The organism is Acidobacteriota bacterium (assembly GCA_039030395.1).
Classification (GTDB): domain Bacteria; phylum Acidobacteriota; class Thermoanaerobaculia; order Multivoradales; family JBCCEF01; genus JBCCEF01.
The window spans coordinates 115,343-173,013 of sequence record JBCCEF010000009.1 but is presented as its reverse complement, the minus strand read 5'-3'; the positions used below and the strand labels follow the sequence as shown (position 1 = coordinate 173,013).

General features: G+C 66.0%; 40 protein-coding genes (1 of these 40 cut by a window edge). 21 read left to right on the top strand and 19 right to left on the bottom strand.

Annotated features, from left to right (window positions below; genetic code table 11):
• Positions 1-21 precede the first annotated feature (21 nt).
• Complete coding sequence (locus AAF481_11220) at positions 22-264, bottom strand: hypothetical protein (protein MEM7481735.1); 243 nt, start codon at positions 262-264, stop codon at positions 22-24.
• 105 nt (positions 265-369) lie between these two features.
• Between AAF481_11220 and AAF481_11215 the strand changes: the two genes are divergently transcribed.
• From AAF481_11215 to AAF481_11180, 8 genes are all read left to right on the top strand, one after another.
• Positions 370-951 carry a hypothetical protein gene (locus tag AAF481_11215; protein ID MEM7481734.1) on the top strand — a complete coding sequence of 194 codons (582 nt, stop codon included), beginning with the start codon at positions 370-372 and terminating at the stop codon, positions 949-951.
• 451 nt (positions 952-1,402) lie between these two features.
• Positions 1,403-1,969: a hypothetical protein gene (locus AAF481_11210; protein MEM7481733.1), complete on the top strand. Its 567-nt coding sequence runs from the start codon at positions 1,403-1,405 to the stop codon at positions 1,967-1,969.
• Positions 1,970-2,439: 470 nt separating this feature from the next.
• Positions 2,440-4,506 (top strand): carboxypeptidase-like regulatory domain-containing protein, encoded by a 2,067-nt coding sequence (locus AAF481_11205; protein ID MEM7481732.1) that lies wholly within the window; start codon positions 2,440-2,442, stop codon positions 4,504-4,506.
• A 35-nt stretch (positions 4,507-4,541) separates the two neighbouring features.
• Entirely contained in the window at positions 4,542-6,803 is a 2,262-nt protein-coding gene (locus AAF481_11200; GenBank protein ID MEM7481731.1) for a carboxypeptidase-like regulatory domain-containing protein, read from the top strand.
• 193 nt (positions 6,804-6,996) lie between these two features.
• Complete coding sequence (locus tag AAF481_11195; GenBank protein ID MEM7481730.1) at positions 6,997-7,830, top strand: hypothetical protein; 834 nt, start codon at positions 6,997-6,999, stop codon at positions 7,828-7,830.
• Between the two features lie 116 nt (positions 7,831-7,946).
• The gene (locus AAF481_11190; GenBank protein MEM7481729.1) at positions 7,947-8,279 is read left to right on the top strand and encodes a hypothetical protein; all 333 of its coding nucleotides are present in this window, start codon (positions 7,947-7,949) and stop codon (positions 8,277-8,279) included.
• Positions 8,276-9,109, top strand: a complete 834-nt coding sequence (locus AAF481_11185) for a hypothetical protein (protein MEM7481728.1) — start codon at positions 8,276-8,278, stop codon at positions 9,107-9,109. Before AAF481_11190 ends, AAF481_11185 begins: the two co-directional genes overlap by 4 nt.
• Positions 9,106-12,171, top strand: a complete 3,066-nt coding sequence (locus AAF481_11180) for an Ig-like domain-containing protein (protein MEM7481727.1) — start codon at positions 9,106-9,108, stop codon at positions 12,169-12,171. The genes AAF481_11185 and AAF481_11180 overlap by 4 nt, the downstream gene beginning before the upstream one ends.
• 114 nt (positions 12,172-12,285) lie before the next feature.
• Here the strand turns inward: AAF481_11180 and AAF481_11175 are convergent, their stop codons facing one another.
• Together AAF481_11175 and AAF481_11170 are read right to left on the bottom strand one after the other, a co-directional pair.
• A complete protein-coding gene (locus AAF481_11175) occupies positions 12,286-13,137 on the bottom strand; it encodes a hypothetical protein (GenBank protein ID MEM7481726.1) in 852 nt (283 codons plus the stop codon).
• Between the two features lie 65 nt (positions 13,138-13,202).
• Positions 13,203-16,304 carry a tetratricopeptide repeat protein gene (locus tag AAF481_11170; protein MEM7481725.1) on the bottom strand — a complete coding sequence of 1,034 codons (3,102 nt, stop codon included), beginning with the start codon at positions 16,302-16,304 and terminating at the stop codon, positions 13,203-13,205.
• Positions 16,305-16,520: 216 nt separating this feature from the next.
• Here AAF481_11170 and AAF481_11165 point away from each other — a divergent pair, with 216 nt between their 5' ends.
• The 3 genes from AAF481_11165 to xseB all read left to right on the top strand — a co-directional run bounded on the left by AAF481_11165 (position 16,521) and on the right by xseB (position 18,944).
• A complete protein-coding gene (locus AAF481_11165) occupies positions 16,521-17,051 on the top strand; it encodes a hypothetical protein (protein MEM7481724.1) in 531 nt (176 codons plus the stop codon).
• A gap of 114 nt (positions 17,052-17,165) precedes the next feature.
• Positions 17,166-18,575, top strand: a complete 1,410-nt coding sequence (gene xseA, locus AAF481_11160; protein ID MEM7481723.1) for an exodeoxyribonuclease VII large subunit — start codon at positions 17,166-17,168, stop codon at positions 18,573-18,575.
• A gap of 138 nt (positions 18,576-18,713) precedes the next feature.
• Complete coding sequence (gene xseB, locus AAF481_11155; GenBank protein ID MEM7481722.1) at positions 18,714-18,944, top strand: exodeoxyribonuclease VII small subunit; 231 nt, start codon at positions 18,714-18,716, stop codon at positions 18,942-18,944.
• 186 nt (positions 18,945-19,130) lie between these two features.
• On the opposite strand, the gene AAF481_11150 is transcribed toward xseB, so the two are convergent.
• From AAF481_11150 to AAF481_11140, 3 genes are all read right to left on the bottom strand, one after another.
• Positions 19,131-20,045, bottom strand: a complete 915-nt coding sequence (locus tag AAF481_11150; GenBank protein ID MEM7481721.1) for a hypothetical protein — start codon at positions 20,043-20,045, stop codon at positions 19,131-19,133.
• Positions 20,046-20,049: 4 nt separating this feature from the next.
• On the bottom strand, positions 20,050-20,664 hold the full coding sequence (locus AAF481_11145; GenBank protein ID MEM7481720.1) for a sigma-70 family RNA polymerase sigma factor: 615 nt from the start codon (positions 20,662-20,664) through the stop codon (positions 20,050-20,052).
• Between the two features lie 139 nt (positions 20,665-20,803).
• On the bottom strand, positions 20,804-22,735 hold the full coding sequence (locus tag AAF481_11140; protein ID MEM7481719.1) for an ABC-F family ATP-binding cassette domain-containing protein: 1,932 nt from the start codon (positions 22,733-22,735) through the stop codon (positions 20,804-20,806).
• Between the two features lie 105 nt (positions 22,736-22,840).
• Here AAF481_11140 and AAF481_11135 point away from each other — a divergent pair, with 105 nt between their 5' ends.
• The 5 genes from AAF481_11135 to ppc all read left to right on the top strand — a co-directional run bounded on the left by AAF481_11135 (position 22,841) and on the right by ppc (position 32,977).
• Positions 22,841-25,198, top strand: coding sequence for a PBP1A family penicillin-binding protein (locus tag AAF481_11135; protein ID MEM7481718.1), 2,358 nt, complete (start codon positions 22,841-22,843; stop codon positions 25,196-25,198).
• Positions 25,199-25,466: 268 nt separating this feature from the next.
• Positions 25,467-27,032, top strand: a complete 1,566-nt coding sequence (locus tag AAF481_11130) for a mechanosensitive ion channel (GenBank protein MEM7481717.1) — start codon at positions 25,467-25,469, stop codon at positions 27,030-27,032.
• A gap of 492 nt (positions 27,033-27,524) precedes the next feature.
• Positions 27,525-29,291: a tail fiber domain-containing protein gene (locus tag AAF481_11125; GenBank protein MEM7481716.1), complete on the top strand. Its 1,767-nt coding sequence runs from the start codon at positions 27,525-27,527 to the stop codon at positions 29,289-29,291.
• Between the two features lie 84 nt (positions 29,292-29,375).
• Positions 29,376-30,251: a nucleoside hydrolase gene (locus AAF481_11120; GenBank protein ID MEM7481715.1), complete on the top strand. Its 876-nt coding sequence runs from the start codon at positions 29,376-29,378 to the stop codon at positions 30,249-30,251.
• Positions 30,251-32,977, top strand: a complete 2,727-nt coding sequence (ppc, locus tag AAF481_11115; protein MEM7481714.1) for a phosphoenolpyruvate carboxylase — start codon at positions 30,251-30,253, stop codon at positions 32,975-32,977. The genes AAF481_11120 and ppc overlap by 1 nt, the downstream gene beginning before the upstream one ends.
• A gap of 24 nt (positions 32,978-33,001) precedes the next feature.
• Here the strand turns inward: ppc and AAF481_11110 are convergent, their stop codons facing one another.
• The 6 genes from AAF481_11110 to AAF481_11085 form a co-directional block, all read right to left on the bottom strand.
• Complete coding sequence (locus AAF481_11110; protein ID MEM7481713.1) at positions 33,002-34,051, bottom strand: hypothetical protein; 1,050 nt, start codon at positions 34,049-34,051, stop codon at positions 33,002-33,004.
• Between the two features lie 21 nt (positions 34,052-34,072).
• Positions 34,073-37,405 (bottom strand): glycosyl hydrolase, encoded by a 3,333-nt coding sequence (locus AAF481_11105; GenBank protein MEM7481712.1) that lies wholly within the window; start codon positions 37,403-37,405, stop codon positions 34,073-34,075.
• 339 nt (positions 37,406-37,744) lie between these two features.
• Positions 37,745-37,951 carry a cold-shock protein gene (locus AAF481_11100; GenBank protein MEM7481711.1) on the bottom strand — a complete coding sequence of 69 codons (207 nt, stop codon included), beginning with the start codon at positions 37,949-37,951 and terminating at the stop codon, positions 37,745-37,747.
• A 192-nt stretch (positions 37,952-38,143) separates the two neighbouring features.
• Complete coding sequence (locus AAF481_11095) at positions 38,144-39,655, bottom strand: sialidase family protein (GenBank protein MEM7481710.1); 1,512 nt, start codon at positions 39,653-39,655, stop codon at positions 38,144-38,146.
• 27 nt (positions 39,656-39,682) lie between these two features.
• Positions 39,683-40,237: a tetratricopeptide repeat protein gene (locus tag AAF481_11090; protein ID MEM7481709.1), complete on the bottom strand. Its 555-nt coding sequence runs from the start codon at positions 40,235-40,237 to the stop codon at positions 39,683-39,685.
• Between the two features lie 140 nt (positions 40,238-40,377).
• Positions 40,378-40,992 carry a DUF4410 domain-containing protein gene (locus AAF481_11085; protein MEM7481708.1) on the bottom strand — a complete coding sequence of 205 codons (615 nt, stop codon included), beginning with the start codon at positions 40,990-40,992 and terminating at the stop codon, positions 40,378-40,380.
• 209 nt (positions 40,993-41,201) lie between these two features.
• Between AAF481_11085 and AAF481_11080 the strand changes: the two genes are divergently transcribed.
• Positions 41,202-42,557, top strand: a complete 1,356-nt coding sequence (locus tag AAF481_11080; GenBank protein ID MEM7481707.1) for an alkaline phosphatase — start codon at positions 41,202-41,204, stop codon at positions 42,555-42,557.
• Between the two features lie 154 nt (positions 42,558-42,711).
• Here the strand turns inward: AAF481_11080 and AAF481_11075 are convergent, their stop codons facing one another.
• Together AAF481_11075 and AAF481_11070 are read right to left on the bottom strand one after the other, a co-directional pair.
• Positions 42,712-43,209, bottom strand: a complete 498-nt coding sequence (locus tag AAF481_11075; GenBank protein MEM7481706.1) for a methylated-DNA--[protein]-cysteine S-methyltransferase — start codon at positions 43,207-43,209, stop codon at positions 42,712-42,714.
• Positions 43,206-44,708 carry an Ada metal-binding domain-containing protein gene (locus AAF481_11070; protein ID MEM7481705.1) on the bottom strand — a complete coding sequence of 501 codons (1,503 nt, stop codon included), beginning with the start codon at positions 44,706-44,708 and terminating at the stop codon, positions 43,206-43,208. The genes AAF481_11075 and AAF481_11070 overlap by 4 nt, the downstream gene beginning before the upstream one ends.
• A gap of 139 nt (positions 44,709-44,847) precedes the next feature.
• On the opposite strand from AAF481_11070, the gene pyrE reads away from it, so the two are divergent.
• Positions 44,848-45,453, top strand: a complete 606-nt coding sequence (pyrE, locus tag AAF481_11065) for an orotate phosphoribosyltransferase (GenBank protein ID MEM7481704.1) — start codon at positions 44,848-44,850, stop codon at positions 45,451-45,453.
• 12 nt (positions 45,454-45,465) lie between these two features.
• Here the strand turns inward: pyrE and AAF481_11060 are convergent, their stop codons facing one another.
• The 3 genes from AAF481_11060 to AAF481_11050 form a co-directional block, all read right to left on the bottom strand.
• A complete protein-coding gene (locus AAF481_11060) occupies positions 45,466-46,326 on the bottom strand; it encodes a fructosamine kinase family protein (protein ID MEM7481703.1) in 861 nt (286 codons plus the stop codon).
• Positions 46,323-46,853 (bottom strand): low molecular weight protein-tyrosine-phosphatase, encoded by a 531-nt coding sequence (locus AAF481_11055; GenBank protein MEM7481702.1) that lies wholly within the window; start codon positions 46,851-46,853, stop codon positions 46,323-46,325. Before AAF481_11055 ends, AAF481_11060 begins: the two co-directional genes overlap by 4 nt.
• Positions 46,854-46,935: 82 nt before the next feature.
• On the bottom strand, positions 46,936-47,313 hold the full coding sequence (locus tag AAF481_11050; GenBank protein MEM7481701.1) for a transcriptional repressor: 378 nt from the start codon (positions 47,311-47,313) through the stop codon (positions 46,936-46,938).
• 87 nt (positions 47,314-47,400) lie between these two features.
• On the opposite strand from AAF481_11050, the gene AAF481_11045 reads away from it, so the two are divergent.
• Positions 47,401-53,487, top strand: a complete 6,087-nt coding sequence (locus AAF481_11045) for an alpha-2-macroglobulin family protein (GenBank protein ID MEM7481700.1) — start codon at positions 47,401-47,403, stop codon at positions 53,485-53,487.
• On the opposite strand, the gene asd is transcribed toward AAF481_11045, so the two are convergent.
• Positions 53,476-54,339: an archaetidylserine decarboxylase gene (asd, locus tag AAF481_11040; GenBank protein ID MEM7481699.1), complete on the bottom strand. Its 864-nt coding sequence runs from the start codon at positions 54,337-54,339 to the stop codon at positions 53,476-53,478. The genes AAF481_11045 and asd overlap by 12 nt on opposite strands.
• A gap of 84 nt (positions 54,340-54,423) precedes the next feature.
• Between asd and AAF481_11035 the strand changes: the two genes are divergently transcribed.
• Positions 54,424-56,118: a DUF2207 domain-containing protein gene (locus AAF481_11035; protein ID MEM7481698.1), complete on the top strand. Its 1,695-nt coding sequence runs from the start codon at positions 54,424-54,426 to the stop codon at positions 56,116-56,118.
• Between the two features lie 2 nt (positions 56,119-56,120).
• Here AAF481_11035 and AAF481_11030 read toward each other — a convergent pair whose 3' ends face one another.
• Positions 56,121-57,023: a Clp1/GlmU family protein gene (locus AAF481_11030; protein ID MEM7481697.1), complete on the bottom strand. Its 903-nt coding sequence runs from the start codon at positions 57,021-57,023 to the stop codon at positions 56,121-56,123.
• 173 nt (positions 57,024-57,196) lie between these two features.
• Here AAF481_11030 and AAF481_11025 point away from each other — a divergent pair, with 173 nt between their 5' ends.
• Positions 57,197-57,671, top strand: partial view of a multicopper oxidase domain-containing protein gene (locus AAF481_11025; GenBank protein MEM7481696.1) — the beginning only. Its footprint extends 503 nt past the window's final position; 475 of the gene's 978 nt are visible here — the first part of the coding sequence; its start codon is at positions 57,197-57,199; its stop codon lies off the right edge, out of view.

Sequence of the window (57,671 nt, the reverse complement as noted above, 5' to 3'; positions counted from 1 at the left end):
CTTCACCGCTGTAGGCACGACCTATCTCGAAGGCGGCTGGCTCACGGTGCCGCCCGCGTCACCCTCGACCTGGCCGAATTCCGCCTCACCCAAGGTCGCCTCCTCGCGGTGCAAGCCTTGGCCCAAGAAACCCTCGTGGTGTTTGAGCAGCAGAACATCCCCGCCGAAGCCGCCCGCGCCATCTCCCTCCTCTCCCAAGCCGCCACCGCCCAATGCCTCACCGTCGCTTTGCTCGTGGGGCTGCGGCGCGGGTTGGGTGGGCATGGCTAGAGTGCCAACGCATGTGCCCATTGGATTCGTTACATCGCACTGTCCTGGCAAAGAGATGTGGCGCGATATCCTTCGATGTAGACCTCCAGGAGGAAGGTAGTGAAACAGATTCTTCTGTGCGCGTTCTTCGCTGTTCTCTCGGCTGCTGGAGTCCTTTGGTTGCAATCCGACATCAAGGAGAAGCCGGGTCTGGTCGGGCCTCAGGCTGGCGTTGTGATCGAGTACTACGTCGTGCCCTCGCATTCACCGTGGAACATCGCCTACTCCCTGAGCCACGATGGAAGGCTCTCGTTTCAACGGTTTCACCCCAACACAAAGAAAGTAGCGGAAAGCCAGATCGTCCAGATCAGCTCCAATGAGATCCTGGCGTTTCTTCAAGGAAGTATTATTGAGAGTGGGCTGCTCCTGTGCGATCAATCCTGTATCGAGGACAAGGTGAAGACGTCCTTGTCGCGCAAACGTCTGCCAAGAGCTAGTGATGCCAGCACGACTGTCCTCAGCATTGACTTGTCATGGATCGATTCCCTGCTCCTCGAGACCGAAAATCGCATACAGATATTTCGCTTTCACAGTTTGGGCACGCTAGCGCGACTGTGCCCCGACGTTGAGGAGCTGGAAGCCATTCTAGAGGTCGGCGAGAAACTTCAAGAACTCCGCCAAGATGTGGAGGAGCACCCGTGAACGGCTTGATCAGGCGTCGGTCTTTGCTATCCATACTTGTCGCCCTGGCCAGCAGCAGTCCGGTGTTCGGCGGTTCCTATGAGCAGGCACTTCGAGTCCACAGCCTCGACATGTTGAAACGCCTTTGCCCTGAGATTGACGAGCTCCAATCTCTCGATGCTCTGGGTAGGAAACTGCACCAGCAGGGCCAATTGGGGAAGGTGCAGAAATGACGTTTCTTGGTCGCATCACTTTGGTCGTCTTTCTAGGCTCGCTGGGGCTGGGAGTTCCACCCGCAGGGGTGGGGTCATCTAGCTTCGTTGTTCAGTGCAACGAGGCAGGCTGCCGAGCAGGCGTGCCGAAATCGAATCAGGGCTAGACGATTACCCTGTTCGCGAGCACTCGCCCCTTTGGTTACGACCACCGAGCTGGTGGCGACATCGAGGGGGTGATCTTGAGCCGAGTGCAGATCGTGTCTTCGGTCGTGGCTGTCGCTTTGTTCGCAGCCGTGCTACCCGGTTCGATTTCGGCGGACGGCGAACGAGTTGCCTTTTCAGAAGATCCTGACCAGGTCGTTTTGCAATTTTTCGTGACCGGCTCCTACCGCGCCGATGACGTCCTTTTTACCGTTTATGGCGACGGGAGATTGGTGTATCAAAAATTTCTATTGACAATCAATCAAGTAATAGAGGAGAAAAGGGTGCAGATCGGATGGGATGGGGTCGATCAGCTTCTCCAAATCTATGCGGTAGACTACAACCTCCTAGATTGCGGAACCGGCTGCATCGGATCCAAGGTGAGGGCGAGCCTTGGAATTGAGAAACTGCCTCGGTCTAGTGACGGAAGCGAAGTGCTGATCCGCTTCGATATCTTGGTCGATCGTGGGCACGGCCTGGGAGCACTGCCACTCCAGAAAGAGGTTCGGCTTCACAGCGCAGGAATGTTGTCGAGGATCTGCCCTGAGGTTCGAGAGCTCCAGGGGATACAGGAGCTTCGGAAGTCGCTACTTGAGTACGCAAACGAAGGTGGTGCCAAATGAGTCGAGGGGCGAGGGTTTGGTGGCTTGGTGCTCTGGCGGTCTCGGCGGCGTGTTCTGGTCTCTCACTCTCGGCCGGTTCATTCAGTTGAGTCGCCGATTGTGATTTCACCGCGCTGGTGTTCCGAAGACGGACACCTCTAGAAGCAACACGGTGGCGGGAGGGCAAGGCGTTGATCCGTAGGTTTTTTCTTTGCGCGATGGGCGCGTTCGTCCTGTGGGCGCAGTCGGGGGGAGTGCTAGCGGAATCTGCCTTCGCTCGGCTGCACTTGGTTCTACCGGCGGGCGTCGAGGGGCCGGTCGAGGTTCAGGTGTGGATGCACCCGGTGAGTGGTGTTTCCGGGTCGGAAGCTGAGTCTTCTCCCGCAGGGCGGCACTTCGAGATGGAAGCCCCGGCGGAGTTTGCGATCCATGTTCCGAAAGGCCAGATCTGGAGCGTAAAGGCCGAGGCTTCCGGCTTTTGGAGCCCTGAGGTGCTTCTCGCGTCGGGTGGGGAGTTGACCCTTGCCTTGCGCCCGGCGGCAAGGTTGGCGGCACGGCTGGACCTTCCTCCGCAGGAAGGAGCACCAGAAGCAGTTCAGGTGCGGGTCGCCGGGGTTTCCGCCTTCGGCGAAGAAAGCACTCGAATCGAGTGCCCGATCGAGAAACGCCGCATGGCCTGCCCGATTCCCGCAGGTACGGGGTTGGATCTTCGCCTGCGAGCGCGAGGCTTCGTATCGCACTACTTCTGGGATCAGATCGCCAAGCCGCGTGAAGAGTTGGACCTCGGCTCCCTCGCCTTGCGGCGGGGGGGCTCGCTGGTGGATTGGCTGGAGGCGGAGGGTGGTCCCTTGCGCCCAGAGGCTTGGCTCCAGCTCAATCCACAGGGCGGCGATGGTTCCGCAGTGCCTTTGGCGAAGGAAGCTGCGCGCCCCACGGGTACCTTTCGAGTGCACCCGACGGAGCGCGGTTTCTTCGCTTTCGAGGGTCTGAGCCCCGGCAGCTATCGCTTGACGGCCGGTCAGCCCGGCTTCGCGGTTTCTGAAGTGTCGCCAATCCGAGTCTTTCAGAACGGTGAATCGAGGCTGGAGCGCCCCATGGTGATTTCGCCTCCGCTCAAGCTCGAGGTCTTTCTTGATCCTCCCCAGGATGCCTATGGCGAGGACTGGCGAGTCGAACTGGGCCGCCAAGAGGTCGTCGGCCGTGTAGATCCTGTCCGCCTTTCGAAGAAGCGAGCCGAGGTGGGAGCGTGGCAGCAGGACGGCCTGCCTTCCGGCCGGTACCTACTCCAGGTGATCGACTCCCAAGGCGCGAAGTTCGGCGAAGAGTCTTTCGAGCTAACACCTACTTCCGGACCCCTCACGATCGACCTCGATCTCGTGGCCGTCGAGGGAACGCTACGCCTGGGCGATGAGCCGCTGTGGGCGGCGGTCACGTTCCGCTGGCCGGGTGGTGGCGAGCGGGTGCAGATGATCTCCGAGGAAGATGGCACGTTTTTCGGTTTTCTGCCGAAGGCGGGCGAGTGGAACATCCTCGTCGAATCGGAGGACCCGGATGTCTTTCGCCGTTTTCCGAGAACGGCGGTGGAGAGACTCTCACCACAAGATCCCGCACGGGTTGATCTGGCACTACCGGGCACGACCCTTCGCGGTGTGGTCGTCGATGAGAGCGGAGTCGAGGTGGCGGGCGCGGGTGTTTTTGTGGCACCGATTCCCCTGGCGGAAGTGCCGGCGCACCAGTTGGCGGACGAAGAGGGCGAGTTTTCGTTCGAAGGGCTGGAAGCCGGTCTCTACGAAGTGACGGCCGAGGCGGAGCGCGACGGTGAGACGTTGCGTTCCCTGCCGGAATCCGTGACCTTGGGCGAAGGGCTCGAGCCGGAGTTGCGGTTGGTCCTCTACCCCGAACTCAAAATCCAAGGCCGTGTGGTGACCGCCGACGGGTTCCCTATTCCGGGTGCGACGATCGATTTCGGAGGGTTGGTCGGCAGGGCGACGCTCGCTCTTCAAGGAGGCGTTGTCACAGCGAATGGCGAGGGCTTTTTCGAGGCCTCCTTGCCCGGGCATGTGGACGGCGTGGCTTTGGATGTGCTGGCGGCCGGGTTCGCGCTCCGCCAGATCCTTCTTTTCGAGGATCTCGACCAGCCCATCACAGTGACCGTTGACTCGACCCGCGGAACTCTGGTGTTACAGCTTCCGGAGGAGCCCATCCACTGGACCGATTGGTCGCAGCCTGTCCCCGTGGTATTTCATGGTCCGGACAGTCTCGGGCTGGCGGCAGGTCGTCTGGCGCAATGGGCCGAGATCAATGGCGTTTCGCCTCCGATCTCGCCAACCGGTGTGCTCACTGTGCCCTCGATGCCTCCTGGCGAGTACTCCGTGTGTATGGTGGCTCCCCGCTATGTGGACCTCGATACAAAGTTTTTGATTCCGCCGGAACGTTGCGAGGCGGGAGTCCTCAGCCCTGGGGCGGAGTTGCACCTTCGAGTGCCTGCCTGGGGAGGTTCTGAAAACGACGGCAGGGAGGCGCGGGAGGCGGCATCGAACGACGAAACCAAAGGATGAAGACTAGGGCGAGAGCCGGGCTCGTGGGCTTCGTGATGGCTTCCGCGATCACCGGGCCGTTGGCGGCGGCAGAAGTGCGGGTGGCCCTTCACTACGAAGGGCCACCCGACCCGCCGAAAGAGCGGCCCGTTGAGGTCTTCGCACGGGCCGATGGCGAGGACTTGGTGGAGCCTGTGCCGGGCAAGGTGCCCGGATCGGTGGTGTTGCATTTGAAGCCGGGAAAACTCTGGACCCTCGGGGCGTTGGGTGAAGGCCTGTGGAGTGGAAGCCCAGTGGTCTTCGTGCCGCCGGAAGGCACGGAAGCGACACTGCGTTTGTGGCCCACGGGGCGAGTAGTGGGTGCGCTCCAGGCGGCCAAGGGGGAGGAAGTGCCCAGCTCCCTCTGGATTCGCATTCGCCCGGAGGCGAGGCGCGAAGCGAAAGGCGAGTACGACGGGCCGGCGGGAAGCGTCGAATGCCCAGTCCAAGAAGAGCGCTTCGCCTGTGATCTGCCGGCCGGGCGCCACGATGTGCGTTTGGCTTCGCGGCCCTTCGTGGCGCACTACCGCTTTGGCCTGGAGGTGGCACCGGAGCGGGAGACAACCGTAGGCACTCTGGCGCTGGTCCGAGGAGGGTCGCTGGTGGGCTGGGTGGAACACGAGGGCGATGGTTCGGGTAAGCCGGCGTCGGTTCGCCTGGTGCCGCAGAGCGCCGTCCCGCCGATCGGGCCGGCCGGCGAGCGAATGGCGCAGCTCACGATGCACGAAGAGGTATCCGAGAAGGGATTCTTCCAGTTCGAAGGCGTTTCGCCCGGACACTATGACGTGATCGCGGAACAAGAGGGTTTCGCGCCGGCCCGCGCTTTGGGGGTGGCGGTGATGCGAGACCAGGAGGCGGAGCTTCCTGCGCCGCTGGTGCTGGAGCCGGTGCGCCCGGTGGACGTGGTCCTCGATCCCCCGGTGGACCCCTGGGGAAAGCCTTGGTCGGTGTCGGTCGAGGATTTGAACTCGGTACCGCGAACCCTCGAAGAACTGGCCCGAGACGCCGCATCGGAGGAGGGGCGCGTTTCCTTTGCGCTAGGGCGCGGCAGCTACCTGCTCCGGGTGGAAACTCGGCAGGGCGATGGTTGGCACGAGGCTCCTTTTGAAGTGTCCGGCGAGGCGGTGACCTTGGCCGTTGCGCTGCAGGTGGTGCGCGTGGCGGGAACGGTGCGGCTAGGAGGGGAGCCGCTGGAAGCCAGGGTGGTTTTCGGTGGCCGCTACCACGCGGAATCCGTGGTGCTCGGGTCCGATGGGGAAACCGGCGAATACCGTGGAGTGCTGCCGCGCGCCGGGGCCTGGAGCGTGGAAATCCTGGCAGTGGAACCGCCGGTGGAACGAAGCTTCCGAGATGTGTTGGTGGAGGACAATGGGGGAGACGGCGTGGCAGAGATCGACTTCGAGCTGCCCGCCACCTGGCTTGCCGGCGAGGTGGTGGACGAACGAGGCTCGCCGATCGATCGATTCTCCATCGAGGTGGCGAGCCTTGAGGAGGCTGGAGAAACCGTAAGGCGCATGGTGGAGAGTCCGGAGGGTCAGTTCGAGATCTTCGGCCTGCCCGAAGGCCAGGCGCAGGTGCGGGCGGAGGCTCGGGAGGGCACGAGCAACCGGGCGGATGTTTCGCTCTCCGAGAAAGTGGACCCACCGTTCTTGCGCTTGGTGATTCAAGAGGTCCAGGAGATCCAAGGTCGGGTGGTGGACGCACAGGGCCGTGGCGTGCCGGGTGCCGCCGTCTTCCTGCGCGGGTTGCGTTCGTTGGCGTCGTTCGTTCCGCGAACGCGAACAGAGGCGGACGGCACCTTTGCGGCCCGCGTGCCGCGCGACGAGACGGTGGTGATGGTGACGGTGCAGGCGCCGGGATTCGCCCTAGAGATGTTTCGCTCGCCGGTGTCGGAGAAAGAACAACTCGTGGTTTCCCTGGACCGTCGTGGCGGAGCGATGGAAGTGAGATTTCTGGACGCCGACGATCTCGCCGAACGGGAGCTGCCGGGGCAGGGGCTTTTTCTTCTGCACCGGGGCGCCTACCTGGGCTTCGGCGCCTTGCAGAGCTGGCGAGGAGTGGCTGGCGGAGGAGCCGCCGAACCTTCCAGGGAGCGGATTCCCTCCCTGGAACCTGGGCTCTACCACCTGTGCCGCCTATCTCTCGCCGACTTGGCGTCCGCTCTGAGCGGCCAGATGGCGGAGGATTGCGTAGGGGGGGCGATCACCGAGGGCGGGGTATGGCAGGTGGAAGCTCCGCCGCCCCTCAAGGCGGTTCCACCTGAAGTGAGTTTTCCCTAGTCTTTGTCTTGCCCGTCACGGGCTCGTCTCGTTGTTCCGGGCGCATCTACGTATCGATTTAGTAGTGGTAAATTCGCTTGACAAAACGATTATTCTCCCTATGATGGTTCGCAAGTCGATGCGGAAGTGAAGTTTCCTGATCAGGCATCTAGGGGCCGAGATCCATCGGCCCCCTTACCGGGGAGCGGACTCGATGAATCGTTGCTTGTGGATCCTGAGCCTCGTTTTAGCCTTCTCACAGCCGGCTTGCGCTTCGACTTCGCGGTCCGAGGCGCTGGAAAGCAACGACTTCGCTTCTTCGAGTGCGGAAGTCGATTTCGAGACGCACATTCTTTGGATGAACACCCGCTACCGCGAGGCGCTCTTCATTCCGGAGGCGGTACTGCGAGATGCGGAAGTCGCCGACCTTCCGCTGGATCAGTACAGCCGGGAACTGCTGGAACTCAAGATCGGTTTCGTTAGGAACCCTCCAGAGTATTACGCCCCCAACCCTCGGTATGGTCCCGACCTCGAGTGCCGGGAGCGCCGCAGAATCGGGGGGTCCGAGCCGTGGCCCACGGCCAGGGGACTGGTGGAGAGCCTGGAGCCGATGCCGCTTGTTTTGACTGCGCGGGTACTCGATGTGGTTAAAGGCTGGAGAGCCTTGCCCAGGGGCGTGGGCCGAGTGGCTTGGCTGGCGCCCGAAACCGTGTTTCACAATGACGGCGAGGATCTGCCGCCGTACTTCGCGATTCTTCTTCAGTCGATGGGTGGGGAGACCGTGGTTTCCAATACCAAGGTCTGTACCATCAAGGATGTCAACGGTCTGACCCTTCCTTCTCCGGACGACCTGATTCTGATTATCGGGACAAAGAGTAGGATTCCGGATCCCAATTTTGTCAAAGTCCGCTTTGAATTTCCCGTGGAGAAGGGTTTCGTTCAACCTCAAACCTATCGCGAAATTCGTGACCGAGACCCCGTTCCACTCTCGCGTGTCAGGGAGTTCTTCGCGGCGCGACAGGAATCACCAGAAGGAGTCGACCCATAAGCGTTGCTACCAGGCTCGTCTGCGGAGCAGCTATGACGCTCTTGTGCTCGCTCTCGTTCTCGGTGGAGGGGCAACTCTGTGCCAAAGGCGGGGATCCACAAGCCCCGAGCTTCTTCATGAGCATTGAGGACCTCGGTTGTGGCTCCACGGTGACGCTCTTCGTGAATGACCTGGCCCGGCTGAGCGGGAACCTGTCCGAGGCGGGACTGCAAGCCGCCGGCGATCTCGGCTCTCAAATTCTCTGGAAGAACACCCGCTACCAAGAGGCCCTGTTTATTTCGGAGGGAGTGCTTCGGCAATCTAGTATTTCTGAGCTGCCCCTGGACGAACGAAACCGCAAGGCGCTGGCCCTAAAGGTCGAACTCGTTCGAGATCCGCCTGCGAGACATCTCCCGCATCCTTCACTTGGGCCGGTTGACGAATGCCGTCTACCGAGGAAATCACAATGAACCGTTGCTTGTGGATCCTTAGCCTCGTTCTGGCCTTCTCACAGCCGGCTTGCGCTTCGATTTCGCAGTCGGCGGCGTCGGAAACCAACGAATCCGCTTCTTCTAGTGCGGAAGTCGATTTCGAGACGCACATCCTCTGGAAGAACACCCGCTACCGCGAGGCTCTTTTCATTCCGGAGGCGGTACTGCGAGATGCGGAAGTCGCCGACCTTCCGCTGGATGAGCACAGCCGGGAACTGCTAGAACTCAAGATTGGTTTCGTTAGGAACCCACCTGAGTACTACTTCCCCAACCCACGCTATGGTCCTGACCTCGAGTGCCGGGAGCGCCGCAGACTCGGGGGATCCGAGCCGTGGCCCACGGCCAGGGGACTGGTGGAGAGCCTGGAGCCGATGCCGCTTGTTTTGATCGCGCGGGTACTCGATGTGATCGTGGGCTGGTGTTCCTGGCCCAGAAGCGTAGGCCGAGTGGCTTGGCTGGAGCCCGAAACGGTGCTTCACAATGAAGGCGAGGATCTGCCGCCGTACATCGCGATCCTGCTTCAGTCGATGGGTGGGGAGACCGTGGTTTCTAACACCAGGGTTTGTACCATCAAGCATGTCAACGGTCTGACCCTTCCTTCTCCGGGAGACCTGATCCTGATCGCTGGGACAACGGGTACGTTCCCGGACCCATTCTTTGTCAACGCCCGCTTTGAGTTTCCTGTGGAGAACGGGTTCATTCAACCTCAAACCTACCGCGATATTCGTGACCGAGATCCCGTTTCTCTCTCGCGCGTCAGGGAGCTTCTTTCAGCGCGAAAGGAGTCGCCGGAAGGAGTCGTACCATGAGCGTTGTTACCAGGTTCGCCTACGGAGTAGCTATTACGCTCTTGTGCTCGCTCTCGTTCTCGGTGGAGGGGCAACTCTGTGCCAACGGCGGGGATCCACAAGCCCCGAGCTTCTTCATGAGCATTGACGACCTCGGTTGTGGCTCCACGGTGACGCTCTTCGTGAATGACCTGGCCCGGCTGAGCGGGAACCTGTCCGAGGCGGGACTGCAAGCCGCCGGCGATCTCTGGAACGATACATGCACCCACTACGGGAAGGTTCCCACCTTTGTAGCCGATTTTTCGGGAAAACCTCCGGTTCTGGGACCAATGGAACACTGTGGACCGGAGAAGATTTCTATGATGATCTCCATGCTTCCAGAGAGAGCCCGGCCTGCGGGAGGCGACGGCTACTCTGTTGCGTTCTACGACCCTAACGACAATACGATCACGATCTTCGAGTATTGCCCAGACATTCCCAATCACTCGATCCCTTGCATTGATGGAAAAGTAGACTACGACTCCGACTTCGGCCGCGATTCCCTCGCTCATGAGCTAGGCCACGCTCTCGGCCTGGCCCATGACGACTGTGATGATTCACTGATGGCCGAAACTTTTGCCGGTGGCAGTACCAGCGCCAACCGCCAGATTAATACGCAACATTGCTACCTGGCGAACAGGCTCAATGACGGCAATCTTGAATGCAATGCCTATCAACCGCCCAATCCAGAAACGGCCCCACATCCGTGCGAGTTCACGGGACCTGGAGAGGCCGATCCAGGTGATGGCGGGGGCACCGACTTGGAGTATGAAGTCGTCGAGGAGAACTGGAGCGATTGGGCCGGCAATAATCCGTTTGCGGCAGGGCGGTGGACTTTTGGGCGCAATGTTCAGGTGCAGTGCGTCGTCACTACCGAGCAGAATGGGAACTCTCAAACTTCCTACAAGTACGTGTTCAATTGGCGCTTGGGAGAAGGGCTCTTGCCTGGCGACCCGGGCGATCGTGATCCGAGCGACCGTTTGATCGGTCCTCGGGTCAGCGTGCAGTCTCCACGGCCGAACGCCACCGTCTCGGGCTGGGTGCCGGTTTCGGGCTGGGCGATCGATTTGGTGGGCATCGAGGACATTCTCGTCGGCATCGATGGGGAGGCCGCCTCCATCCGCAACTTCCGGAGGAATCTCCACAATCCCGCCGCCTGCACCCCACCGCTGGGTGACTGGCACGATCGCTGCGACCCCCATGCGGGCTTTTCCTTTGAGCTGGATACCACCGACCTGACCCCTGGCGAGCACCGCCTCACGGTCTATGCGGGGGATTACGAGGGTTTGGTTTCGGGGCACGACGTCACGATCCACGTCGAGGAGCCGTGCGCCAGCGCCCAGCCTCCTACCGTTTCGGTGACCTCGCCGCAGGACGGCGCCACGGTCTCGGGTACCCACGAGATTCGTGCCACGGCCTACTCGGCGGTGGGCATCGACAGGGTGCAATTTCTAGTCGATGGTCAGCTCCAGAGTGCGGACCGGAGCGCTCCGTATGCGCATTCTTGGAACACCACGACCCTTGGCGATGGTAGCTACGTGGTGCGGGCGCGGGCGCACGATGTATGCGGCAATATCACCTTGTCCCCACGGCTCACGGTGGTGGTGGCGAACGGTGGCTCGGCCAACGAGGCTCCCCGCATGGCGGTGGATCAGCCCACTGCGGGAGCGAGCGTGGCGGGTGACGCGGTGACGATCTCAGGATGGGCGACCGACGGTGATGGGGTGGTGAGAAGCGGTCCAGAGTTCTTTCTGGACGGTGCCCCGTTGCAGATCGCGACGCCGCCATCCTGGTATGCGAGAGCGAGTATTTGCGGCAGTGAACCGGTGGGAGATCCCCATTGCCCCAATGTCGGGTGGCAGGCCGCCTTCGACTCCACGGGCTACGCCAACGGTACCCACACCCTAGAGGTGAGGGTTACGGATACCCGCGGGCTTTCGAGTTCCGTTCAGCGCACGTTGCATATCAACAACCCGACCAATGGGGCTCCGCTGTTGGCGGTTGGACTGCCCGCGCCAGGTGAGACGGTGGCTGGGCGCTCAGTTGTCTTGGAGGGCTGGGCGACGGACGATGGCGGCATTCCACGATCGGGTGGACTGGCTTTCAAGATCAATGGAACATCTTTGATCCTCAATCAACCCGTGGAGTGGTTCTGGTGGAACTCGATTTGCACCACGCACCAGCCTGTTGGCGACCCGTTCTGCCCATACGTTGGCTGGCGAACCCGTTTCGATGCGAACCAAGTGGACAGTGGAAGCCATACCCTGGAGGTGACGGCGTTTGATGCGCAGGGTTCTTGGGTGACCAGAGAACAGCCAATCTCAGTGCTTCACGAAATCCCTCGGGGAACGATTGATCTTCCTGCTTTGGGCTCGACCATCCAGGCGACCGCTGCTGTGAGACTTCAGGGGTGGGCGGCAGATCCCGACGGCATCCTGCGGACCAGTGGTCTAAACTTCGCACTCAACGGCCAGCCGCTAGCTTTGAATGGACCGGTGGAGTGGTATGAACGAACGGGTGTCTGTGACTCGCTACCCACGCCTGATCCTGAATGTCCGGTTGTGGGTTGGAGAGCCTTTTTCGATGCTACCGGGTATCCATCCGGCTCTCACAGCTTGCAGGTGACTGCTACCGACACCTCGGGTGCTTCTCGGGCCTTCCATCGGAGCTTCTCACTGTCGCAGGACAATGGTCCTCCGCTGGCTGCGATCGGTATTCCGGCCGAGAACTCGTCCGTCTCTGGGACGGCCGTCGTATTGGACGGTTGGGCAACGGACAGCTCGGGAGTCCCGCGTGCTGGTGGGCTTGAATTCAAGCTAGATGGCCAATCTCTGGCACTCAGTGGCGCGGTGGAGTGGTACTGGTGGAATCAGATCTGCACCACGATTCACCCGGTAGGTGATCCAAACTGCCCCTACGTGGGGTGGAGGGCTTACTTTGATTCGACTGGCTTTGCCAACGGCACCTACCTTCTTGAGCTAATAGTCGTTGACAGTCAAGGGGCCAGTTCGACACTCCGAAGGAATCTCTCGATTCAAAACTAGGAATAATGGAGATCCCGTCTGATCGGGGATCTCAATAGGTTCTCCGCCGCAGGTGCTCGCAAAGGCTCGGTCCGCGGTTTTGCAGGCTGAGCCGGAGCGTCAGCCTTCTTCGGCTCAGAACCCCGTATAGGCCTCCGGCTCCGCCGCCGTGAAGTTGAAGTAGAACCACCAGCCGGACTGGCCGTTGAAGGTGTCGCGGTCGTCGCCGGGGGCGCAGTTGCCGGTGCCGCCGGGGAGGATGCTCGAGAGGGGGTCGCCGCCGACGACGGGAAATTCCGCCGGTAGGAGGAGGGCGTCCGCCGCAGCTTCGGTGAGGAAGCCGTAGAGCAGGCCGGTGGTGGCGTTTTCGTCGGCTCCGATCTGGGTGGCGAGGAGCGGCACGGTGAGGTCGAGGAGCGCGATTTCGATGTCGGCCGCCTGGCTGGTGAAGCAGGGGGCGGTGGGCTCGGCAAGGGCCGGAGTGTAGCCGCTGGTGGTGGCGGGTAGGGGGCTGAGGCAGGCGGCGGCGGAGGTGTCGTAGAAGAGACGCGCTCCGCAGAGTCCCGGGGTGCGCAAGCAGGAGAGCGGCGCCGGAGGCGCGTCGCACTGGCCCGGGTCGAGGTTCACCCGCAGGTGGGTACCGGTGATGTCGAAGGGCCGGAAGACGAGCAGCGGCGAGAGGTCGAGGAAGCCATCGTCGTCGCCATCTGCGCTCAGGGCGTCGGCGAGCTGTTCGTTGAAGGTGGGGAAGGGTGCCGGGCCGTCGGTGATGTCGAGGCAGCCGAAGGGCGCGGCGTTGGCGAAGAGGTGCGGATCCCGCAGGTCGAGGTCCGTGAAGCGGAGCACGCGGTCCGGCTGGCTCACGAAGGCGCTCCAGGCGGAGAGGTCGCAGCTTTCGAAGTCGTCGCCGAAGATTGGAGTTTGGGCGCTGGCCGGTTCGGCCAGCAGGGTGATGAAAAGGGCCGCAGCGAAGAATGCTGGTTTCATTAGATTTCCACTTCTATCAGCTCGGCCTTGCGACTGAGCCTGAAATTTCAATTTTCAGCCCCTTCCTACCCGGTGATGCCGTTCTTGGTGGCGGCCACCAGGATCTCCTGGTTCTCCGGTATTTGGTAGAGAAAGTGCTGGCGTACCTCCGGCTCGATGCGGCCGGCCTTGCGCAGGAGGGCCTCATAGGCCCGTTCGAGGAAGGGCAACGGACTTTCGGTCCCTTGCTGCCTCTGGTGCAGCCAATCGAGCCCCCGGTAGACGCGATAGTCCAGTCGTTCGCCCTGTTCCGGATAGATGTGCTGGTCGAGGAAACTCTTCAGTTCTGAGACCAGCAGGGTGAGCACGTCCGCTCGCTCTTCCACCAGGGCGGCCTCGAGCAGCCAGGAGCGGTCGAAGGCCGCGGCCACTTCGTCGCGCTGGTTGAGGTGGAACTGCAGCGCCTTGAGCAGGTGTTCGCGGGCCTCGGCGGTGTGCCGGCGGTGGAGCTGAATCCGCCCGAGGAGGCGGTTGGCCTCGCCGTTGAAGGGGGTTTCCGGCAGAAGGCTGATGCGGAAGTGGGCTTCTCGGGCTTCGCGCAGGGCGTCCTGCGGGCGATCGAGGTCCAGGTGGTTGCGGGCCACCGCCAGCCGGGCGAGGGCTTCGCCGAGGTCGTCTCCGGATTGCTCGCGCATCACCAGGGCGTGGCGCAGCGGGCTCGAAGCGGCGGCGAAGTCGCCCAGCCGCCCGAGCACTTCGCCGAGGCCGAGAAGGGCGAAGGGCAGCTCCAGTTTGTCTCCCAGTTCCCGGGCGCGGCGCTCGGCCTCCTGGTAGTGCTCCAGGGACTCCGAATAGCGACCCATGGCGAGGCACACGGCGCCCAAGGCGGTGAGGGAGGCGATGGTCGGCTTGCCCTGCTCGATCTTCGGCCGCGCTAGGCGCTGCTCCAGCGCCCGACGGTGATGCTCGCCGGCTCCTTCGAATCGGTTTTGGCGTAGGGCGATGTTGCCGAGGTAGAAGCGGCAGGTGGCCGACAGGGCCTCGAACCCCGGTCGTTCGATCGGCTCCAGGACTTTTTCCAGCAGGCCTTCGGCCTCTTCGTAGCGCTGCTGCTCCATCAGCACGCGACCGAGCTGGAGGAGGAGGGCGGCCTTGCCCGCTTCGTCCGCGGTGCGCGAGGATTTGAGGGCCGAGCGCAGGGTCTCTTCGGCTTTGTCCAGGCGACCTTCGCGCCGGTCGAGGTCGGCCTTGAGGCGGGCCAGGGCGAGGATTTGCTCCGGTCCCGAAACGGATTGTTGGAGCGCTAGGTGCATGGCGTGCTTGAGTTCGCCGGCCAAGCCTTCGAGGTTCGCGGTGTTGAGGGCGATGGGCAGCAAGGCCATCAGCAGCTTCAGCTCGGTTTCGGAGTCGCCGTTGCGTTCCCGGTGGGCCACCACTTCGTGGGTGAGAGCGGCCAGCAGGTGTTCGTCCTGGGCCGGCCGGTCGGCGCCGTCGACGTTGCGCGAGCGGGCGACGCGCAGCAGGACCGGCACCGCCTCCGGGCTGCCGGCGATCAAGTGGTAGGCCTGCCAGCGGGCGGAGTCGTCGGACGACAGCTCGACCAACAGCTCGCCCACCGCGTGGCGGTAGGTCTGGGGATCCCCGACCGTTGCCGCCACCGCCTGTTGGATGCCGACGGCGGTGTAGGCCAGGCCCTTCCCCCAGGGGGAGTCGCCGTTTGCCAGCCAGCCGTTTCCCAGCAACGGCTTATGCCACGCCGCATCTCCGGCCTCGGACGGATTCAGCAGCGAGGCCGCGGACCGCAATTCCGGCCCGGATACCGGGACGTTTGCCGCCGCCAGCAGGCGCATCGGCAGGGCATGGCCGTGCGAGCGTAGTTCGCTTTCGACATGACCGATCAAACGGGCGGAGGGCTGGAACCCGACGTCGTCGTCGCCGCTGAAGAAAAAGCTGCCGTAGATCTGGCGCAGTTTTTTACCGTGGATGAGGGCGGCGAGGCCCTCTTCGAGGACGAAGGGATTGCCGCCGGAGGCGGCCAGGAGGCGATGCTGAACGACCTCCGGCAGGGAGAGCCCACTGAACAGGTTGGCGCCGAGCCCTGCCATCTCCTCGCTCTCGAAGGTGCCGATGTCGACGGTTGCGATGTCCTCCGGCCAGGGCACTTGGTTGCGGCCGATCAGGACGAGCTGGAAGGTGGCCGGGTCGCAGCCGGTCGCCAACTCGTGGAGCTGCGCGATCTCGGGTTCGGAGGCTCGCTCCAGGTCGTCGCAGATCAGGGTAAGGGGCAGGCCACCGCTCTTTGCCCGGCCGGTGGCGGCTCGGCGCAGGAGTTGAGCGATGGAGTCGGCGGTGAATTCGCCGTGATCGGGGGAGCGGCCGGTCAATTCTTGCCGGCGGACGTCGGTGAGGCGGTTGATCAGGGCGACCAGCTCGGTCCGCTCGTCGGCATCGGCGAGCTGCAGGAGTCCGCGCGCGAGCTGCGCCGCCAGCGGTGGCACGGCGGATCGGGCGGCCGGCACGACCACTCGCAGGATCCGACGCGCATCCGGGTCGAGGGCTTCGAGAACGGCGCGGGTTTTGCCGACCCCCATCGCTCCCTGCACCCGCAGGACCGGGCTCCGGAGAGCTTCCCGCAGGCTCTCTTCGATCCTCGGCCGCGGAGCGGCTCGAACGCGCCGGCCGACCGGCGCGGGATTGCGCCACAGGCGATGGGTCTTGTGGACGTGGCCCAGGCGGAAGATCGGAACGGAGCGCCCGGTGGCTCCGATCAGCGGATCCGTCGGCTCTCCTTCTCGCTGGATTTCGAGGGAGCGCAGCGCCCGGCCGGTGAGGTGCACGTCGCCGGACTGTAGATCTGGAGGGGAGGAGACCAGATTCTCGAATAGGTGATCCGGCTCGATGGTCAGGCGGCCGCGCTGCAGGCGAACCTGCCCCGGAGACGCCAGCATCGCCGCTTCGGCGCCTCCGCCGCTGCGCGGCCGGCGCGCCGCCGCCAGCAGAAAGCGGCCGTAGGACACGGCGGTGTCGAGGACGGCCGGATCATTGCCGGTGGGGAGCACCGCCAGCAGGCCTCGATGGACGGGATGCACCCCCGCATCGGGGCCTACGGACTCGGCCAGATGTTCCGTCAACGCGTGCCACAAGGCCGGTTCCGATCGCGGCCAGATGTGGAGCAGGCCGGCCGGCAAGAGCAGGCTCTCCGAGTTCGGTGCTCGGTCCGATGAGGGAGTTGTTTCCGCAGCTTCGATCAAGTTCTGCTACCCTACGAGTTCGCGCGCTTGGCGGACGTTCCGCTCCGCTGTCCGGCGCCCGGAGGTTCCCTCAAAACCGCTCCCTGCAAGATGTTCATGTGGGGCCTCTACTGAAGACGACTGGGAAATGATCTCATGAATGCACGAAGTTTGATGAGCCGATTGTTCTATTTCACTATCGAAGACGAGGGCATCCTGCCGGAGGCTTTCTCGCGCTTCGACGACGATACCTACGCGATCACCTACAAGGTCACCGGCACCGATGACGTCTTCGTCACCACCGCCGAAACCAAGGACGCCATGGACCGCCATGACGTGGCCTACAATCTCCTCGCCTCGGAGAGCAGTGATCGCATCGCCTTATACCACTCTCCCCTCTCGAAAGAAGAGCTGGGTGAATTCGAGGAACCTCTAAAGGCCCTCGCGCTGGCGTTTCGAGCGGTGGCCTTGGCTTGTGTCGGTGTCAACGGCGAAGGGAATTTAGGCTTCGATCTCAGCGACGGAGCAAAGAATTTCACCTACTTTACCGCGCCTGCTGGCCACACCTTCATTTGGCGGCTTTTCCATGAGCGCGACGAGGCGGTGCGGTTTCTCGAGAAGCTGACGGTGGGTGATCCCAAGGCCATCGAGTGGGCGGAGTCGATTCCGCTGGCGACCTCAAGCGAACTCAAGACGTACCACTAAAGAGCGTATGCACCTGCATCTGCGGTGTCCCTCGGCCTCTCCGCGTCCTCGGCGTACTGCGAGTACGCCTGCGGCCCTGCGAGGGCCGGGTTCGCCTTGACCGCTTAGCCTGCTGTGCCCTTCGACGAAGAAACCTACAGTGTCTCGCAGCTTTGCGAGGAGGTGCGGGATTTCCTGGCCCAGGGTTTCTACTCCGTTTGGGTGGTGGGGGAGGTCCAGCGGTTGCGGCCCAGTCAGCGCGGCCACAGCTACTTCGAGCTGGTGGAGAAGGACGGCCGGGAAGGGATCCAGGGCAAACTCGACGCGGTGCTGTGGCGCGGGGACCGGCTGCGTTTGGGCCGGTCCGCGGAGCCCCTGGCGGAGGGGGTGGAGATCCGGTGCCGGGGGAATCTCGATTTCTATCCTCCCGCCGGGCGCCTGCAGTTTGTGCTGCGGCAGATCGATCCCACCTACACCCTCGGCCGTCTGGAGCAGCAGCGACGGGAGACCCTCGCGGCGTTGACGGCGGCGGGACTGCTCGATACCAACGGCTCTTTGCCGATGCCGGAGCTGCCCCTCTCCCTCGCCCTCATCACCTCCGCTGACAGCGCGGCCTACCACGATTTTCTGTCGTCCCTCGAAGAGAGCGGCTACGGCTTTCGGGTGACCCTGATCCATTCCTCTGTACAGGGCGCCGCCGCCGAGGCGGAACTGGTTTCGGCTCTGGGCGCCGCCGGCGAGGTGGGGGCCGACGCCATCGTGATGGTCCGCGGCGGCGGCTCGCGCAGCGATCTGGCGGTGTTCGATCAGCGGGCGGTGGCCGAGGCGATTGCCCGGGCGCCGGTTCCGGTGGTGACGGGACTGGGCCACGAGATCGATGTGGCCATTGCCGATGTGGTGGCCCACACCGCCGTCACCACGCCGACCAAGGCGGCGGAGGTCGTGATCGAGCGCGTCGCCCAGGCGGACCTTCGGCTGGAGGATCTGAACCGAGAGATTCCGCGCACCGCCCTTCGGCAGCTCCAGACCCAGCGCGAGAAGCTGGCCGGCGCCGCCCGCATGGTGCCGGTGGCTCGCCTGCGGTTGGCTTCGGCGGCGGTCCGCCTGGCTGGGCGCGGACGCTCTCTGGCGCGCCTCGGTGGGTCGGCCTTGCGCGCTCGGTCCAGCGCCCTGGAGGAGCGGAATCGGCGCCTGGCGCGCGAAGCCCCGCGCGCCCTGGCGCGCCGGTCGGCGCGGCTCGAAGAGGTCCTGCGGGCGATTGCCGACCGGAGTGAGGATCGTCTGCGGGAAGGCCGCCTGGCCCTGGCCGGCTGGGAGCGCCTGTGCCGGCAGCTCTCTCCGCGGCGCACCTTGGAGCGCGGATTCAGCTTGACCCGCGATGGTGCGGGCCGGGTGGTGCGCGATGCTTCGAAGGTTGCGGCCGGCGATCGCCTGATCACACAACTTTCCCAGGGAGAGGTGAAAAGCCGGGTGTCGAAAACTCATCGATACCCGGCTCCGAGCCCGGAGGGCGAGGCGGCGGCGGAGCCGCCGGGGACGGGGTGAGCCCGAAGGGCCAAAGCTCTTTGGGCGAGGGGCGGACCGCGGGCGGGCGCCCAGCCCCCTGAAAAATGAACAGCTAGCAGAGTGCTGAGATCATCGGCGAAGCGGTGTTCAGCACTCTGCTAGCCGGGTGGAGGAATCATGAGTGAGTCGGAAGAGAAGGTGGAACAGGAGCCGACCTTCGGCGATGCGATGACGGCCCTCGATGAAATTCTCGGCCGCATCGAGAGCGAGGAGGTCGATATCGATCGTCTCGCTGCGGAGCTGGCCCGGGCGGCGGAACTGTTGGAGCTGTGCCGCGGCAAGATCCGTCGGGCGGAGGTGGAGGTCAGCCAGATTGTCCAGTCGCTGGATGAGAGCGGCGGCGACTAGCAGGTTGCTGAAAAAGGCCTTCGGCCTATGATTTCAGCTGCCCTGCTAGCTCCTTCTTGAGGGGGCTGGGCGCCCCCTCGGCCGAAAACACCAGTGTTTTCGGTCTCACCCCGTCCACGGCGCCTACGGCGCCGCCTCGCCCTCCGGGCTCGGAGCAGGGTGCTGAAGAGTTTTTTCAGCACTCAGTTAGTCGGTGATTTCCAGCTCGTAGCTTTCGAGGGTTTGCCAGCCGGCGGCGTCCTGGCCGTCGACCTCGAAGCGGTAGCGGGCGGCCGGGAAGGTGCGCCGCGAAAGAACAACGGAGAAGTTGCCGAAGCGGGTGAGCTGCAACCCTTCGCCGCTCCATACCTCCCGGCCGGTGCGGTCGAGGATGCGCAATCGGTACGCCGAGTTCTGGCCGGGGTCGGCGAGGTTGAGGGTGACGGTGAAGAGGTCGATGCCCGGCGGCACGGTGAGGCGGGTGGCCTCGCCGGCCGGAGCATCGCCGGGTGCGCTGCGCACGAAGTTCTCCGGGAACAGATCGGCGCTGGGAATGAAGAGCTGGGGGAGGCGGGGCTGGAGGTCTCTTGGTCGCGCCGTCGGCGCTTGGCTCCCCGCGAGGCTGGCGGCCAGGCCGGCAATCTGCTGTTCAGCGTCGCTCAGCCGGCGGTTGGCGGACGCCACCTCCCGGCGCGCTTCTTCGGCTTCCGCCCGCAATTCTCCGAGGGCGCGCGCCCGCTCCGTTTGCTGCTCTTCCAAGGAAGCCGCCAGGCGGCGGTTCTCCAGTTGTGAGTGGGCGAGCACGGCCCCCAGGGCAAGCGACAGGAGGAGCATGGCGGCCGCCGCCAGGGGCCACCGTCCAGGCCACCTCGAAGCGGGCTGGAGGCGGGCTTCCAGGCGGCGCCAGTCTTCGCGCTGCTGTGCTTCCCAGTCGCCTTCCGGGGTGGGCGGTGCGGCGCTCTCGAACTCCGCCAGATCGAGCACCCAGTCAACGCATTCGCCGCGACACTCGGCGAGGTGGTGGCGAACTTCGTCCATCCGTTCCGGACCCAGGGCGCCGGACCGGTAGGCGGCCAATTCCTGTGGGCTCGGATGTTCCGGATGCGGAGTGTGGTCGGCCATGGGTTCAGGAAAGCAGGGTCTTGAGGCGTTTGCGCGCTTCGAACATGTGGACCTTGACGGTGGCTTCGGCCATCTGCAGCACCTCCGCGATCTGGGCGTAGGACAGCTCTCGCTCGATGCGGAGCCGTACGCAAGCGCCCATTCGGCGAGGAAGCTCAGCCAGGGCTTCCCGCAGTCGGTCGCCACGCTCCTGCGACAGCAGATCGTTCAGCGGATCGTCCGAGGTGCGAACCGCGAGACCGTCGTGGTCGCGCTCGTCGAGGGGGGTTTCTCGTCGGTTTTTCTGCACCGCCCGGCGCACTCGCTTGCGCCCGGTGTTCTTGGCCAGGCCGATTAGCCAGGCTTCAAAGGGTGCTTCCCAGCGAAAGCTCGCGATGCTCTGATGCAGCCCGACAAACACGTCCTGCACCAAGTCCCTCGATTCCTCATCGGAAAAACCCCGCCGCCGGAAGATCCGGAAAAGGGGCCAATAGTATCGATTGAACAGGTACCGGAAACCTTCTTCGGGGTTTAGTCCTTGCTGTAGGCGGCGGACGACCTCTTCGGTCGATACCTCGGCCTCGGGGGTTTGGGCCTCAGGCCTGGAGAAGGCGAGGGCCTTGTGCTGAGAATCCTCCAACGATCCTCCTTTGTCTCGCCTCCTTCTACGATCCCACCTACCGCTCCTTTTCGATCCTACCCACCGCCCGTCGGCGGTTCCAGCGCTGCCCGATTCGAACAAGGTACCTCAGGTACCGCACAGCCGGACGATTCATTCCCTAGGCGATGTCGGCGGCCGCTTCGAGCTGCGACTCGATCTCCTCCCATTCGGTCATCAACTCGTCGTTCTCGGCACTGCGCTTCTTCTGCTCGTCCTCGAGTTTGCGTACCTTGCCGTGGGGCGTGCGTTCGAAATACGCCGGGTCGCAGAACAGCTCGTTGATCTCGTGGATGCGCGCTTCGTTGGCCTCGATCTTGTGAGTGATCTCGTCGCGCCGCTTCTCCAGCCGGCGCCGGCGCTTGCGATCGTCGGCGGAAGCTTGCCGCGGCGGTGCCGCGGTCTTTTCTTTGCGCTTCTCCCGCTTGGCCTTGAGGATCACCGTGTCGGCGTCGAGGTGGTCGTCGCCGCAGTGTGCCAGGTATTCGTCGTAGGTGCCCTGGAAGTCCTGGATTCCGGTGGCCGAAAGTTCGAGGATGCGGTCCGCCAGGCGCGACACGAAGTAGCGGTCGTGGGAAACGAAGATGAGACTGCCGTCGTACTCCCGGAGGCCTTCTACCAGCGCGTCGATCGCCTCGAGATCGAGGTGATTGGTGGGCTCGTCCAGGAGCAGGATGTTCGGCTGCTCCACCGCCAGGCGAGCGAAGATCAGGCGCGCCGCCTCGCCGCCGGAGAGGCTCTGCACGTTTTTTTCCGCCTCGTCGCCGGAAAACAGCACCAGGCCGAGCTGGCCGCGCACGAAGCCGATGGGCTCCATCGGGCAGGCTTCCCACAGCCAGCTCTCGACGGACTGCTTGGCCTCGCCCAGCAGTTCGTGGTGGTCCTGGGCGAAGTATCCCGGCCGCGCCTCGTAGCCCCACTCGGACTCACCGGCGTCCGCCTGGACGACGCCCATGACGATCTTGAGCAGGGTGGACTTGCCGATGCCGTTGGGGCCGAGAATCGCCAGCCGGTCACCGCGCCGAACGGTCAGGGACACGTCTTTCAATACCTGCTTTTCGCCGTAGGCTTTGGAGATGCCTTCGAGATTGAGCACTTCCTTGCCGCTCGGCCGCACCTGCCGCAGCTTGAAGGTCGGATAGCGGCGCGAGGACTGGGCTAGCGGTTCGAGGTCCTCGGACATTTTGTCGATCAACTTTTGCTTGCTCTGGGCCTGGCGCGCCTTGGTGGCCTTGGCCCGGAAACGATCGACGAAGCGTTGCTGTTGGGCGATCTGCTTTTCGCGGTTGGCGAGTTCTTTTTCCCGCCGGGTGCGCTCCTCGACCTTGGCCTCGACGAAGGTCGAGTAGTTGCCCGGGTAGAGGCGCAGGGTCTCGTAGTCCACGTCGACGATGTAGTTGCAGACGTTGTCGAGGAAGCGGTGATCGTGGGAGATCACCAGGGAGCAGCCGGGGTAGTCGACCAGAAACTTCTCCAGCCAGCGGATGGAGACGATGTCCAGGTGGTTGGTGGGCTCGTCGAGGAGCAGCACATCCGGATAGGCGGCCAACACCTGCGCCAGCAGCACCCGCAACTTGAAGCCGCCGGAAAGGGTCGACAGCGGCAGCGGATGCTGCTCCGTGGGGATGCCCAAACCTTCGAGGATCTCGCCGGCCCGCGCCTCTAGGGTGTAGCCGTCGTGGCGCAGGATGATGTCTTCCAGTTCGGCGTAGCGGTCGGCGTCGAAGGATTCCTCGGCCTTCGCCAGGACGATCTCTTTCTCGGCCATCGCCGACCACACGTCCTGATCGCCCATCATGGCGACGTGCAGGATGGGGTGCTCTTCGAAGTCGAAGTGGTCCTGTTTGAGCACGCCGAGCTTGAGCCGCTTGGGTACCGTCACGACCCCTTCGCTGGGCGGCTCTTCCCCCGCCAGAATCTTCAGGAAGGTCGACTTGCCGGAGCCGTTGGCGCCGACCAGCCCGTAGCGGTTGCCGGGATTGAACTGGATCGAGGCTCCCTGGAAGAGAGTCTGGGGTCCAAAGGCTTTTCCGAGGTCCGAGACGGCGATCATGGGACCGAGACTCTACCAAGGCGGTCGCTCCGGAACCACCGGATTTTCGGCTCTCTGGATTCGATCTTGCAGAGCAATTGCCCTTGGGTCGATTCATCGCGCACTATGCCCTTGAAACTTCGCATTCCCCGCCCGCGCCGTAAGGCGCTGCTGTTGGGGGGCGGCCTGTTTCTGGCCGTCTCCTGTGCCATCGCCGTATGGATCCTGTTGCCGTTCTGGCAGCTTTCCGGGCAATTCGCCGATCTTCATCAGCGCCAGCCGTCGCGGCTGTACGGCCGATCGCCGCTCTTGACGGTGGACGGCCGGGCCGATCTGGAGGCGCTGGCCGAGCGCTTTCGGGGCGAGGGGTACCAGAGCGTTGCCGGTGAGGGCGAGTTGCCGCCGGGCAGCTTCCGCGCCGGCCGCGGCCGCCTCGAAGTGCACCTGCGGCCGTTTCCCACTCCTGCCGGTCCGGCCGGTGACGCGGTGCTCGACGTTCGCCTGCGGGGACGGCGGGTGGCGGCCCTGACCCTGGACGGCGCGGCGGTGACCTCCGCCCTGCTCGATCCGCCGCTCCTCGCCTCGTACTACGGCGATGCCTTGAACGAGCGCCGGCCGGTGCGGGTGAGGGAATTGCCGCCGCACGTCATCAACGCCGTTCTCGCCGCCGAGGACGATCGCTTCTTCGACCACTCCGGGGTGTCCATCGCCGGGGTGGCGCGGGCCGCCTGGATGAACCTGTTCGGCGACGGCGTCCGCCAGGGCGGCAGTACCCTCACCCAGCAACTGGTCAAGAACCTCTATCTCGGTCCGGAGCGGACCTTCGGCCGCAAGAGCCGCGAGGCGATTCTGGCGCTGATGCTCGATGCGCGCTACCGCAAGGAGCAAATCCTGGAGGCCTACCTCAACGAGATCTACCTCGGCGCCTCCGGTGGGGTGAACCTGATCGGCGTGGGGGCCGCCGCGCGGGCCTACTTCGGCCGGGAGCCCGGAGAACTGACCCTCGCCGAGGCCGCCACCCTGGCGGGGATGATCCCGGCGCCGGCGAACCGCACCCCGGTGTCCGATCCGGAGGTCGCCAAGAAACACCGCAACCTGGTGCTCGAGCGAATGGCGAAACTCGAAATGGTGTCGCCGGAGCAGGCGAGGGCGGCGATGGACCAGGCGGTGGTCGCCCGGCCGATTCCGCCGCGCCGCCGGGGGGTTCCCTACTTCGCCGACGCGATGGCCCGAGAGGCGGCGGCGCGTTGGGGGCTGGACGATTTGTCCGAGGGCGGTTTCGTGCTGCTTTCGACCCTCGAAGGGGCCGACCAGAACAAGGCCGAGGAGGCCGTTTCCTGGGGCCTCGAGGCGCTCGAAGAAGGCTGGGAGAAGGGTCGCGACATGCCGTCGCCGCTCCAGGCGGCGATGGTTTCCGTGGATCCCCGGGACGGCAGCATTGTGGCCTATGTCGGTGGCCGGGACTATGGCTCCAGCCAGTTCGATCGCGCCGGCCAGGCGCGCCGTCAGGCCGGCAGCGCCTTCAAGCCGGTGATCTACGCCACCGCCTTCGAGCGCGGCGTCGCCTCGCCCTCGTCGATGGTCGAGGATGCGCCGCTGACGGTGCGCCTCGCCAATCAACGCTGGTCGCCGCAGAACGACGACGGCGAGTTCAACGGCTGGGTGAGCGTGCGCACCGCCGTCGAGCGCAGTCTCAACGTGCCCACCGCCCGGCTGGCCCTGCAGGTCGGTCTGAAGCCGATCATCGAGGTGGCCCGCGGGCTGGGGGTGACGGCGCCCCTCGATCCGGTGCCCTCCCTCGCCCTCGGTGCCTTCGAAGTCAGTCCGGTGGAGATGGCGACGGTCTATGCCACCTTCGCCGCCGGCGGCAAACGGCCGCCGGTGCACGGACTGGCCGCGATCCTCGATCCCTCCGGCGAGCCGATGCTGGGCGAGCCCCTGCCGGCGCCGGAGCAGGTGATCAGCCCCGAGGGTGCCTATCTGATGACCTCGGTGCTCCAGGGGGTGTTCGACCGCGGCACCGCCCGGGTGACCCGCGACTGGGGCCTGACGGACCGCCTGGCCGGCAAGACCGGCACCAGCAACGGCCGTCGCGATAGCTGGTTCGCCGGCTACGCTCCAAACCGCGCCACGGCCGTGTGGGTGGGGTACGACGACAACTCGAAGACCCGCATGTCCGGCGGCCGGGCGGCCCTTCCGATCTGGGCACGCTTTACGGTGCGGGTGCGTCCCTCCGGCGGCTACTCGACCTTCCGCCAGCCGGCGGGCGTCGTGACCGCCGTGGTGGACCCGGAGAGCGGTGGTCTGGCGACGGACCGCTGCCCGCTGGTGGAGACAGAGGTTTTCCTGCGCAACCAGGTGCCGGAGTACGTCTGCGATCTCCACGGCCGCGGCTACCGCGAGGAGCGCTGGGATCGCCGTCGGCCGGTCGAGCGGCGTCACCCCTTCCGGCGCTGGCTGAAGCGGGTTTTCGGCGACGGCTGAGTTTCATGCCCGACGCGCCATTTTGGTGCGAACTTTGCATTTCTTTAGCCTCTGAGCGGACACTGTAGGTAGGGTGCGGGAGCACGGCTCACAGCGTGCTCTCAGGGACCCGATCCATACCGTTTGAACGGAACACTTTTCACCCGTTGGGCCGTTGTTTTGCCGGTGTTTCGGTGCGGCGCGGCAATCGGCGGGTGCTGGGAAAATTGCGCATGGCGCGGAGTTTTTCCCTTCATTTCCAGGGGTAACTCCCGGAGGAGGAGTAGAGATGGAGATCTGGATCGATCGTTTGACCGCGACTTTTGGCGGCTATTTACCGAATCTGTTGGCGGCCTTGGCGGTGCTCATCGTCGGCTGGCTGGTGGCGCTGGTGATCAGTGCCGTGGTGCGCGCCGGGCTGCGCCGTACCACCATCGACAACCGCCTCGCGGCCTGGCTTCAGGGCGACCGCGAAGGCAAGCCGCCGGAGGTGGAAGGAATCGTCGGCCGCATCATCTTCTGGCTGTTGATGGCGATGGTGTTTCTGGCCTTCTTCCAGGTGCTCGGCCTGGCCTTCGTCGCCGGCCCCATCGCCGGCCTGCTGGACGAGGTGTTCGCCTTCCTGCCGAACCTGCTGTCGGCGGTGGTGCTGTTGGTGATCGCCTGGCTGTTGGCGCGGGTGCTGCGCTTCCTGGTGGAGCGGGGTGCCCGGGCGGCGAACCTCGACGAGCGCCTGGCGCGCCAAACGGAGGCCGACGAGGCGGATTCCGAGGCGGACGCCAAGCCATCGCCGGCGTTGTCGAAGACCCTGGGGGAGACGGTCTATTGGCTGACCTTCCTGCTCTTCCTGCCGGCGGTGCTGGGTGCCCTCAATCTCACCGGCTTGCTCGATCCGGTCAACGGTCTGGTGGACAAGATCCTCGGCTATCTGCCGAATCTGTTGGCCGCCGGTCTGATTCTGGTGCTCGGCTGGCTGGGAGCGCGCATCCTGCAGCGGGTGGTGACCAGCCTGTTGGCGGCGGCGGGGGTGGATCGCTTCGGTGACTCCATCGGCGTGTCTGCGCAAGGTGGCGGCAAGAGCCTGTCGTCGGTGATCGGCCTGGTGCTCTACGTGCTGGTGCTGCTGCCGGTGATCATCGCGGCTTTGAACGCCCTCGCCATCGACGCGGTGACCCGCCCGGCGAGCGAGATGCTCAACCGCATCATGCTCGCCATTCCGCAGCTGTTCGCCGCCGGCGTGGTGATCGTTCTGGCGTACTTCATCGGCAAGGTACTGGCGAGCGTCGTGTCGAACCTGCTGGCGGGCATCGGATTCGATCGCTTCTTGGAGCGCATCGGCCTGGTGGCCCCGCCGGTGGTGGACGCGTCGGAGGGTGAGCCCACGGCGCGGCGGCCGCCCAGCCAGATCCTCGGCTATGTGGTGATGGTGGGCCTGTTGCTGTTTGCCACCATCGAGGCCCTGAGCCTGCTCGAATTCGAACTCCTGGCCGCGATGGTGACGGAGTTCACCCTGTTCGCCGGCAACGTGCTGCTGGGGGCGTTGATCTTCGTTGTCGGCTATTACCTGGCCGGCCTGGCGGCGGGGCTTATCCGGTCGTCGAACGTTGCCCAGTCGGATCTGCTGGCGCGGGTCGCCCAGGCGGCGGTGGTGGTGCTGGCGGCGGTGATGGCTCTGCGTCAGGCGGGTTTGGCGGAAGACGTCATCCTGCTCGCCTTCGGCCTCTCCCTCGGCGCCCTGGCGGTGGCCGCGGCGATCGCCTTCGGCATCGGCGGTCGCGACTTGGCGGCGCGCTATCTCGAACGCTGGACCGGCAAGGGCGGATCCACCGGCAACCCCGGTTCGCCCATCACCTGACGGCAGGCCCGCTCGTTTTCCGGCGAGCGGGTCCATGGGATTCGGCACAGCGGCCGGTCGGGAGTTCTCGACCGGCCGTTTCTCGTCGTCTACCGTTCGTTCCGGTCGCCCTGCCGCCGGGGCCATTCCACTGGACGCCTTGCCGCGAGGCTGGATTATGTGTCAATATCTGAGGAAACTGATTTGCGTATGTACGTATGACGGTCAAGGTGTGCCGCTGGCCACCTCTATGCACAGGGACCTCACCGCAGGAAGAGCCTCTGGTGGGGCTGGTCGGAAGGAATCTCCTTCCGCCATTTCAACTCCGATGATGGATCCGTATCTGAGGGATCGTGTTCGAGCGACGTTGTGACGTTTCGGTTCCGGCGTCGCCTAATCGAACACACAGGGCCAAGTTCTCCCCTCCGGGGAGAAGGAACATCGGCAGTGGGCGGCCTGCGGGCCGTCCGGGCGAGATTGCGTCGCCGATTATTTTAGAAAAGGAGCATCGTTATGACCCCAGCTTTTCGAACCCTCCGCTACCTGGCGCTTGCCGCGTGTCTGGTGTTGGTGTCGCTGCCGATGACGGCCGCGCCGCAGAACATCGAGGTAGAGATCAATTCGAGCTACGTGCTGTGGATTCCGCAGACCGAATGGAAAATCGCCTACTTGACCGTGACCGGTCCCGACTGCATCAACGAAACCACCACCTTCCGCGGTGGCGAGGACATCTTCTTCGAGATTTTCGATCGCGAAGGCAAGCGCCGGCCGGACGGTACCTACAGCCTGGACGTCACGCTGACTCCCTTCATCAAAGAGCGCGGCGGATCGCAGGCCGGCGGTGGTGATGCGCAGCTCTGCCGCGGTCGCGCCAACCTGCCGGAGCTTTCGACCTTGACCGCCACCGGCTACGTCACCATCCAGAACGGCAAGATCGCCGATCCGCGTCTCGAAGAGGATGAGCGCCTCTCCGCACCGGCCGGAAACGACGGTCCGATCGAAATCGACTTGAGCAGCAACCCCGTCGCGATGGCCGGCTCGGCCATCGGCGAGTACGATCCGGACGAGGTGCAGTCCATGCACGCGGCGGACTTCCTGATCCTCGACGATCTGATCGTCGACGGCAGCGCCTGTATCGGCTTCGACTGCGTCAACGGCGAGTCCTTCGGCTTCGACACCATCCGGTTGAAGGAGAACAACCTGCGCATCAAGTTCGACGACACCAGCGTCGCGGCGAGCTTCCCTCGCACCGATTGGCAGCTCACCGCCAACGCCTCGGCCAATGGCGGCGCCAGCAAGTTCTCGATCGACGACATCTCCGGTGGACGCACGCCCTTCACCGTGGAGGCCAATGCGCCGAACCACTCGCTGTACGTGGACGACGGCGGCCGGATCGGCCTGGGCACCTCCACGCCGGTGGCCGACCTGCACGCCAAGAGTGGCGACTCTCCGACTTTGCGCCTGGAGCAGGACGGCTCCTCTGGCTTCGCGCCGCAGACCTGGGACATCGCCGGCAACGAGACCAACTTCTTCGTGCGCGATGCCTCCAACGGCTCGCAGCTTCCCTTCCGGATTCGCCCGGGCGCGCCGACGAACTCCATCTTCGTTGACGTCGATGGCGATCTGGGCTTGGGCACTGCCTCGCCGCAGGGGCCGCTGCACATCAAGGATGGATCCAATGATGTGATGCTGGTGGATGTTGGCAACATCTCCGCCAGTGGCACCACCCTGGAGGTCACTAGCCCCGACGGCAGCTCCGGCCAGTTCTTCTCTCAGGCGCTCGATTCCGGCCTGGTGGTCTTTGGAGCCCAGACCAACAGCAACTTCGCCATCCGCACGAACTCGACCACGGACGTGATCCGGATCACCACCGTGCCGCGGGTGGGTATTCTCAACAACGGTCCCGCCCATCCTCTGCACGTCGGCACCGACGCCACCAACGGCAACGGCGCTCACGTCACCACCGCCGGTGTCTGGACCAACGGTTCTTCGCGCAAGAACAAGACCAACATCCATGACCTCGCCCTGGATGAGGCGATGGAGGCCCTGAAGGTACTCCAGCCGGTGCGCTACATGGGCGTGAACGACGTCACCGAGGAGGAGTACCTCGGTTTCATCGCGGAAGACGTCCCGGCCTTGGTCGCCACCAACGATCGTGCCGGCCTCGCTTCGATGGACATCGTCGCCGTGCTGACCAAGGTGGTTCAGGCGCAGAACAAGACCATCGAGGAGCTGGACAAGCGTCTGCGTGAGCTGGAAGGGGAGCCGGCGCTGCCGTAACCCGCGGTAGACCGTAGGTTTCCCCAAGGGGCTCTCGGAGGTCACTCCGGTGAGCCCCTTGTTTCGTTAGAGTGTCGCCGCCCGATGACTCGCTACTGGATCGACACGGACATCGCCCTCGGAACGTCCTCCGGCGATGTGGATGATGGCTTCGCCCTCGCTGCGGTGCTCGCCGCCGGGGTGGAGGTGGTGGGGGTATCCGCGGTGGCCGGCAACACCACCGCCGATCGGGCCGCCGATGCCGCCAGGGCCTTGCTGCGGAACTTCGGCCGAGAGGAGACTCCGGTGGTTCCGAGTGAGGCTGCGGCGGCCGCCCTTGCGGCTCTTCCCGAGGGAACGCGGGTACTCGCCCTGGGACCTCTTACCCACTTGGTGGCCGCGGCGGAGCTCGATCCGGACTTTTCGCGCCGGGTCTCCGTGTGGGCCGTCGGCTCGGTGCTCGATCGCCGGCGCCATCCTCTGTTGCCCTGGTTCTGCCTCAACTTCCGCCACGATCCGAAGGCCGGTCGCCGCTTCATGGAGCTGCCCTGGCGGCGCCGGCGGATCTGCCCGCTGGACGTGGTGTCTCGACTGCGCCTCGGGAAGAAGGATTTGGACCGCCTTGCCGCCGCGGGCGGACCGGCCGGCTACCTGGCTGCCGGCTCCCGGCGCTGGCTGCGGCAGGCGCCGTGGCGCCATTTCCGGCGGAGCTTTCCGGTATGGGATCTGGTCGCTGCCCTCGATGCCTTGGGCCAGCTTCCCGGCGCGCGGTGCGAGTCGACCTCGCGCCCCACACCCGGCGATCGCTTGGTGGCCTTTGACGTCGCCGCGGCGAAGGCCGCAGTGTTGGGTTTGCTGGAGCGGTATGCCTGGGGAATTCGGCGAGGCCTACCGAACCTGTCGCCGGGAGGTTTCCCGCGTCCTGCGGCGGGCGCCGGCCGAGGAGCGGTAGAGTGCGGTACTGGCCACCAGGAGGCATGATGGACCCGAGACAGATTGACTTTCCAGCCAAAGACCTGCCCCTGCGGGAGGACGTCAGCACCCTCGGTGCGCTGGTCGGCGAAGTGCTGCGGGAGCAGGGGGGCAAAGACCTTTTCGAGCGGGTGGAGGCGGCGCGCCTGGGCGCGATCCGGCGACGCCTCGAAACCGGCGCCGCGGCGGAGGGATCTCTGGAAGGCAGCGTCGAAGGTCTTGATGTGCCGGTGGCGGAGGAGCTGGCGCGCAGCTTTTCGACCTACTTTTCGGTCGTCAACCTGGCGGAGACGGTGCATCGCATTCGCCGCCGTCGTCACTACCAGCGCCAGGGCGAAGCGCAGCGGGGCAGCCTGGAGGAGACCGTCCGCCTTTTGGCGGAGGACGGAGCCAGCCTCGACGACGTCGCCGAACTCTTCTCGTCGATCCGCATCGAGCCGGTGTTCACGGCGCATCCGACGGAGGCCATCCGCCGGCTGATGCTGGAGAAGGACCAGCGCATCGTTCGGCTGTTGTTCGATCGCCTGGATCCCTCCCTGACGCCGCCGGAGGAGGACCGGACGCTGGCCCGCATCCGCGCCGAGATCACCGCCGCCTGGCAGACCGAAGAGAGCCCCAACCTGAAACCGACGGTGGGGGACGAGCGCGAGCACGTGTTGTTCCACGTGACGCGGGTGCTCTATCGGGTGGTGCCACCCTTTTGCGAGGACCTCGAAGCCGCCCTCGCCGCGGTCTATGGCGAGGCGGCGGAGGAGATCCACCTGGGGAGCCCGCTGCGCTTCGCCTCCTGGGTGGGCGGGGACATGGACGGCAACCCGAACGTCTCCGCCCGCACCATTCGCCAGACCCTCGGCCGGCACCGCTCGCTGGTTCTGGATCTGTACCGGGAGGAACTCGCCAAGCTGTCGCGGCAGCTCAGCCAGAGCCTGTCGCGGGTTGCCGTGGACGAGGCGGTTCTCGATCGCCAGCGCGACTACGCTGCCCGGTTCCCGCAAGCCGTCGAGGCGGTGCGGCCGCGCCACCGGGAGATGCCCTATCGGGTGTTGTTGGGGTTGATGGTGGCGCGCCTCGACGCCACCGCCGCGGACCGGTCGGAGGCCTATGAGGATCCCGGCGAGCTGTTCGATGACCTACGGTCGATCGCCCGCAGCCTGGAAGCGCACCGCGGAGCGCGCGCCGGACTGTTCGCCGTGCGCCGGGCTCTGCGGCGGGTGGAGACCTTCGGCTTTCATCTGGCGACCCTCGATGTGCGGCAGGACGCGCTGGTCCACCGCGCGGTGATCGGCCGGCTGCTGGGCGACGAAGGCTGGAACGAAAGATCCCCGGCGGAGCGGGCGGATCGCCTGCGAAGCGCCCTGACCGCCGATGAACCGCCGCCCGCGATCGCGGGGGACGAAGCGGCCGAGGAGGCTCTGGAGGTTTTCCGCGCCATCGGCGATTGCCGGCGGCGTTATGGCACCGAGGCCATCGGCCCGTACATCATCAGCATGGCGCGAGATGTGGACGACGTGCTGAGCGTACTGCTGCTGGCCCGCTGGGCGGACTTGACCGAGGACGGGCAGGTTCCTCTGGATGTGGCGCCGCTGTTTGAGACGGTGCCGGATCTGGAAGCCGCCGCCGAGGTACTCGGGCGCCTGGTGGAGGATCCGGTCTACGGCCTGCACCTCGACGCCCGCGGCCGTCGGCAGGTGGCGATGATCGGCTACTCCGACAGCAATAAGGACGGCGGCATGGCGGCCTCGCGCTGGTCGCTCCAGAAGGCGCAGGGCGCGATGGCCTGGGCGATGGCCCAGGCCGGCGTGCACCTCACCCTGTTCCACGGCAGCGGCGGCACCATCAGCCGTGGCGGCGGCAAGACCCACCGGGCGATCCTGGCGGCGCCGCGGGGCTCGGTCGGGGGCCGCCTGCGGGTGACCGAGCAGGGCGAAGTGATCCACGCCAAGTACGGCGTGCGGGCGATCGCCCTGCGCAACCTCGAACGCTCCTTCGGCGCCGTCGCCCGCGCCACGGCGGCGGAGGGGCGCCGGTCGGAGGAAGACCCCCGGCGCCGGCGCTGGCACGAGATCCTCGAAGCGGTGGCAACCGCCAGTCGCGCGGCCTATCGAATCCTGGTGTACGACGAGCCGCGATTCTTCGAGTACTTCCGCCGGGCGACGCCGATCGACGTCATCGAGCGCCTCGCCATCGGTTCGCGGCCGGCTTCCCGCCGCAGCCGCCGGGGCATCGAGAACCTGCGCGCCATCCCCTGGGTCTTCGCCTGGACCCAGAGCCGGCACATTTTGCCCGGCTGGTTCGGCCTCGGCAGCGGACTGGCCGCCGCGGCGGAGCGATTCGGGGCCGAGGAGTTGGCGGCGATGGCCGACGATTGGATGTTTCTCGGCAACCTGCTGGACGACGCGGAGATGGTTCTCGCCAAGGCTGACCTCGGCATCGCGCGGCGCTATGCGGCGTTGGCCGGTGAGATCGGCGAGGCGCTCTTCCCGCGTATTGAGGAAGAATTCGAACGCACCGGGCAATGGGTCCTGCGTCTCCGCCGGAGCGAGCGGCTGCTCGACCGCGACCCGACCCTCCAGCGCTCGATCCAGCTCCGCAACCCCTATGTGGATCCGATGAGTTTTCTACAGATCGATCTCCTCCACCGCTGGCGGGCTGCCGATCGACCCCAGGGCGAGCTGTTCGAAGCGCTGGTGGCGACGGTCAACGGCATCGCCAAGGGTCTGCGCAACACCGGATAGGCATCGACGGGAATGGGGTCGCGGCTAGTCTCCGCCGGCGGATTTCCTCTCGGTCTGCACGCTGACCGTCGTCCAGCCCATGCCGTCGGGCTCTTTGCCGGCGGTGAGGAGGGCCGTTCGTTCACCGCTTTCAAGATCCACGACGGAGATGCGATCGGCATGGGTGTGGGCGACGTAGGCGCGCTTGCCGGAGGGCTCGATGACGATGCCGATGGGCACCGAGCTGTCGCCGAACCGATCGCTGAACAGGCGGCCTTCGGTGTCCTGCGCGGTAAGGGGAAGGTCGATCTTCGCGCGCACCTTGCGTTCGGCGGTGTCGAGAACCGCCAGGTTGCCGCCGCGGGCGTTCGAGACCAGCGCCGTGGCGCCGTCTGGGGTGATCTGGAGCCGGATGGGGAAGCCTTCGACGGCGATCTCGGCGAGGATGTCCAGGGTCTCGGCGTCCACCACCGAGACGGTGTCGGCGGAGCGATTGGTCACCCAGACCTGAAGGCCGTCCGGCGCGATCGCGAGGCCCTCCGCCCCGTCTCCGGTTTCGACGTGGCCCCGGCGCTCGCCGCTGCTCAGGTCGAAGGCGGTGAGACTGTTCGAGCCAATGTTGGTCACAAAAGCGTGTTTGCCGTCCGGTGAGGCGGCCACCATGTGCGAGATCTCCTGGTCCGTCGGCAGGGCGCGCACGACCTCAGCGGAATCGAGAGCCACTTCGATCAGGGCCTGGTTGTCTTCCGCGGTGGCCAGGATGCGCTGGTCGTCGAGATAGACCATCCCGTGCGGTCGCCGATAGTCGCCAAGATCGATGGTGTCGATCACCTTCGCCTCGGCGATATCGATCCGCGTCAGGCTCGACCCCGGTGTACGACGTCCGTAGTTCGAGATCACCGCCTGGGTACCGTCCGGCGAGATGGCGACCTCGTGGGGGCCATCGCCGGTCGGCAGGGTCGCTACCACTTGGCGACTCTTCAGGTCCACCAACGAGACGGTGGCTTCGGATTTGTTCGCCACCACCAGGGTGGCACCGGAGACCGGTAGGGCGATGCCCCATAGGGCGAGGCAGAGGATCAGGCGAAAGCGCATAGAGCCATCCCTTTCAAAGGGTCAACGGTTGGAAGTGTCATCCCACTGCGGAAGCCGTCCCGGGGTCCAGGGCGCGCCGGCCGCTTCGGCGGCTTGCTCCAGGGCGACGAGGTCGACGCTGACCAGTTCTTCGAGGCGGTCGAGCACTCCGGCGAAGGCCCGCGAGGCGCGGGCGAAGGACTGGCGGTGGGTTTCCGTGGGACCCTCGGTGGATGCCCAGCGGCCGCGCAGCAGGCGGCCCACCCGGCCGCTGATCGAAATCGGCGTCGGTACGCTGCGGCGGGCGAGGCTGCGGTCGCCCTCCAGCTCGATGCGCAGGTCCGCCAGGCGGTGCGACAGGTCGAAGGCGCGGCGCCGCAGGTCGGACTCGACGGCCGGCGTGGTGTCGAGGGCGCGGGTCAGATGCTGCAGGCGCTTGTCCGCCTCACCGGCGGTCTCGATGGCGCCCTGGACGGCCCGCTGCAGGTCGGCAGTTTGCTGATGGAAGGCGTGGGCTGCGGCCTGCTCAGCGGCGCTGCCGGAACGCCCGTCGAGGGGCTCGACGGAGAAGGACACCGCCCCGGCCAGAACCGTTTCTTCGCCCCGCTGGCGCTTGGCGAGTTCCACCGTGTAGGTACCCGGCGGTGCCAGCGGGCCGCGCGGCGGGGTGGCGAAGAGGGACGGCTCCGGGGACGACAATTCGACCGGATCGCTCGGCGGTAGCCGCAGGTCCCAGGCCACTCGATGGAACCCCTTGGCCGCCGGGCCTTCGAGACGGCGCACGACCTTGCCCTCGGCATTCCGTACAGTGAGGAGAATGGCCGGCTCGCGCTCGCGGTCCTCCGCCCGCAGCTCATCGTGCTCCGGGTAGCGGATGGTCTCCTCCGCCTCCTCGGCGTCCTTCTCGGCGGCCAGGCGCTCCGCCCGGCGGGTTTCCAGCCCCTCCTTCAGCCAGTAGGTGAAGACCGCCCCGAAGGGAGGATTGGGGGCGAGATACAGGGAGTCACCCAGAAAGCCCTTGCCGCGCAGGCCGTAGGGCAATTCCTCGATGTAGGACCAGGCCCGGCGCAGCGGGAAGAGCTGGGCCGGGGCGGTGGGGTCGGCGGTGCGCAGCGGCGTGTAGTCGTCCAGGACGTAGATGCCGCGGCCGAAGGTGCCCACCACCAGGTCGGTCTCGCGTTCCTGGATCGCCAGGCTGCGGGCCGCGATGGTCGGGATGCCGCTGCCTAACTGGATCCATCGCTCGCCTCCGTCGCGGGTGAAATAGACGCCCTTTTCGGTGCCGACGAAGAGCAGGTCCGGATCCTCCGGATCTTCCACCAGGGCCCAGGTCGGCTCATCCTCCGGCAGATCGCCGACGATCGAACGCCAGGTGGCGCCGCGGTCGTCGCTCACCAGCAGGTAGGGCTGGAAGTCACCGCTCTTGAAGTGGTTGAACACCGCGTACACCCGGTCGTCGGCGTGGCGGGAGGCTTCGAGGTGGGCGGTGTAGGCGAGCTTCGGCACGCCGGCGATGCGCTCGATGGCGCGCCACTCGCTGTTGCCCGGTTCGAGCACCTGGATCAGCCCGTCGTCGCTGCCGGAATAGAGCAAGTTCTCGACCCGCGGCGATTCCGAAGCCGCCGTCAAGTTGCCGTAGAAGGAGGTCGACCGGCTCTTGGCGACGGCGTCCGGTCCCCACACCTTGCCCATCACTTCGAGGGCGTTGCGGTCCACCTGGCGAGTGAGATCCGGCGAGATCGAACGCCAGGAATTGCCCCGGTCGTCGCTCCGGTAGAGTCGCTGCGAGCCGAAGTAGAGGCGCGCCGGATCGTGCGGGCTGATCAGCAGCGGAGCGTCCCAGTTCCAGCGCGGTGCTTCGTCGTCGTCCTCCGGTTGCGGCTGGATCTCCACCCGCTCGCCGGTGCGGCGGTTGAAGCGGTGCAGTTCGCCGTGCTGCCAATGGGCGTAGACGATGTTCTCGTCCGTCGGGTCTACCCGCGGCTGGAAGCCGTCGCCGCCCAACACGATGAACCAATCGCGGTTGGCGATGCCGTGGCCGTAGCGGGTGCGCGCCGGTCCGCCGAGGGTGAAGTTGTCTTGGGTGCCGCCGTAGACGTTGTAAAACGGCGCGGCCTGGTCGACGGCGATCTTGTAAAACTGGGTGACCGGCAGGTTGGCCTTGAAATGCCAGGTGGCGCCGCGATCGAAGGACTCGTAGATGCCGCCGTCGTTGCCGGCGAGCAGGTATTCCGGGTCCGCCGGGTCGATCCACAAGGCGTGCTCGTCGACGTGCTTGGCGCTCTGCCCGACCCGCCGGAAGGAAGCGCCGCCGTCGGTGGTGACCTGCGGAAAGGTGTCCATCGAGTACACCCGGTGCGGATCCACCGGGTCGGGGATCAACTCCTGGTAGTACTGCGGGCTTCCGCTGACGTAGTCGGAGCGCTTCTCCCAGGTGGATCCGTGGTCGAGGGAGCGGTAGAAGCCGCCGTCCTCGCCGGCCGCTTCGATCACCGCGTAGAGCGGGTGTGGCGTGCCCGGTTGAATCGGCACCGGTGAGATCGCCAGGCCGATGCGCCCCATCTCCTCCTTCGGTAGGCCTTGGCTGACCTCTTCCCAGGTCTCGCCGCCGTCGAAGGAACGGTGGATGCCGGAGCCCGGTCCGCCATTGATCAGAGTCCAGACGTGCCGTCGCCGCTGGTGGGTGGCGGCCCACATGCGGTCGGGGTTTTCCGGGTCGAGTACCAGATCCGTCACACCGGTGTGCTCGTCGACGGTCAGCACCGCGCGCCAGGTTTCGCCGCCGTCCGTGGACTTGTAGAGGCCGCGATCGCCGCCGGCTTTCCACAGCGGTCCCTGGGCGGCGACGAAGACGGTTTCTGAGTCCCGTGGGTCGAGAACGATCTTGCCGATGTGCTCGGAGTGCGCCAAGCCCATGTGCTGCCAGTTGGAGCCCCCATCGATGGATTTGTAGACCCCGTCGCCGTAGCCGACGCTGCGCTGGTTGTTGTTCTCGCCGGTGCCTACCCACACCACCAGCGGATTGTGCGGATCGAGGGCCAGACAGCCGATGGAGTAGGACGTTTCGCCATCGAAGATCGGGCTCCAGGTGGTGCCGGCATTGACGGTCTTCCACACGCCGCCGGAGGCGACCGCCGCGTAGTAACGTTTGCGGTTGGCGGGATCGACGGCCAGATCGATGATCCGGCCGGAGGTGAGCGCCGGTCCGATGCCCCGCAGGCTCAGGCCGGCAAAGGACTCGGCGCTCCAGGGATTCTTTTCGTCTTTTCCGGCCTGTGGCTCACCGTCCGATGGCTGTTTCTTGGAGCGGGCTTCCACGGAAGGGACGACGAGGAGGAGGGCGAGGAACAGGCAGCTCAGCAGACGAGAAACCATGGGGCGTCCTTTCGTGACGATGCGGTCCACGGGCGGCCGGAGAAGCTCTCCGGTCGACTGGGGGTTGATTCGGAGTCGGTCTATGGTAGCCCGGCCGTGGGCTGGAGCCGTCAAATCGCAAGCGCTTGGCGTCAGGATTCGTTGTTGCTGACCAGGCGCGCCGGCGCAGGCGTAGTGGTGTCTACGTCGAGGCGGCGCAACGCCGGCAGCAGCGAAGAAGACCAGCCAGGCGTTTGCGAGTTGACGGCTCCAGCCCAAAAAGCAAAAAGGCCGCCCCGAGTACTCGGGACGGCCTGATCGGCTTTCGATGAAATCGACAGCCGGCGGATACGTCAAGGGTTAGATCGTGCTGACGTTCTCGGCGGCGGGGCCCTTCTGGCCCTGCACGATGTCGAACTCCACCCGGGCTCCTTCGGCGAGGCTCTTGAAGCCCTCGCCCAGGATCGCGCTGTGATGGACGAAGCAATCCTTGCTGCCGTCCTCCGGCGTGATGAATCCAAAGCCCTTCTGATCGTTAAACCACTTCACGGTTCCAGTAGTACGCATGTGTGCGCTCCTAAGTTGTGCGAGTCGGAGCCACGCAGATACGTACTTACCGACTGCTCGAAAGTGCGCGGAACCCCCGCGCGGTATGTGGCCGACCTGGCCACATGAAAGAACGTACGAAGAAATTTCCGAACGTTTCTCTGAGAGCTGACGATCCAGCTCCGCGCAATTCTAACAGTTTTGCAGAAGTCCCTATTCCGAAAGCCGATTTCGCCGGTCGGTTGGGGGCGTCGCCGTCGGTCCGGGTGGCGAAGGTCCGGCGTCGTCTCTGCCGCTGGCCGACCGGGATCTAATCGTCGCCGCCGACGCCTGATCGTTGGGCACCGCTGCCGACCAGCGGCCGGTGTCGCCGATCTCGAAGCCGTCGATGAAGATCGGACCCTCGGAATCGATGTCGATGGTCTGGAGCACGATGTCCTGGTCGCCGTTCATGGTGCTGGGGTAGACGGCATAGACCCGATCGCCGTCCACCGTCAGGTTGACGAAGTCGCCGAGGAACTGCCCCATCGTCGAACCCCAGTCGGAAAGTGCGCTCTCGATCGGGGTGTTGGTGAGCTGGACGGTGGTCCAGGTCGAGCCGCCGTCCAAGCTGAGGGCGTAGTAGACGTGGAAGCGGCCGTTCTCCACATCGTCGTTCTGAGTGAAAGAGCCGCCGTCGAAATACATCAGATGGAGTCGCCCGGCGGCGTCCACCTCGAGCCACGGAAAGAGCTGATCGCCGGGCAGGTTCGACGGCACCGTCATGGGGGTGCTCCAGGTCACACCGAGATCCGAAGATTCGGTCAGGTAAAGGTCCACATCGGCGTTACCGCCGACGATGCCGGTGGTGTCAAAGTAGAGGGCGTAGAGCGTGCCGCTGACCGGATGCATCGCCAGCAACGCCAGCGGGCCGACCCGGAATTGGCCCGGAAAGCGCGAGCCGTCCTGGGTGTCCCAGGTGTCCATGCGGGTGGCGGCTTCGATCGGTGCGAGAAAGGTGTCGCCGCCGTCGAAACTGCGCTGCAGGCGTACCCCGTCGTCGAAGTCCCAGTCGATCAGGAACAGTCGGCCGGCGCGGTCCACCCGCGGGTGCTGCGCCAGACCCAGTTCCAGGCTGCGCACCGGCCCCCAGGTGGCGCCGAAGTCGTCGGAGGTCTGGACCCCCAGGTTGTAGGCGACATGAATGAGGGTGGTGTGCGGATTCCCGGGGTCTCGGCCGGTGGCCAGCCAAGCGCGATCGATGAATCCTCCGGAGTTGATGATTACCGGCGGCTCGAAGGTCGTGGCGGCGGCAGCCTTGCGGGAGATGAACAGCACTCGATGACCGGAGAACCGGATGCCACCGACGAACAGGTAGCCGGACAGGGGCTCGAAGAGAACCATCGGATCTCCCTCGTGGAGGTCGACGTTGTTGCCCGCCAGCTCCATCAGGAAGTCCGTCCAGGTGACTCCGCCATCCAGGCTTACCCCCACGCCGAGACTCCAGAAATTCCCCGAGCCGTGCTCCCGCAGGTCGTTCCAGCCGGCCACCAGATGGGGAGGTGAACCGGCCCCCACGGCGATGGCGGTTTCCACCGCTTGGGACGTATCGCCGGAGTCGATACGCTGCGGCGCGCTCACCTGGAGAGTGGGACCGAGAGTAGAAGGCTTTCCGGACTCCACCGGTTGGACCTGGGCGGTCGGCGTACGGCCCGTTGCGAGCAGCGACGGCAGCGTTGAGGGCACGCTGTCCCCCCGCCGCCGGGCCTCCAGCTACGCCTCGCGAGCCGCCGCCGAATCGCCGTTGAAATAGGCGGCGGCGGCCAGGCGGCCTTGGGCGTCGGGGTGATCCGGCGCCAGCTCCAGCACCCGCCGCCAGCGATCCACGGCTTCCGGCCAGTCGCCGGCGCCGCTCGCCAACCAGGCCAGGCCGGCGGCTGCCGCTGCGTCGTTCCCGTCGTGCCGCAGCGCCGTACGGAAGGCCGCGGCGGCCTGTTCGGCACGGCCCAGACGGCGCAGCACGTGCCCCAGCCGTTCGAGGGCGCGCGGCCGCTCGGGCGCGGCGACCACCGCCTGAGCGGCGCTTTCCAGGGCCGCTCCCCTGCGGCCGCTCCGGAGGCTCTGCTCGACTTCGGCGAGGTGCCGGTCGGCGGATCCGCTCGGTAGCATGCCGGCCTTGGGCGCGACCGATCCGTCCTCGAAGATTAGGGCGGCGAGGGCTCTTTCGTGGTGGGCATCGCGCGCCATCGGTGGGCCGATGGCATCGCGGAAAGCCGATTCTTCGGACCGCTGGCAGGCGGCCAGCGGCGCCAGGAGAACGAGGATCAACAAGAATGTAGGAAGACCAGAAATTCGGCAATAATGTGAATTTATCATGGGAAACCTCTTCGGAATATGTTTCTGCAGCATGCCACGAGCCGCAGTGCCGGAGCCCAATCAGGCCGCTGAAGTCTGCTCAGCAGCGCGGTCTAGAACTGCTCCAACCCCACGCCCAGATCCTTGCCGATGGCTCGCAGGCTGCGGTTCATCAGGTTGACGTAGTTGCCGCCACCTACGCCGACGCCGGAACGACGCTCCTGGGTGAAGCGCAGCAGTACCTCGCCGGAGCCACCGTCCACCACCTCGCCGGAGATTTTGGCCCGCGCCGCGCCGGCGCCGAAACCGCCCCAGTAGCGGGCCGCCCGGGAGCCGGGATCCATCTCCACTACCCGGCCGCGCAGCAACAGATCGCCGGCGGCCGGCTCTCCGTCGGCACGCTTCACCTTGAGCCGGGACAGCTCCTTGCGCAGACCCTGGATCAGCGGCGATTCGACGTCCGCGAGCACCCGCACGGCCGGTTCGTAGGAGTTGTCGTCGGGGTCCGGCAGCACCACGTCTTCCGTTTCGAAGGCGCCCACCAGCAGGCCTTCGAAATCGTCGAGGGAGAAGGTCTGGACGATCTCGATTCGATCGAGGTCGCCATTCCAGTCGGTGTAGGTTCCCGGTTTCGTCGGGGCGCGCTTGCCCTTTGCCGCGGCATCCGTCGCCAGCGCCCCGATCAGCAGGAAAGCCGCCAGGGCGGCAAGGTAGCGGGTGTTTTTCATCATCCCTCCTTCCATCTAAGATTCGTCGGGAGGCGTCTCCCGAATATGGCGGATTCTAATCGCGTGTGCCCGATACTCTTGTTTTTCAGTGGTTGGGCTAAGGTCACGCCGGCAGCCTGACCAACGGCTGGTAGATGTAGGCTGGGATCAGACTCGAAAACGTCGAGACCGGATGGTGCGCGACGATCAAAGATCTGGAGGGTGTTTCCATGGTGCTTTCACGAGGCGGCTTGCTTTTATTCATCGGGTTGTTCCTGGGTGTCGGCTGTTCGGGAACCGCCGGCAACCGCGGCGAGCGGCCGACGGCGGTGATCTTGGTCATCGGTGACGGCCTCGGCACTTCGCAGATCACCTATGCCCGGCGGCAAATGCTGGCGGAGGGCGAACGCTTCGCCTTCGAATCCCTGCCGACCGTCGGGCTGGTGACCACCTACTCGGCTTCGAACGCCGTCACCGACAGCGCGGCGGCGGCCACCGCCTTTGCCTCCGGGGTGAAGACCTCGAATGGCGTGGTCGGCCTCGATCCCGAGGGTAATCCCCTGCGCACATTCTCTGACCAGGCGATGGAGCAGGGCTGGAAGGTGGGCTATGTGACCGATACGGCGATCACCCACGCCACGCCGGCCGGTTTCTACGCCCACGTTGAAGACCGTTACCTGGACTTCGACCAGATCGCTCTGGATCTGCTGGAACAAGGGCCGGATGTCGCCCTCGGCGGTGGGCGGCGGGATTTTGCGCCGCCGCCGGACTCCGGTCGCCGCCAGGACGGTCGAAATCTCCTGGATGAGGCCGCAGAACAGGGCTACACCGTGTGGGACTATGACAGTGACCTCTCGGCCACCCCTCCGGATCGCCTGCTCGGTCTCTTCGCCGCCAATCACCTGGGCTATGCCTTGGACGAACAGCGACTGGCCGCAGACCTGCGCACGCCGCCCCTCGACCGCCTGGCGGAGATTGCTCTGGAAGTTCTCTCCCGCGACGACTCGCCTTTCTTTCTGCTGCTCGAAGGTGGTCGTATCGATCACGCCGGTCATGACTTCGACTCGGCTAGCGTGGCTGCTCAGGTGGCCGCCTTCGATCGAGCGGTCGAAACGGTCCTCGCCTTCCAGAAGAAGCGGCCGGGTACCCTGGTGCTGTTGACCGCAGATCACGCCACCGGCGGCCTGGCCATCAATGACTATGTCGACTGGTCTGCTGCCGAGCGCCAGAACTCGTCCGTCGCCTGGGCGGTCTCGTCTCTCAAGGACGTGGACGATCCGGCGACGCCGAAAGATGTGCGGGAATGGATGGGGTTTGACGATCTAACGGCCGAGGGTCTGGAAGAAGTCCGCGTCACCGGCGACAGCTACGAAGCGGCTCGCCGCCTCGGCGCGATGATCGGTGAACGCGACGGCGTCACCTGGATTCCCCGCGTCGAGCCCTTCGAAACGGCCGGCCACACCGGCGAGGACGTACCGCTGTTTGCCGGCGGCCCTGGCGCCGAACGCTTTGCCGGCGTGCTGGACAACACCGACATCCCCAAGCGCCTGAGTGCTCTCCTCGGTTGGGGTTCACCGAACGGCTGAAGGACGGCCCTTCCTCGCGGCCTTCACGGAAAGGAAAACCGGTCGTCGGGCACACCGGAGTGAACTCCGATGAATGGCTGTGCACGGTCCGGCGATTCGGTCGCCGGACGGTAGAACGTTCCGCAAGGAATAGGAAGTTGGTGAGAAGGTTGGGCTAGAGAGAGACCCCTTCCAGCGCCAGCAGCCCGGCCTTGATGTGGGTGCCGCCGGCGAAGCCGGTGAGGGAGCCGTCGGCGCCGAGCACCCGGTGGCAGGGGATGACCACCGCCAGGGGATTGAGGCCGTTGGCGCGGCCGACGGCGCGGGAGGCGGTGGGGCGGCCGATGTCTGCGGCGAGGGCCGAGTAGGAGGTGGTCGTGCCGAAGGGCAGGTGCTGAAGCGCTCGCCAGACTTCCGCCTGGAACGGCGTGCCATGGAGAGCGATGGGCAGGTCGAAGGAGCGCCGCCGGCCGGCGAAGTACTCCTGGAGCTGAGCGACGGCCGGCCGGCAGGGCTCGTCATTCCACCGGATGCGGGCGCCGCGCAGCTTGCCCGGTGCGTACTTTTTGGGGCTGAAGCTGGCGCGCACCAGGTGGCCCTCTTCATCCGTCGCGACGAAGAACGGTCCGAAGTCCGTCGCCAGCCAGGTGGCGTGGAGGGTGGCGACGCTCATGCCGGTGCCACCAGCGACTCCCACAGATGAAACACCGCCAGCCCGCGATACGGAGCGAAGGGCGCCAGCCACTTCGCCTGCTGGGCGGCGGCGGCGCGGCCGGTGAGGCCTGCGAGGCGCTCGATGGCCTGGCCGAGGCCGGCGTCGCCGATCGGCGCGGCATTGTGAAAGCCGAAACCGCGCAACAGCATGTAGCCGGCGGTCCAGGGACCGACGCCGCGCAGCTCCAGTAGGCGCCGCTCCGCCTCCGTCGCGGTGCCGTCGGCCAGGCCGTTCAGGGGCAGATCTCCGGCGGTGATCCGGCGGGCAAAGTCGATCAAGTAGGCGGCTTTGGAGCGCGAGAATTGGAGCTTCAGGAGGTCCTCGGCGTGCAGTTCGGCGACCGCTTGGGGCGAAGGGTGGGCGACCAGGTCACCCACCGGCCGGCCGCAGCGTGCCGCCAACCGGCGGCGCAGGGTGTAGGCGAAGGCGAGGTTCACCTGCTGGCCGACCACCGCCCAGACCAAGGCTTCCCACGGACTGGCGGTGAGCGGCACTCGCAGACCGGCATGGCGCGCAACCCACGGCGCGAGGGAAGTTTCCGCCGCTAGACCCTCGAAGGCCATCGGGTCCGGGCCCAGCCCCAGGAAACGCACCGCCACCGCGTGGGCCGCGCGCAGATCCTCGGCTGCCGGAGGTCGGTGCATGCTGGCGAGGGAACAGAGCACCCGATCGGCCTCGAAACGAAGCTCCAGCAGCGCCGGTCCGGAAGGCAATTCGAGTGCTTTGACGGCTCGATCCTCGCTGGAGCGTTCGAGGGTGCTCTGGGGATCGCGGCCGAGTAGCCGCAACGGGGTGGCCGCGCGAAAAGGCGTTGGCAGCACCAGCTCGAAGTAAGGTCTCGATCCCAGGTTTGCGTAGGCACCGGGGGTGAGGCCGGTCGCCGCCTTGAAACGGTCGTAGAACGCCGAGACCGACTCGTAGCCGACGGCGAAGGCGACATCCGTGGCGGTCGCCTCGCCGGCCGCCAGCAGGCGCTGGGCGGCGGCGATCCGCAGGCGGTGGAGAAGCTCCGCCGGGGTGGTGTGCAGATGTCGGCGCACCAAGCCGGTGAGCTTCGAGGCGCCGACTCCCAGGTGCTCGGCGAGAGCGGTGACCGTCGAAAAGGCGGTCGGATCGCGACGGATCTCGGCGAGGACCGCCGCCAGGCGGTCGTGATCCGGATCCTCGCCCCGGTAAAAACCGTCCGGACGACATCGCTTGCAGGGCCGGAGCCCCGCCGCGCGGGCTTCCGTCAAGCTGCCGAAGAACTCGACATTCTTCGCTTTCGGCTTGCGCGCCCGGCAGGAGGGAAGGCAGTAGATCCCGGTGGAAAGGACGCCGGTGAGAAACAAACCGTCGGCCGTGGGGTCGCTGGCATACATGCGCGACAGCATGCTTTCCCGCGAGCCGTCCGGCGGAGCGCCGGAGTTCATCGATCGGCCTGCCAGCGGCAGGCTTTCCAAGGGCAAGGTTTCCATGGGGCTACCTTACACAGCGGAGGCCGGATGGCGCTTCCGGCTGGGCGCGCTGGAATTTTTCGTTGCAGTCGACCGGGGCTCCGATAGGCTCGGCTGCTCAGGTCCACCGCACTCATCAGCGATCAAACGGAGAGCCCTGATGTCTGAACTAAGCCCCATGTCCGAATCGAGCACCGCCGAAGTCCGCCAACGCTTGTTGACCCTACTCGCCGAGCGCAGCTATCAGCGCCGGCGGGTGATCTTGGCGAGCGGCCGGGAGTCGGACTTCTATTTCGACAGCAAACAGACGGTGCTGGGAGCGGAAGGTGCCTGGTTGACCGGCAGGTTGTTCTACCGAGCCATCGCCGAGCTGCCGGAGTTCGAAGAACTCGACGCGGTGGGCGGAATGGAGCTGGGGTCGGTGCCCATCGCTTCGGCCATCGCGGTGGTGAGTCAGCTCGCTAGCCTTTCCGGGGCCGGTCGCACTCTCGATCAGCTCATCGTCCGTCGCGCTCCCAAACAGCACGGCACCCAGGCGGCGGTAGAGGGTTCGCCGCAGGTACCGGCGGGATCCAAGGTGGCGGTGGTGGAGGATGTGGTGACCACCGGCGGATCGTCCCTGCGGGCCGTGCGGCGGCTGCGGGAGGAAGGCTACGTGGTGGAGTCGCTGATCACCCTGATCGATCGCCAGGAGGGCGGCCGAGAGGCGATCGAGGCGGAGGATCTTCGGCTGGTGTCCCTGTTCACCAAGGAGAATTTCGAATAGACCACGGGCACCTCAAGTCAGTCGCCGCATCACTTCGAGGCACTGTTCTCGGTAGCCGCCGCCGAACAGGTTGAGATGGTTCAGCAGGTGGTAGAGCTGGAAGAGGTCTTTTCTTTCCCGCTGGCCGGGCGGTAGCGGCCAGGACTCACCGTAGGCGGCGAAGAAGGTTTCCGGAAAGCCTCCGAACAGTTTGGCCATGGCGAGGTCCGCTTCTCGGTGCGCATAGTGGGCGGCGGGATCGATCCAGCGCACCTCACCCTCTTCATCGGACAGCACGTTGCCGCTCCACAGGTCGCCGTGCAGCAGGCAGGGCGGTTCGCCGGCCAGGTCCAGCAGCGAATCCAAGCGGGCCAGAAGCGAATCGCCTAGGCGGTTCAAGGCATCGTCGGCGTGACCGTTGCGTCGCGCCAGGTCGAGCTGAAAGGCCAGCCGGTGGCGGCGAAAGAACTCGGCGCCGTCGGCGCTCCAGCCGTTCGGTTGCGGCGTCCGGCCGAGATAGTTGTCGTGGTCGAAGCCGAAACGTTCGCCGCGGGAGGCGCGATGGTGTTCCGCCAGGCGGCGACCGAAGGATTCCCAGGCGGACGGATGGGAGGCGCCGCGGGAGATCTCCTCCAGGATCAGGAATCGCGTGTCGCCGCTCGCTCCCGGCAGCACGATGGACGGGCCGCGCACCCGGCCGATTCCTTCCAGGGCGCCCAGTCCCTCGGCCTCACGCTCGAAGACGTCCGTCGGCGGCGCGTGCTGGGTTTTCAAGAAGAATCGCTGGCCGTCGGCCAGCACCAGCGTCGAGCCGCGCACCGATGCGATGCGCGCGGCGGCGCCGAGGGCTTCCTGCAGGCGGTTCTCCAGCGACTGCCGCAGAACCGGGGTCACGTTGACTCGGCGGCGGGAAACGCCGGCCGATCCGCAGCGCCGTGGCCGGCGCCCGAGAGCACCGAATCGAGGAGCGCCGGCCCGGCCTGTTCGATCAGGTCCAGGACCTCTTCGAAACCCTGGGCGCCACCGTAGTAGGGATCCGGCACGTCTTTTGGCGAGCCCGCCGGCAGGAAGTCGGACAGCAGGCGGAGTGCAGCCCGCCCTTCGATGCCGAGTTCGTGCAGGTCTTCGAGATTGTCGCGATCCATCGCGACGATCAGATCGAAGTTGTCGAAGTCTTCCGGTTCCACCTTGCGGGCGCGGCTGGTGAGGGTATAGCCGCGCTCCTCCGCCGCCTGACGCATGCGCGGATCGGCTTCCTCCCCCTGGTGATAGGCGATGGTGCCGGCGGAATCTACCTCCACCAGGGCCTCCAGGCCGCGCTCGTCGATCAGGCGCTCGAGCACGCCTTCGGCCGTCGGCGAGCGGCAGATGTTGCCCATGCAGACGAAAAGAATGCGGGACGGGGGGGTTTGAGAATTCATCGCAGATCCGCGGTCGGCGGGCTCCGGGGAGGGAGACCGGTGGATCTTATCTAGGGTCGGTGGCGCCTGTCATCTTTCTGAGTCAACCGGTTCCGGTGCAGGCGGCGCAACGGCCGTAGAGGATGATCTCGTGATCTTCCGTTCGGAAGCCGGCCGGCGCCAGCCCGGCGACTTCGCCGGGGCAGTCGTCCACCTCATAGACCCGGTCGCAGGCGCGGCAGTGGAAATGATGGTGGTGGTCTTTGCCGGTCAGCTCATAGCGGCTGGGGCCGCCGGGCAGGTCGACGGTGCGCAGCCAACCTTTCTCGACCAGCGACTTGAGGGCGCGGTAGACGGTGGCGATCCCCAGTCCCGGGGCTCCGTCTTCGGCCAGGTCCAGAATTTCCTGCGGACTCAGCGGCCGGTTGGCCTGTTCGAGGGCCCGGCGGATCGCCGCGCGCTGATTGGTGCGCCGTTGCATGATCGGGAGGGATGATAACGGGGTTTCTATTTCACCGCGAGCGGTGTCTGAGAAAGGGCGAGCACGAGAGTCGCTAAACTAGCGACCATGAGAGTTCTTCCCCTGCGTCGCTCCGTTCTCACCTTGTTGACCCTGTTCGTTGTCTTCGCCGCCTGCCAGACGGCCGGTCCGGATTCGTCGGATCGCCCGCCCAAGGCGGAGGAGGAGGCTCCCGTGCTCGGACCGCAGTCCTGGCAGGATCTCGATCCCTTGATCGATAAGCGGAAATACAGCGAGGCCGGGCGCCTAGCGGAGCGGCTTCTGGCGGCGACTCGGGCGGCGGGCGACGAGGAGGGTTGGACCCGGGCCCTGCTCATCTCGGCCCGCCTCGCCCGCGCCCGCGGGGAGATGGACGGGGCGGTCACTCTGCTGCGCGAGGAGGAATGGCCGACGGCTCCCGCTTCACAGTTGTTGCTGGGACTGGTGTACGGCGATGCTCTCGTCCAGTACCAGAGGAACTACGGCTGGGAGATCGCCCAGCGCGAACGGGTGGGTCCGCGGCACGAAATTCCCCTCGACCGGTGGACCGAGAAACAACTGATCGCGGAGGCTCACGAAGCCTTCGGCCGGGCCTGGGCGATGCGCGATGGGTGGGGCGCCGAGGGTCTCGGTGATCTGGCCGAGCACTTCGAAGCGGGCACCTACCCGGAGCGCATCCGCGGCACTCTGCGGGATACGGTGAGCTACCTGTGGACCGACCTGCTGGCGGACTCGTCCCTGTGGTCCGTGGGAGAGTCGAACGCCCTCTACCGATTCGACCTCGATTTTGCCCTTGGCGAGCCGGCGCCTCGTCTGGATTCGCTGCCGGAGGACGGGCATCCGCTGCTGAAGATGGCGGCGGTTCTACGGGATCTCGAACGTTGGCACACCCAGGGTGAGCGCCCCGAGGCCGCTTTCGAGGCCCGGCTGGTGTTGCTGGACTCTCTTCGCCAGGCACTCGACCAGGAGGCGGCGAGGCAGACCCTCGAGGTCGATCTACAACGCGCCCTCGATGAACTGGGCGCCGAGTGGCCGTGGTGGTCGATGGGGATGGCCACCCGCGCCGAGTGGGTGCGGTCGGGCGAACAGCCGAACGCTCGGACAGAAGCGCGTGCTCTCGCCCTCGAGGCGGTCACCGTCCATCCGAAGAGCCTCGGAGGCCAGCGCGGACGCTCCATCGCCGAGAGCATTGAGGCTCCGGCCTACCAGATGAACGCCATGGCGGCGGATGCTCTGGGGCAGCGCTCGGTGCGGGTGCTCCACAAGAATCTGCCGCGACTCTATTTCCGCGCCTATCGTCTGGATGTGGACCAACGCCTGAGAAAGATGGGCTTGGACGATGAGGTTCGGTCCGGCAACGGCTATCCGAGATTCAACCTTTCGAGCGCCGAGATCGAGAGAGTCCTCGCTCGGAGAACCCCTGCCGCTGCCTGGGGTCTCGAACTGCCGGCGACGCCGGATTTTCGCCGGCACGCGACCGATGTCACGCCACCGATGGAGGTTCCCGGCCTCTACCTGCTGGTGGCATCGGCGCGCGAAGACTTCCGCGAGAAAAAGAATCGGTTGGTCGGATTGACCCTCACCCTGGGCGACCTGGTGTTGCTGTCGCAGTGGAACGAAGGACGGCTGGAACTGACGACGCGGTCCGGCTCGACGGGCCAGCCGCGGCGGGGCGTGGAGGTCGCCCTCTTCCGCTGGGATTGGCGAGATCCGCTGAAGACGGTGGGTCGAGGAGCGACGGACGACCGGGGCCGAAAGCCGTTCTCGGTCGAAGAGCAGCGCGGGTTCTTGGCCGTTGCGCGGCACGGTGACGAAGTCGCCGTGCTGCAGGACACCGGTGACCGGTTCGACTCCGAAGAGAGGAGGGTGGAGCGAGGTCTGGTGTACACCGACCGGAGCGTGTACCGGCCGGGGCAGACGGTACGCTTCAAGGTGGTCGCCTACGGTGGAATGGCGAGCGCTGGGCGCTTCGAGGTGCTGCCGGAACGAACCGTTTCCGTCCGGTTGGTCGACGCCAACGGCGAGACCGCCGCCGAGACCGCCGCCACCACTAATGCCTTCGGTTCGATTGCCGGTGAGTTGGAGATTCCCGCCGGCCGACTGCTCGGTCTCTGGCGCCTGGAGACCTCGCTCGATGGTTCCGATCATCCGGTGCGGGTGGAGGAGTACAAACGGCCCACCTTCGAGGTGACCGTCCGCGCGCCGGAGGAGCCACCGCGGCTCAATCGCCGGACGGTGCTGCGCGGCGAGGCTCGCTACTACTTTGGTCTGCCGGTGAGCGGCGGCGAAGTGTCCTGGAGCGTGACCCGAGAACCGCAGTGGCGCCCTTGGATGCAGCGGGTCTTCTCGCCGGCTGACTGGAGCTCGCAGGTGGTGGCCTGGGGCGAGAGCATGGTGGAGGCAGACGGCACTTTCGGGATGGCCTTCACGCCCGAGGGCGACGAGTCCGCCGAAGGCATGGTCTACCGCTACCGGGTGGAGGCGGCGGTGACCGAGGCCGGCGGCGAAACACGCCGCGGGGAAAGGGTTTTCCATCTGGGGACGGCGGCGATCCAGGCGAGCCTGGAAGTCACCGGTGGTTTCCAGCGCTCCGAGACGCCCTTCGAAGTGGACGTTGTGCGCACGGACCTCGACGGCGCGCCGCGTGCCGGCCGCGGCACCTGGAGTTTGGTTTCACTGGAGCAGCCGGCCACGGCGCGGCTGCCTCACGAACGCCCGCTGGCAGCGGAGGGATTCCAAACCCCGGACGACTTGAAGCCGCCGCGCTACGCCGACGGTCTCGAACCGGCGCGCACCTTGGCCCGCTGGGGTGCCGGCCGAGAGATGTCTTCGGGGGAGCTGCACCATGGCGACAACGGCCGTTCGGTGGCTGAGATTCCGGCCCTGGCGCCCGGCGTCTACCGCTTGATCTACCGCACGGAAGATCCGTGGGGTCATTCCTTTGAGGCATCGCGAGATCTGGTCGTCGCCGGCCGCGGCGACCTGCCGCTGGCCTTGCCGCTCTTCCTGGCGGCGGAGCAGACATCGATCGAGGCGGGCGAAACGCTGCCGGTGTTGGTGCACTCGGCGTTTCCGGGGCAGGAGATGGAACTGGAAGTGAAGTTCCGGAATCGGGCCGAACGGCGGACCCTGATCGCCGGCGAGAGTCCCACCGTGGTCGAGATTTCGCTGCCTCCGGAGGCCCGAGGTGGAGTGGCCTTGAGCCTGCACGCGGTGCGCGACCACCACCTGCTGCGCCTGGACGAATCGGTTCTCGTACCGTGGTCCGATCGCGAGCTGCATCTGGAGCTGGAGACCTTCCGCGACCGGCTGCGGCCCGGCGACCGAGAGACCTGGACGGTGCGTTTGACCGGCGCCGACGGGCGCTTAGTGGAGGGCGAAGCGGCGGAGTTGCTGGCCTACATGTACGACCGCAGTCTTGATCTCTTCGCCCCCCATGAGCCGATGAATCCTCTGCTGCTCTACCCTCGGGATGTCTACGCGAGGGGTGTCGGCTCGAACCTCGGCCTGGCGCCTACCCTGTTGCGACGGGCAGAGAGCTTTGCACGCTCGCGCCGGCCGCCCCAGCTTCGCGCCGTGCAGTTGAAGCGCCTCGCCGGTTGGTATAGGCAGCAGTTCGCCGCCAGATCCTTATTTGAAGAGGTCACGGTGACCGACGACTTGGCCGAGGTCGGATTCGCCGAGGAACTGGTGGTCGCCTCGGCGGCATCGCCGCCGACGGAGCAAGACGGACGAGCGGTGTTCGAGGAAGGTCCGCTGGAGGTGGTGGGGTACGCCCCGGAGGTGTCGGTGACCACGGTCAGTGCCGCTGGTTCTTCTCGCCTCGAGGACATCGAGCCGCGCAGCAACTTCTCCGAAACCGCCTTCTGGCTCCCACAACTCACCATGACCTCCGATGGCGTCGCCGAGATCGCCGTCGAAGTGCCCGACTCGGTCACCGAGTGGCAGCTCTGGGTGCTGGCCTTGACCCGCGATCTGCGGGCCGGTTCGGTCTCCGCTCGTACCCGCACCATCAAGGAACTACAGATCCGCCCGGCGGTGCCGCGTTTCCTGCGCGAAGGCGACCGGGCGGTGCTCGAGGTGCTGGTGGACAACGCCGGCGAGGAGAGGCTGGACGGCGAAGTGCGAGTGGAGATGGTCGACGCTGAAAGCGGCGAACCGATCGCCGGTGATTTCCGCCTCAGGCCCAATCGCCGTCAGTTCCGGGTGGAGGCCGGTCGCAGCGAGCGCCTTTCGTTCCGGCTGGAGGCACCGGATGGCCTGGCGGCGAATGCCGCCCTGCGGGTCACCGGTCGGGCCGGCGACCTGACGGACGGGGAACTGCGCCCGCTACCGGTGCTGCCGGGCCGCATCCATCTGGCCGAAAGCCGCTTCGCCGCCCTCCAGGACGAGGAGCGCGAAGTGCTGCGCTTTCCGGAGCTAGCACGCGATACGGACGCCACCCGCCGCACCGAACAGCTCGTCGTGACGGTCGACGGCCAGCTCTTTTACTCCGCTTTGGCGGCGCTGCCGTATCTGGTGGACTACCCCTACGAATGCACCGAGCAGACCCTCAACCGCTTCCTCTCGACGGGCATTTTGACCAGCCTCTACCAGCGTTACCCGGTGGTGGCGTCCGCCGCCGAGGAGATGGCGGAGCGTGAAACCCGCCTCGCCCCTTGGGACGCCGACGATCCGAACCGCAAGCTGACCCTGGAAGAGACTCCGTGGCGGGCACCGGCGGCCGGCGGCCGGCAGGGGGCCGAGGAGCTGATTGCGGTGCTCGATCCCAAGATCTCCGAGGTGCAGCGGGAGGCCGCCCTGGCGCGGCTGCTGTCGTCGCAGTTCGAGAGCGGCGCCTTTCCCTGGTTTCCCGGCGGGCCGCCGTCGCCCTACATGACCCTCTACCTGATGCAGGGCTTCGCCCGCGCCGCCGAATTCGGCGTGCCGGTGCCGCGGGAGCCGGTGGAGTGGGGTTGGGGCTACCTGCGCCAGTACTACGACGATTTCCGAAAATCGTCCGACGACGAACCGGTCACGTGCTGCTGGGAGTCCTTTGCCTTCCTCGCCTACATTCTGTCGAGCTACCCGGACGAGAGCTACTACCGTTCGGCCTTCTCGGAGGAGGACGAACGGCGACTGCTGGAGGATCTCTTCGAGCATCGCCGGTTCCTCACCCTGCGCCCCAAGCTCTACCTGGCCCTGGCGCTCCACCGGGCCGGCCGGGTGGACGAAGCCCGCGGCCTGCTCGACGTGGTGCTCGACGCCGCCCGCAGCAGCGAGGACGCAGGCGTCTTTTTCGCGCCGGAGGACCGCGCCTGGCTGTGGTACCGGGACACCCTGGAGAATCACGCCTTCGTTCTGCGCGCTCTATCCGAAATGGCGCCGGAAGATCCGCGGCGCCACGGCCTGGTGCAGTGGCTGTTCCTCCAGCGCAAGCTCTCCCACTGGAAGTCCACCCGCGCTACCGCCGAGGCGCTCTATGCCCTGGCCTACTACCTCAACCAAGAGGATGCCCTAGCGGTGCGGGAGGAGATCTCCGTGCGGTTGGGCACTTTGGCCGAGACTTTCGTCTTCGAGGCGGATCGCTTCGAGGGGCCCTCCCGCCGGCTGATCGTGTCCGGAGACGAGGTGGAGCCGGAGATGGCGGAGATCGCCGTGCACAAGAAGTCGCCCGGACTGGCCTTCGCCTCTGCCACCTGGCACTTCTCCACGGAGCGTTTGCCAGAGGAGGCGCGGGGAGACCTGTTCGCAGTGGAGCGAGCCTTCTTCCGCCGCGTCTTGGACGACGGCGAGTGGACTCTCCAACCGCTTTCGCCGGGCGACCCCGTGGCGGTGGGAGACCAGGTGGAAGTGCAGCTCACGGTGCGCGCCTCGGCGCCGGCCGAGTACGTCCACCTGCGCGACCCGCGCGGTGCCGGATTCGAGCCCGAGTCGCTCACTTCCGGCTACCGCTGGGATCTCGGCATCGGTCGCTACGAGGAAGTGCGCGACAGCGGTGCCAACTTCTTTTTCGAAGATCTGCCGGCCGGCGAGTACCTGCTGAAGCACCGTCTGCGGGCCACCATGACCGGCACCTTCAAGGTGGCTCCGGCGACCCTGCAGTCGATGTATGCGCCGGAGTTCACCGCCTACTCGGCGGGACGGAAGGTCGAGGTGGAGCGGCTAGCCCCGTAGGTTCGCGAGGAGCTGGCCCATGCGAATGGGCGCGCCGGGCGTGATTGCCGGCGCCAGCTCCACCGCGCCGGGACCGAACAGAGCGATCACCGTGGAGCCCATGTTGAAGCGGCCCATCTCGGCGCCGAAATCGAGCCGCATGGCGGCGTCACGATAGTTCTTGCGGTGGGGCCGGGAGCGCGTCGGCGGGGTTTCGAGGCCGCCCCATACCGTCTCCACGGCGGAGACGAAGATCGCCCCCACCATCACCAGCGCCATCGGTCCGGCTTCGGTCTCGAAGATCGCCGCCAGCCGCTCGTTGCGGGCAAAGAGCCGCGGTACCGCCCGCGCCGTCGCGGGATTCACCGCCCACAGCCGCCCCGGCACCTGGACCGTCTCCACCAGCTCGCCGGCCAGCGGCATGTGAATGCGGTGGTAGTCCTTCGGCGACAGATACAGAGTGGCGAAGGTGCCGCCGGCAAAGGATCTTGCCCGCTCGGCGTCGCCGCCCAACAGCTCCGCTAGGGAGAAGTCCTTGCCCTTGGCCTGGAAAACCCGTCCATCCTGAATCTCTCCGGCCTGGCTCACCGCGCCGTCCACCGGGCACAACACCGCGCCTTCACCCGAGGCAAGGGGCCGCGCACCTCCGGTAAGCGCCCGGGTGAAGAAGGCGTTGAAGCTTTCGTAGCCCTCCGCCTCGGTCTTCACCGCCTCCGAGAGGTCCACCCGGTACAGCCGGCAGATGAGCCGGATCATGAAGTTCTTGAAGGGCCGAAATCGCCAGCGAGTGAAAGCCAGCACGATGCGCGACAGCCAATGCTGTGGCAGCGGCCACTGGATCAGGGCGAGCAGGCGATCGGCAAGGGAGGGCATGGCGGGGGAGGATAGCAGGGGCGGAATAGGTCGTCTCCGTTCCCCGTAAACTCTGGTGTCATCCCTGTCACGAAAGGAATCGCCATGGGCCTGCGCAGACTTCTGGTCGTTGTTCTTTTTCTCGCTCTTCTGATCGGAGTCGCTCTGGCCGTGCGGGCGGAGAAGTCCTACGTCATCGAGCATTACGACGTTCACCTGGAACTGCAAGAAGACGGTGCCTACGCGGTGCGCGAGACTCTGGAGTTCGATTTCCGCGGTGAGCCCTTCACCTTCGCCTATCGCGAGATCCGGATGGGCGGCATCGACCGCCTGGCGGGGCTTTCGGTGCAGAGCGCCGACGTCGAGATCCTGAAGGTGGACGAGAATTCCGGTTCCCGCCATTCGCTGCGCTGGGAGTTTCCGCCGCGCCTCGGTTCGACTCGCTTCGTGCTCGAGTACCAGGCTTTCGGCGCCCTCCTCGAGACCGAGGGCCGCAACCGCATCGACTGGGATGCCGTCGGCCGCAGTTGGAACGTTCCGATCGAGCAGCTCACGGTCTCCGTCGTGCTGCCCGAGGCCTTCGGGCTGAGCGGCAGCGACGTGACCTTCGAGCCACCGGACGAGGCCACCCTCCGCGCCGCCACCCGTGAAGGCTCCGCCACCGGTTGGGAGGTGCAGTTTCGGTATTGGGACCTGCCGCCGGAGACCGCCTACCGGGTGATCGTGGACTTTCCGCGGCGCCTCGCCGGGCGCACCCCGCCCGCCGGCTCGCCGCCGCCGGGACACATTCTGGGCAGTGCTCTCGCGCTGCTGGCGGGCCTGCTGCCGGGGCTCGCGACGCTCATCCGCCGGGCCAGAGGATCGTCCCTCGCGCCCGGCGGCGGCAGCGATCCGGAGGTGCCGCTGCACGAAGCTGCCGCGCTGCTTCATCCCCTCTCCGCCGTCGCCGAACGCGGCCTGGTGGCGACGGTGTTCGATCTCGCCCGCCGCGGGCACGTCGAGTTGGTGCGCCGGAAGGAGGGAGGCTCCTGGTACCACGGCACCAAGACCTACCTGGAGGCCACGCCGGGCGGCGGCGAGGGACCGCTCTCGCGCTTCGAACAGACCCTTCTCGGCCGCCTCCGGCAGCGCGAGTCGCTGCAGGAATTCGGCCGCAAGGACCGCGCCTTCCGCCGCCGTCAGGTGGCCGCCGTGCGGAAGGAGTTGATTGCCCGCGGCTGGCTCGAGCAGCGCTCGTCGCAGGCCCTACGCTCGCTCCTCCTCGGCCTTCTGGGGGTCGCTCTGGGGATGGTCACCATCGTGCTCCTCGGCGGCGCCGTCGGTTGGGCGTTGGGTGGCCTGATGGCGGGCCTCGCCGGCGGCTGGCTGATGGTCTCCGTCCGCTTCCTGCCGGCGACTCCCGAGGGTGCGCGGCGCCGGACGGCGATCAAGGCATGGATCGAGCGCCTGCACGACGAGGTCAAGGGTCACCTGGAACTCGGCGACGAATCGCGCGCCGCCGAACGTTGGCTGGACTACCTGCCGTGGCTGACCTTGAAACCACAGCCGGGGTTGTTGTCGAAAATGGTGCGCGAGCTCAAGAAGAGCGAAGCGGAGCTGGAGCTGCCCGGTTGGGCGCGGGACGAAACCAAGCGCCGCCGGACCCGTGCGGCGGCGGCCTTCATCGCCTTCGAGCCCTACCTGGTCGCCTGCCGGTCCACCGCCGGGGCGGTGGCGCCAGGGAGCGGCTCGTCGTCCTCCGGCGGGGCCGGGGCGGGCGCCGGCGGAGGCGCCGGGGGTGGTGGTGGCGGAGCTGGTTAGGGCTACAACTCGGCTACGCTGGCCGATGGCGTGCCCTCGCCGAGGGTCGGAAAGGCGTGGCGGCGGTCGAAGGCGCCGTCCGCAGTGAGCCGGAAGTCCGCTAGCTGGAGGCGGCAAGGAACGCTCGCCTTGACCGGAGTGACGATCGCCACTCGATCCGGGTGCACTTCTTCGATGCGGCCGAGGCCAAGACAGTAGCCCTCACCGTCGACCAGTCCCACCGCCGTGCCGGCGGCGGCCGAACCGTCCGCCGGCAGCCAGCCGCGGGCGGACAGAGCGCGCAGCGGGAAAACCCGCCGGTCGGCGTTAAAGAAATGGGCTCGCAGGCGTCCGTCCTGGCGGTCGATCCGCTCTTCGCGGCTCCAGCGCCGCGCGTTGGGCGACGCCGGCAGGCGGTAGAGGCGTGCCGCTTCGTCGAACACTGCCAGAAAGGACTCGCATTCGTTCGCCCGCTGCAGCGCGACGATCTGATTCGCTGCCAGGGCGCGGTGCGCCTGCACCACCAGTTCCCGCGCCCCAGCGCCGGTAAGCGGCGGTAGGTCCACGATCACCGTCCGGGCGCCGGCCTGCCGGACTCTCCGCTCGAGCTGGATCAAACCCGCCAGGACCGGTGCTCGCCGATGGACGGAAGCGGTGGCGCCCACGAAGACCGAGGCGCAGGGGGCGACCCACGGGTTGGTGAGGGCCGCTCCCAGGCAGCCCGGCACGCCGATCGCTGGCATCGCGATGTTGCCGTCGACCAGCGCCGTTCGATCGTTGCCGCGACGCAGTTGATTGAGCAAATGGCGGGCAAAAGACGTTTTGCCGGTGCCCGAACTGCCGATGACGAGGATCACGCCCCGTTCGAGCCGAGCGAGGACTTCGTGCCACTGGGGCGAAGGCAGAATGGAGGACAACGGCGCCATGGCTCGAACGATAACAGCCCCCAGCGGCACATTCTTGGCGCGGCAGAAGGGGTGCGAAACGGTCTGTCGGTGGCCCTGCTACTATGGTCAAGAATGCATATTGGAGATGACGATGTGAGGCGGCCTTCTGCGCGCCTCTGGGGTTGCATCTCCCCCTCCATTGGAGACGACCCATGAAATCCGACGATACGCAGCGCGATATCAAGCGCCGCGATTTCTTGAAGATGGGACTGGGCAGTGCCGCCGCTTTCACTCTGGGTGGCTTGGTGTTGCCGGTCCGCAGGACCTTTGCCGGTGGCGTGACGGTCAACGTGACGCTGGTGGCGGAGTCCTACACGAAGACCCTGGTCGACGGTTCCTCGGTCACCGCCTGGCGCTTCCGCAACCCTGCCGGTGGCGGACCCGGAGGGCTCGATTCGGGTTTGGTGATCAACAGCGACGACACCCTCAACGTCACCGTCACCAACAATCTCGATCGGCCGATCAATTTCGTCGTACCGGGCCTGTTGACCGGTACCGCAACGGTGGCGATGGGCGCTTCGCGGCTCTACTCCATCTCGTCCCCGGCCGCCGGCAGCTACCTCTACCGGGACGACACGACCGCCGGCATCGCCACCGCCATGGGCCTTGCCGGGCCGCTGGTGGTGA

Bases quoted from the DNA above. Each gene is read 5' to 3' on its own strand.
- AAF481_11085 (MEM7481708.1), bottom strand. From the start codon at position 40,992: ATGAAAAACACCCGCTACCTTGCCGCCCTGGCGGCTTTCCTGCTGATC.
- AAF481_11150 (MEM7481721.1), bottom strand. From the start codon at position 20,045: ATGGCCGACCACACTCCGCATCCGGAACATCCGAGCCCACAGGAATTG.
- AAF481_11110 (MEM7481713.1), bottom strand. From the start codon at position 34,051: ATGCGCTTTCGCCTGATCCTCTGCCTCGCCCTATGGGGCATCGCCCTA.
- AAF481_11030 (MEM7481697.1), bottom strand. From the start codon at position 57,023: ATGGCGCCGTTGTCCTCCATTCTGCCTTCGCCCCAGTGGCACGAAGTC.
- AAF481_11190 (MEM7481729.1), top strand. From the start codon at position 7,947: ATGAGCATTGAGGACCTCGGTTGTGGCTCCACGGTGACGCTCTTCGTG.
- AAF481_11080 (MEM7481707.1), top strand. From the start codon at position 41,202: ATGGTGCTTTCACGAGGCGGCTTGCTTTTATTCATCGGGTTGTTCCTG.
- AAF481_11200 (MEM7481731.1), top strand. From the start codon at position 4,542: ATGGCTTCCGCGATCACCGGGCCGTTGGCGGCGGCAGAAGTGCGGGTG.
- xseB (MEM7481722.1), top strand. From the start codon at position 18,714: ATGAGTGAGTCGGAAGAGAAGGTGGAACAGGAGCCGACCTTCGGCGAT.
- ppc (MEM7481714.1), top strand. From the start codon at position 30,251: ATGGACCCGAGACAGATTGACTTTCCAGCCAAAGACCTGCCCCTGCGG.
- pyrE (MEM7481704.1), top strand. From the start codon at position 44,848: ATGTCTGAACTAAGCCCCATGTCCGAATCGAGCACCGCCGAAGTCCGC.
- AAF481_11120 (MEM7481715.1), top strand. From the start codon at position 29,376: ATGACTCGCTACTGGATCGACACGGACATCGCCCTCGGAACGTCCTCC.
- AAF481_11220 (MEM7481735.1), bottom strand. From the start codon at position 264: ATGCCCACCCAACCCGCGCCGCAGCCCCACGAGCAAAGCGACGGTGAG.
- AAF481_11180 (MEM7481727.1), top strand. From the start codon at position 9,106: ATGAGCGTTGTTACCAGGTTCGCCTACGGAGTAGCTATTACGCTCTTG.
- AAF481_11105 (MEM7481712.1), bottom strand. From the start codon at position 37,405: ATGGTTTCTCGTCTGCTGAGCTGCCTGTTCCTCGCCCTCCTCCTCGTC.
- AAF481_11075 (MEM7481706.1), bottom strand. From the start codon at position 43,209: ATGAGCGTCGCCACCCTCCACGCCACCTGGCTGGCGACGGACTTCGGA.
- AAF481_11035 (MEM7481698.1), top strand. From the start codon at position 54,424: ATGGGCCTGCGCAGACTTCTGGTCGTTGTTCTTTTTCTCGCTCTTCTG.
- AAF481_11100 (MEM7481711.1), bottom strand. From the start codon at position 37,951: ATGCGTACTACTGGAACCGTGAAGTGGTTTAACGATCAGAAGGGCTTT.
- AAF481_11130 (MEM7481717.1), top strand. From the start codon at position 25,467: ATGGAGATCTGGATCGATCGTTTGACCGCGACTTTTGGCGGCTATTTA.
- AAF481_11135 (MEM7481718.1), top strand. From the start codon at position 22,841: ATGCCCTTGAAACTTCGCATTCCCCGCCCGCGCCGTAAGGCGCTGCTG.
- asd (MEM7481699.1), bottom strand. From the start codon at position 54,339: ATGCCCTCCCTTGCCGATCGCCTGCTCGCCCTGATCCAGTGGCCGCTG.
- AAF481_11185 (MEM7481728.1), top strand. From the start codon at position 8,276: ATGAACCGTTGCTTGTGGATCCTTAGCCTCGTTCTGGCCTTCTCACAG.
- AAF481_11050 (MEM7481701.1), bottom strand. From the start codon at position 47,313: ATGCAACGGCGCACCAATCAGCGCGCGGCGATCCGCCGGGCCCTCGAA.
- AAF481_11195 (MEM7481730.1), top strand. From the start codon at position 6,997: ATGAATCGTTGCTTGTGGATCCTGAGCCTCGTTTTAGCCTTCTCACAG.
- AAF481_11165 (MEM7481724.1), top strand. From the start codon at position 16,521: ATGAGCCGATTGTTCTATTTCACTATCGAAGACGAGGGCATCCTGCCG.
- AAF481_11070 (MEM7481705.1), bottom strand. From the start codon at position 44,708: ATGGAAACCTTGCCCTTGGAAAGCCTGCCGCTGGCAGGCCGATCGATG.
- AAF481_11045 (MEM7481700.1), top strand. From the start codon at position 47,401: ATGAGAGTTCTTCCCCTGCGTCGCTCCGTTCTCACCTTGTTGACCCTG.
- AAF481_11140 (MEM7481719.1), bottom strand. From the start codon at position 22,735: ATGATCGCCGTCTCGGACCTCGGAAAAGCCTTTGGACCCCAGACTCTC.
- AAF481_11175 (MEM7481726.1), bottom strand. From the start codon at position 13,137: ATGAAACCAGCATTCTTCGCTGCGGCCCTTTTCATCACCCTGCTGGCC.
- AAF481_11055 (MEM7481702.1), bottom strand. From the start codon at position 46,853: ATGAATTCTCAAACCCCCCCGTCCCGCATTCTTTTCGTCTGCATGGGC.
- AAF481_11125 (MEM7481716.1), top strand. From the start codon at position 27,525: ATGACCCCAGCTTTTCGAACCCTCCGCTACCTGGCGCTTGCCGCGTGT.